The organism is Comamonas sp. NyZ500 (assembly GCF_016772095.1).
Classification (GTDB): Bacteria; Pseudomonadota; Gammaproteobacteria; order Burkholderiales; family Burkholderiaceae_C; genus Comamonas; species Comamonas thiooxydans.
This window is the reverse complement of the sequence record NZ_JAEIJE010000021.1, coordinates 1-55,781: the sequence shown is the minus strand read 5'-3', so window position 1 is coordinate 55,781 and position 55,781 is coordinate 1. Positions and strand designations below refer to the sequence as shown.

The following is a 55,781-nucleotide window of genomic DNA, read 5'->3' as shown; positions in this document are numbered from 1 at the left end:
GCGCGGAAGAGGCGCAGACCAGTGTCAACAGCTTGTTCATGCGCGCTTTCCTCGCGGAAGGCAAGCCCACCTGGATGGTCTACGCATTCGTCCGGCGGTTATTTCAACTACTGTGCGAAAAAACCTTTGTCATTGGAGCGTGTCCAGGTGCTGAGAGGCCCGGCTTCGGTTCTCTGTTGCCAGGCGTCTGGAGGCTGCGCCGTCAGTTGACCTGCATCTGGGCCTTGCGTGCCACTTCGCCCAGTCGTTTGTATTCGGACTGTGTCAGCGCTTCGAAGCCTTGGGCAGCAGACCCCTTGGGGGTGAATCCGGCCTGCACCAGCTTGTCCTTGACGGCGGGATCGCTCAGGGCCTGGTTGATGGCGGTATTGAGTTTGGCTGTGATGGCTGGATCTAGCTTGGCTGGGCCATATACGCCGAACCATGGATCGACTGCGTAGCCTTTGAGACCGCTCTCCGCGATTGTCGGCACATTGGGCAACGATGGACTGCGCTCGCTGCCTGCCACGGCCAGCGCTTTGAGCTTGCCTGCCTGAATGTGTGGCAGGGAAGCGGGCAGGTTATCAAACATGGCGGGTAGGTGGCCACCAAGCATGTCGGTAATACCCGGTACGCTGCCTTTATAGGGCACATGGACAGTATCCAGGCCAGTCATTTGCGCAAACATCACGCCAGCCAGGTGCATGCTGGTTCCGGTGCCGGCAGTACCGTACTGAAAGCCAGGGTTCGCTTTGATGTAGGCGATGAACTCCTGCACATTGTTTGCCGGGAAGCTCTTGCCCACTTCCAGCACGATGGTGGAGTAGCCCAGCATGGAAACCGCCGTGAAATCCTTGCAGGGGTCAAACGCCATCGATTTGTAGATGTGCGGGTTGAGCGCATTGGTGGAGATGGCTCCGAAACCGATCGTGTAGCCGTCGGGCTTGGACTTTGCCACGACATCCATGCCGATATTGCCTCCGGCACCAGGCTTGTTCTCGATCACCACCGGCTGACCCAGCGTGCGTGCCATGTGCTCACCCACGACTCGTGCCACAAGATCGGTCGTTCCTCCAGCCAGATAGGGAACGACAAAGGTAATGGGTTTTTGCGGGAAAGCTGCTTCTGCGCGAGCGGTTGCCATGGTGGTGAGCGCACCTACGGCGGCAATTGAGGCGAGTATCAGTCGACGGTTCATTGAGGTCTCCTGGGTAGTTCTATTGAGTAGCGTTTGAAGTCGAGATCCGGACTCTGCCTGAAGCAAGGCCTTGGAGGCTGCCATCACCCGAGGCAGAGTGAAAAGCAGTGTATTTGTTCAATGCAGTCCGTGGGAGCTCGGTCTGGCAACTGCTGGCCAAGTGATGGACACGGATGCGGGGCGGGCGCCGGCAACCCATTGACCTGTAGCCAATAGAAGCGTCGAAAGGAGGAGGGGCCCTTCATAATCAAGACCTCCAGCTTGTTCGAGATGCTTACTTTTCGTTATGGATAAATTGTTGTTGCAGCAGCAGGTGCTGAAACGGCTCGCCGAGGATCTTCTGCAAGTCGAGCAGGCAGCGAGGGTTGCCCATGAGGCGGCGACCCATGAGGAAAATATCGCCGAGAACAAATACGACACATTGGGTCTCGAAGCTTCCTACCTGGCTGCTGGCCAAGCGCGTCGCGCAGAAGCCATCCGCCAAGCGATGGCCAATTGGCGCCAGTTCCGCCCGCAGCCCTACAACGCCAGCAAAGGCATACAACTCGGCGCACTGATCTGCCTGGTGGATTCAGACGACACGCAACAACAGATCTTTCTCGGCCCGGATGGGGGGAACATGAAGTTGTTCAACGGCGCTGCACTCATCCAGGTCATCAGCAGCAAAGCCCCCTTGGGCAGGGCTATGCTGGGTAAGTGCGAAGGTGATGAGGTGTCGATACAGGTCGCTCCGGTCCGACAGCAGTTTGAGGTGCTGTGGGTTGATTAGGCCGCGAGCAAGTTCACGTTGGATTGATCGGAAATTATTCGTTTCAAACCCCTCAGGCTAGCTCATGGCAGGGAGGCTGCGGGCGTCATGAATTCCTGGGGCAGACATTCGATGTGAGCGCCAAATCGTCCTGCGCCTGATTTCAGGGCCGCAAGTGAATGGAGCGTTCGGCCGGGGGCAGGCCTGGATGGCTTTCTCTCAGGTTGCTGCTTGGGGCTGGTCACCGCCTCAGCGCTTTGGCAGCCGATGTCCTCAGTTCCTAAGCGGAATTCCAAAAAAGCAGGTTCAGTGCTAGATGCGCAGAGGATGCCTTCCTTTGCCTGCACGAAATCTGAGGAGGATCCACAGTTTAGTCGGCAGAATCAGAGGCCGCTGCGTCGGCTTTGGTCTGATCTCGCATCCGATGCCCCCATTGATCGGCCCACTGTGTCAGGGGTTTGAGGGCACTTCCCAGCTTCCTGCCTTCTTCCGTGAGCCGGTAACCCCCCTCCGCGTGATCCACCAAGCCCACCTCACGCAGTTCGCCGAGTCGAATGTTCAATAGACGGGTGTTTGTCTCGCAAGCGTCCAGCAAAGCGCGGAACGTCAGCGAGCCGGACTGCAACTCCCAAAGAATCCGCAGCGTAGTCCGTCTTCCTAGCAGATCCAGGACGACCATGAGGGGGCGTCCTGACTTGGAGCCTCGGACTGGTTTGTCAATAACTGGTGTCATATGTGCGCTTTACTTTATACAGCACTCAATATAGCCTGAACTTCAGGTTAGGGGCACCGGTTGGCGGTTGCTCCAACCTGCACTTTTTGGAAGGCAATACATGACAGCACGCATCGCCCCCGCACAACCCCCCTTTGAGTCCGATATTGCGGAGCGCATCGACAAGACCATGAAGGGCCGCCCGCCGCTATGGCTTTTCGCGACCTTGGCCCGCGATCCTCGTCTGGCCAGGAAGTTCTTCTCCGGCAGTCTGTTGGATCGCGGTCATTTGACAATACGGCAAAGGGAAATCGTAATTGACCGCACGACGGCCCTGTGTCGCTCTGAATACGAATGGGGGGTCCACGTAACCGGCTTTGCGAAGCTGGCCGAACTCACTCACGAGCAGGTTCGCTCGACCGTTCTCGGCTCGGCGGCAGATGCCTGCTGGAGCGACGAGGAGAAACTGCTGATTCGCGTCTGTGATGCATTGCACTCGCACTGCGATATCGACGACCAACTCTGGGCGAGTCTCAGTGTCACCTTCCCCGAGAACGCCTTGATGGAACTCCTGATGCTGGCAGGTTTCTATCGAACAGTCAGCTATCTGACCAACGCACTGCGGATGCCGCTTGAAGACATCGCGGAGCGATTTCCCACGGCATAGCGCCGGATTGGGTCGTGTCCACGCGGAGCGCCTTTGGCATCCGCGTACATGCAGGCTTCTGTTGCAGAAACTCGTGCACTGGAAACTGAGTCAGCAGAGGCGTGAAGTTCATGCTCTGGGAACAGGCATTCACGGACGTCGGCTCCTGGCCGGACTGCGACAGTCGCAGTTCAGCCCAATGCAGACAGTTACTGACGTTCGACGTTAGGCGCTTCAGCCACCATCGCAGACAATCTTTCGCGTAGGGGAGCTTGACAAGATGAGTGCGAGGAGCGAAGTGATGACGTGAAGCACTTCGAGCTTTTCGACTTTGCGCCAGTCTTCAGTCTGGACTGCAATGCTCTCGCCCTGCCAGCTGACGAGAACCAGCCAGGAGTCCGGCTTATGCGCGACATCTTGCATTGCTTGCTCGAGCTCGGTGCGAAGGCGATGCAGTTGATAGCCTTCGATGACACCGCCACCGTAAAGATCAACCAGCTCACCTTTGTGGCGTTCGAGGTTTGCTGATTCAAGGTAGAGGCAAAGGAACCAGTAGTAGCCGTCGTCGTTGAAGGTGAGCGGCGATATCTCACTGCAAGGCGTCTGGAGGTTGGCATGATCGGCCAGGTACAAGGATACGGACATGGAGTGTCTAACGGACTAGGTAAGCCGACGGCAGAATGCAGGTCGGCTTGACTGAAGGGTTACCCCAGGGCGATATGAGAGGCGCAATGAAGCTCAGTTTGATGGCACTTTCAATTGTGGCTGCGTTCCTCCTTGTAACCCGAGGCTGTGCAAGCTTCAACAGTTACTGGTACGAAGGCTACCTACCTCAGGCGATCGAGATTGAAGAACTACTGTTTATCGAGGACAGCGGCGGCTTCAGAGAAGGTTGCGGAGCAGCGGTCTACAAAATGGATGGGCTATCGCTGGAAAACATTCGCACGAATGGGCTTTATGCTTTAAGAGAAGCCAAGCAGGCTAGGCGGCATAAAGCTCGTGAATACAGTGACTGGAAGGAAACACCCTACATTGAGCCGAAGGACGAAATAGTTCGAAACGGCTGGCTGACCGGTATGAACGAGGGATGCTCGGATATTCCCTCCGAAATGGAGCGCGATATCAATGAAGCCTTGAGAGAACCAGGCTCCTTCTATGCAACTGGGCATGAGTCTGGCTTGATAGTAATTCCCAAGCGTGGGTGGATCATCTTTTCTCATTTCGGATGAAGATCGCTCGCGACCCCTTCGGTTGCATGTACCTCCTCACCGCTATCCGATACCTGCGCTGAGCGTCAGTTTCGACGGCTTATGGCCAAGACCTCCATTTCACTCACGCCCTCGAAAGCGGTTGCCGGCTGATTTGTCGCTCGCATCGAATGCGTGCTCTGGGGATTGAGCCAGTGCTTGCCATTGGTTGCCCAATAGCCGAGATGGCTAGCGTACACGGCGTCGGAGTCTCTGGTGTAGGCCACGCTCAATTCAGGGGGCGATGGAGCTCAGGTCCACGTCGCGCCTGAGTTGCCAGGAGGCTTCGCGCGGACCGTTGAAGTCGGACAGCTGCATTGCGTTCTCCAACCAGATTCACATAGTCAAACGGGTTGTTCCCGCTGACCTTCTGTTGGCCGAGTCCGAATTTGTGAGCACCTATGGCGCCACCTGGTTTTCTGGTAGATAGCCATGAAATTACGCTTTATGGCCGTTGTCATGAGTGCGCACCCAATTTGTCGCGGGGATGAACTCTCTTGCAGGTAACCGTCTTGTCGGTCGGCCTTGAATATTGATTCCATCCCAGACCGGCCATGCGATCTGTTGTCATGTCCGACATCATTTGGATGAATGCTTTCGTATGTGCCGAAATAGTGCTGCAGACCCTTGCGGGCGTATGCAAGCGCACATCTGCGGCATGCCCGAGACCGCGCTGTCCTGCTTCGTACGACCACCTCGGATCTTGATGTTGTTTGCTGCCCCAGGGAATAAGTCAGGCAGTCCTGTCCTTGGCCATGCAATATGAGTTGACGAACATTGCAGTGTGCTGCAAAGCCTGACGTATATCCGGTTTGGCTATTCCATGCCTATTGGCAAATTGCTCGACCGCCGCCGTATCAAAGCGAGTGGTCTGGATAAAGTCCAAGGCTTCGGCGTCTGTATTCAAGAACCGCGCGACGGGTGGAATACGCAGCAGCAACTTCAGCAATCGCAGTGAAATATGATGCCTGGGAGGCTTCAGGCCCATGGGTTGTGCTACCTGTCCCAGCAGCTCTCGCAAGTTGGGACTTTGGTCATCAAGTGCCAGTAGTTCTTTGCCCACCATGGCAGCATCGAAAGCACAAGCCGCCACCAACTCAACCAGGTAATCCACGGTGACCAGTGGCAGCCAATGCTCGGAAGTACCAGGCACTGCAGCCAGCTTTCCCTGCGCAAGATTGCGTATCAGTGCCACCAGCGGCTGACCGTCAAGGATATGTCCGGTACGGCTGTGGCCACAGACCGTCGCGGGGTGAACTACGGTAACTTTCCCGCCCTTGGTGGACATGACCTGCAGTGTCGCAAAGTGCGCCTCCAGCTTGCTCGCCTCGTAAGCACCGACGTGCCGGTAGACGGCAGGCCAATCGGTCAGCTCTGGATGGCGAGGATCAATTCCGATGCGCAGCAGATGTTCATGATTCTTCAGCATGTAGCCGCCGATCATCACCAAGCGGCTATTTAGCTCAGCCGCCAACAGCGCCACGCGCTTTGCCCCTTCCACATTGACCGCACGAGAATGCTCCGATGAAAGCCCCCAAGCGAAGTGAGCACCCAGATGGAATACGACCCTGGCCTGCCTTAGCACTGCTTGGTCGGCAGGATTCAGCCCGAGGTTGTCACGCTCCAGGTCGCCTGCAACGGCAAATACTCGGGTGGCAATTCCTCCCAGATGGTCGACTTGCTCTCGCAGTGCAGCTAGTCGCTCTGGGCGGCGCATCAATACCCGGACGGTGTGACCTTTGGCACTCAGGTTCGCCAGCAAATGTTGACCGATGAAGCCGGTCCCTCCCGTGACAAAGCACTCCACGCTCATTCTCCTGCTCCTTGGTAAGGTGAGAAATCAAATGTAGAGTGTCGACCTAACTCTATAGTCAAGCGGTATTTTCATGAGAATCGGCGAACTTGAGACCCGCAGCGGCGCCAGCCGCCATACTTTGCGTTACTACGAGCAAATCGGCCTGATCTCGCCGACGCGACGAACCAACAACTATCGCGTCTACACTGCGCAAACTCTGCAGGATCTGACCTTTATCCAGCGCGCACAAAGCATGGGTTTTTCGCTGGGGGAAATAGGCCAGATCCTGGATGCGCAGCGGAACAAGACGATCGATTGTGCTGACGGCGCCAAACTCATTGAAAAGAAGATGGCGGAGATCAGACAGAAAATCGCCGATCTCAAAAGCATTTATCGCTATCTGGATGAAGAGCGTGCAAACCTCGAAGCCAGCGCTGCCAGGCAGCTTGAGCTTCAGCAGCTGGCCAAGGCTTCGAGCTGAGCTGTCGGTGTCCAGGAACGGAAACTGCCGCAGGCTTCCGGTTTCAAGCCCCCGCTTAAGTATGTTCTAGAACCTTGCGGCCAGACCCTGTCTGGCTCAGTGCAGGCTTGCGCGTCCACTCTGTCTGCAATTTCTGCAAAGCAGACCTGGGACGACAGCACGCAAAGGTCTGCGATGGGGCGATCTGCGACTGTCGCAGTCCTGTCATGAGCGGACAGCCGCCGCTCACCTCCAGACGACAGCTGCAGGCTGAGAGTCACCATCAAGTTGTGGCCGTTCAATGACTGCTGATGTCGATACCAGACATACCGAGGCACCCGATCTAAGCTACCGCTCTACGCCTCCAGCCGGATATGTCTACCTGCCGAGGGCAGTCCATCCATCGGCTGCGCCTGTCTGTAAGAAGTAGGGCATCGTCCGAAAGTGGGAAGGTCTGGAAGCTCGGCCAAGTCACCTGTGGGAGATGCCTTCACTACTGAGGCGCAAGGAGGCTGATCACTTCGTGAAGGTCAATCTGAGAATGGTTGCCTACCAAGGGTCTCCATCACATGGTCCACAAAGCAGGTGATGCGCGCAGCCAGCGCGGTGTTGCGGTAATAGACGGCGTTGATCGACTGGCGCACGTCCAGCGTCTGTTCGGGAAATAGCTGTATTAGTTTGCCGCTCTTGCGGTCTTCACGAGTCATGAAGTCCGACAGGCAGACGATGCCAAGGCCAGCCAGAGCCATGTGGCGCAGGGTTTCGCCGCTGGAGGAGGCAATCGTCGGCTGAATGCGCAGGATGTTGCCAGCTGCGTCGCGCAGTGGCCAGTCGTTCAGTGCCTCGGGCTGGGTGAAGCCCAGGAGTGCATGTTGCCCATCATGAAGGAGCAACTGGCTGGGCTCGGTCGGGGTGCCGTGGCGCTTGAGGTAGGCGGGACTGGCCAGCACACGGACCTGGCTGGTGCCCATGGGACGGGCGTGCAGGGTGGAGTCCTTGAGCACGCCGATGCGAAATGCCACATCGGTGCGTTTTTCAATCAGGTCGATGATGCCTTCGTTGGAGTTCAACTCCAGCTCCACCTCGGGGTAACGTTCGCGAAAGCCCGCGATCAGCGGCACTAGCACATGCAGCATGAAGGGCGTGGCCGCGTCGACGCGCAGCCTCCCGGCAGGGCGCATGCGTCGCGCGGCCATCTGCTCCTCCGCAGCGTCAACGGAGGCGATGATGGCGCGGGCGCTGTGCAAAAAGGTGGAGCCTTCCTCGGTCAGCTCAAGCCTGCGCGTGGTGCGGCGCAGCAGCGTGGTCTGAAGCTTTTCCTCCAGCCTCCCCAGCGTGCGGCTGGTGGCCGAGATCGTGAGGTCCAGTAGCTCTGAGGCGGCAGTGATGGAGCCCGTATCCACGACTGCCACAAAGGCCTGCAATTCATCGAGGGTGGTTTTCATTATTGAATTTAATTCAAGAGAATTTGTTTTATACAGGGCTTAATCTGCAAATATTAACCGAGGACACTGCAGTCCATTGAAAAACCAATACCGGATTGCAGCCATGCCTCTTGCCCTGCTTGCCCTGACCCTGGCGGCTTTTGCCATAGGGACCACCGAATTCGTCATTGTCGGATTGATTCCGACCATTGCTGACGATCTCATTGTTTCCCTGCCGTCAGCCGGCCTGCTGGTTAGCCTGTATGCGCTGGGCGTGGCCATCGGCGCGCCCATTCTGGCGGCACTGACCGGCCGCGTACCGCGCAAGCTGCTGCTGGTTGCGCTCATGGCCTTGTTCACTGTCGGCAATCTGGTGGCCTGGCAGGCCCCCGGGTACGGCACGCTGATCGTGGCGCGCCTACTGACCGGCCTGGCCCATGGCGTGTTCTTCTCGGTTGGCACTATTGTTGCAACCAGCCTGGTGCCACGCGAAAAGGGTGCCAGCGCGATCGCGACCATGTTCAGCGGCATGACCGTGGCCTTTGTCACTGGCATTCCGCTGGGTACCTTCATCGGCCAGCACTTTGGCTGGCGCACCACCTTTCTGGTCGTGGCAGCCTTTGGTTTGGTGGCGATGATCGGCGCGTGGGCTCTGGTGCCGCGCAATATCGCTCATACCGCGCCGGCGCCGCTGAGCCGTCAACTGCGCGTGCTGTTGCTGCCGCGCCTGCTGCTGGTCTATGCCATGACGGCCGTTGGTTACGGCGGCTCGCTGATCGCCTTCACCTTCTTGGCCCCGATTCTGGAAGACATCACCGGCTTCAGCCCCAATATGGTGAGCCTGGTGCTGCTTGCCTATGGTGTTTCGGTGGCTGTCGGTAATTTCTGGGGCGGCCGTCTGGCCGACCGCAAGGGCCCGGTGGCGGCGCTCAAGCTCATTTTTGCGCTGCTGGCCGCCGTGCTGCTGGTGCTGACCTTCACGGCCCCTAACAAGCCGCTGACTGTGCTGACCGTGCTGGCCTGGGGGGCAGTGGCGTTTGGCAACGTGCCCGGTCTGCAGGTCTATGTGGTGCGTCTGGCCGAGCAGGTAGCACCCGATGCGACCGACGTGGCCACGGGTTTCAACATTTCCGCCTTCAATCTGGGGGTGGCAGGCGGTTCCTGGGCCGGAGCGCAGGTGGTCAGCCAATTGGGCCTAGCTCATACGCCATGGGTCGCAGCACTGGTAACACTGGGCGCTTTGGGCCTGACCGTGATGTCCGGTCGCCTGGACCGCCGTGTTGAGCCGCAGTCGTTGGCCCGTGTCTGATGCCGCTGCTTTTTCATCCTCCGCTCATCTCGCTGTCAATAATTCCCTGTAGGAGAGGCTGCAATGAAACCCTCGGCCGCTTTGTTCGCCCTGGCCATTGGTGCATTCGCCATCGGCACCACCGAATTCACCCCCATGGGCCTGCTGCCCGTCATTGCCGACGGCGTGCAGGTCAGCATACCCACGGCGGGCATGCTGGTTTCGGCCTACGCCATCGGCGTGATGGTCGGAGCGCCGATCATGACTTTGCTGTTCAGCCGCTTCGGCAAGCGCGCGGCGCTGATAGGGCTGATGGTTCTTTTCACTGTCGGCAATCTGCTGTCGGCATTTGCGCCTAGCTACACCACTCTGCTGCTGTCGCGCCTGATCACCAGCCTCAACCATGGTGCCTTCTTTGGCATCGGTGCCGTGGTGGCGGCCAGCGTGGTGCCCAAGGACAAGCAGGCCAGCGCCATCGCCATGATGTTCATGGGCCTGACCATTGCCAATATCGGCGGCGTGCCTGCTGCTACCTGGATAGGTCAGCAGGTCGGCTGGCGCGTGGCCTTCGGCGGCACGGCCCTGCTGGGCCTGATCACCATCGCTGCGCTGTGGCTGGTCCTGCCCAAGGGCCAGCCCGGCCCGCGCCCCGACGTGCGCCGCGAGCTCAAGGTCTTGACCCGCCCAGAAGTTCTGCTGGCCATGGGGACCACGGTGTTGGGTGCCGGCGCCATGTTCACGCTCTACACCTATGTGGCTCCGGTGCTGGCCGAGATCACTCACGCCAGCCCCGGTTTCGTGGCCTTTGCCCTGGTGCTGATCGGCATAGGTTTCACGCTGGGCAACAGCATTGGCGGCAAGCTGGCCGATTGGTCGCTGGATGGGGCAACCAAGCTCATCCTCGGCGCGCTGGCTCTAGTCATGGCCATGTTGCCCTTTTTGATGAGTACGCAGGTTGGTGCAGCCGTCGGCCTGGTGGTCTGGGGCGTGGCTGCCTTCGGCATCGTGCCTCCGGTACAGATGCGCGTCATGCAGGCTGCGGCTCAGGCTCCCGGCCTGGCCTCATCGGTCAACGTCGGCGCCTTCAATCTGGGCAATGCTGTGGGAGCTGCTCTGGGCGGTGCCGTCATCAGCCAGGGCCTGGGCTATGCGGCCGTTCCGCTGGCTGGCGCTGTCTTGGCGGCGGGTGGTCTGGGTCTGGTTTGGCTGGGTAGCAGCCGCCGCCAAAGCGCGGTGCAGGGCGCCTGAGCAGGGGCAATCAAAGGCAATTGACTCAAAGGCCAGTCCATGGGACTGGCCTTTTTTATTTTTGTGCATCAAATGGGATGAAGGCTCTGATGGCAAGGCGCTGGTAGCTATCAAAAATGATATTGAATTCAGCTGTGCTCAGCATGCAGCAGCCTCTATATTTGATTTTATTTCAAAAGAATTTGTTTTATGCAGGGCTTAATTTGCAAATATGAAAAGCGCAGACTTCAGTCATCGGAAAAGCAATTCCGCCTTTCACATCAACCCAGGAGTCCCTTCATGAGCAACATCCCAACTTTCGGCGTCGGCACCTTCCGTTTGAACGGTCAGGTCGTGATCGACTCGGTGCGTAATGCACTCGATGTGGGTTACCGCGCTGTCGACACGGCTCAGATCTATGGCAACGAAGCCGAAGTCGGTCAGGCGATTGCCGAGAGCGACGTGGCACGTGGCGATCTGTTCGTCACCACCAAGATCTGGGTCGAGAACTACAGCAAAGCCAAGCTGATCTCCAGCCTTCAGGACAGCCTGAAAAAGCTGCGTACGGACTATGTGGACCTGACTCTGATCCACTGGCCTGCCCCTGGCAATGGTGTCGAGCTGTCCGAGTACATGGAGGCGCTGGCCGAGGCCAAGGCCCAGGGGCTGACCCGCCAGATCGGTATCTCCAACTTCAATATCGAACTGACCAAGCAGGCCATCGCGGCCGTGGGCCAGGGCGAGATTGCCACCAACCAGATCGAGCTGAGCCCCTATCTGCAAGGCCACAAGCTGACCGCCTTTTTGAAGGAGCAGGGCATTCAGGTCACTTCCTATATGACCCTGGCCTACGGCAAGGTGCTCAAGGACCCGGTGCTGGCGCAGATTGCCGCCAAGCACAACGCCACGGTGGCGCAGGTGGCCCTGGCCTGGGCGCTGCAGCTGGGCTATGCGGTGATTCCCTCGTCGACCAAGCGCGAGAACCTGGCCAGCAACCTGCTGGCGCGCGACCTCAAGCTGGATGCCGAAGACATGGCGCTGATCGCTGCGCTGGAGCGCAACGGCCGTGAAGTCAGCCCCGAAGGCCTGGCTCCTATCTGGGATTAAGGGAGAACCTGCAATGACTGCTTCTCTGGCTCGCTTGACCGAAGGCGGCTTCAGCATCGGTATCGAAGCTCCTCTGGATAACGACTGGACGCCTGCGGGCGACCAGGCGCGGCGCGAGGCTGGCCGCCTGCCCGGCGAGCCGGACCTGCGCCGCCATGCCGAACTGGCCCGGTTGGCCGATCGTCTTGGTTTTCGCGCCCTGTGGGTGCGCGATGTACCGCTGTACGACCCGTCGTTCGGCGATGCGGCCCAGGTATTCGAGGTGTTTTCCTATCTCGGTTACCTGGCTGGCATCACGCAGAACATTCTGCTGGGCACCGCAGCCGTGGTGCTGCCAATTCGTGAGCCGCTGCTCACGCTCAAGTCCGCTGCCACGGTGCAGCGCCTGAGCGGCAACCGCCTGATGCTGGGTGTGGCCAGCGGCGACCGTCCGGTGGAGTACCCGCTGTTCGGGCGCGACTTCGAGGGCCGTGGCGCGAACTTCCGCGATCAGGTGGAACTGCTGCGCGAAGGTGCGCAGGCCCGTTTGCCGGGTGGACTGGATGTGCTGCCGTGCATGGAGTCGCCGCTGCCGCTGCTGGTGGCCGGGCTGGCCCAGCAAACCCCGAACTGGGTGGCTGAAAACATGGATGGCTGTCTGGCCTATCCGGGCACGCCCGAGGACCATGCACGCCGCGTGGCCGCATGGCGCGCCGTGGCGGGTGACAAGCCACACACCAAACCGTATGCCAGCTTCATCCATCTGGACTTGACCGAAAACGCCGATGAGCCGCTGCAACGCTGGCGCTTCGGCCTGCGTGGCGGCCGCAAGGCCTTGATCGAGGAGCTGCATGCACTGCGCGCAGCCGGTGTCGATCATGTCGGCCTGCATTTCCGCCGCAACCAGCGCCCGCTTGACGAGACTTTCCATGAGATCGCCGAGCATGTGCTGCCCATTTTTCATCATTCGTTGGCCAAGGTGAGGGCACCGGCCGAGGAGATTTGCAATGCCTGATATCCAAGATCCCTTGTTCAAGAACTATTCGATGGGCGGCCTCAATCTGCCCAGCCGCATCGTGATGCCCCCGATGACGCGCTCGCGCGCCAGCCAGCCTGGCGATGTGCCCAATGCGCTGATGGCCGAGTACTACGCTCAGCGCGCCAGCGCCGGCCTCATCATCAGCGAAGGCACCTGGATTTCGCCGCTGGGCAAGGGCTATGCCTGGACGCCCGGCATCCACACCGCCGAGCAAGTCGCTGGCTGGCGACTGGTGACCGATGCCGTGCATGCCGCTGGCGGTCGCATCTTCGCCCAGCTCTGGCATGTGGGTCGTTTGAGCCACACCAGTTTGTTGAATGGCCAGTCGCCTGTATCTTCTTCGGCCATTCAGGCCCAGGGCGTGAATGTGTTCGTGGCCGATGCCGACGGCAAGCCCGGCTTTGCCCAGGCCTCCATGCCGCGCGCTTTGAGCGTTGACGAAATCCATGCCATCGTCGATGACTACCGCCAGGCCGCACGCAATGCCATGGAAGCGGGCTTTGACGGTGTCGAACTGCACGCCGCCAACGGCTATCTGGTCAACCAGTTCATCGACTCCAACGCCAACAACCGCACCGACGAATACGGTGGCGTGCTGGAAAACCGCCTGCGTTTCCTGGGTGAAGTAACCCGCGCCCTGGTTGAAGGCACGGGCGATGCCGGCCGTGTCGGCATCCGCCTGGCGCCGCTGACCACGCTCAACGGCTGCGAGGACGCAGACCCCGAAACCACCTACCTGGGTGCCGCCAGGCTGCTGGCCGATATCGGCGTGGGCTATATCCACATTGCCGAGGCCGATTGGGAGCAGGCTCCGCACATGCCGGTGGAATTCAAGCAGCGCCTGCGCGAAGCCTTCCCCGGCACCATGATCTACGCGGGCGCCTACACGGCAGAGCGCGCCCGCGAAGCCGTGGCCAAGGGCTGGGCCGACCTGATCGGCTTCGGCCGCCCCTTTGTCGCCAACCCCGACCTGCCAAAGCGCCTGCGCACCGGTGCGCCGCTGGCCCTGCACGAGCGCGAAACGCTGTTCGGCGGCGGCGAGCGCGGCCTGACCGATTACCCCACGCTGGAAACTGAATCCGCAGAGGCTTGAACCATGAACAATGCCCCAAACATCTCCAAGCGCATCTCCGTGCCCACCGCACTGGGCTTTGGCACGGCACCGCTGGGCAATATGTACCGCAACATTCCAGAGCAGGAAGCCCTGGACACGGTGGAATCGGCCTGGCAGCAAGGCATTCGCTATTTCGACACGGCTCCCATGTATGGTGCGGGCCTGGCCGAAATCCGCCTGGGCGAAGCCCTGAAGCACCATCCGCGCAATGAATACGTGCTGAGCACCAAGGTCGGACGCCTGCTGACCGACGAGCTCGAAGATACGAGCACGCGTGATCTGGGCGAGAAGAGCGGCCTGTTCCAGTACGGTCTGGCCAACAAGGCCGTCTATGACTACACGGCCGACGGCACGCTGCGCGCTATCGAGGCCAGCCTCAAGCGTCTGCAGGTGGACCATATCGACTATGTCTTCATCCACGACCCAGCGGTCGATTTCCACGGCGACCAGTGGAAGGACGTTTGCCAGATCGCCATGGACGGCGCTGCCAAAACCTTGATCAGCCTGCGCGAGCAGGGTGTGATCAAGGGCTGGGGCCTGGGTGTGAACCGCGTCGAGCCCTGCGAGATGGCGCTGGAGCAGTCCGATCCCGACGGCTTTCTGCTGGCTGGCCGCTATACGTTGCTCGACCATGCCGAAGCACTGCGCAAGCTGATGCCCGAGAGCCTTGCGCGCGGCGTGGGCATCGTGGTCGGCGGCCCGTACAACTCCGGCGTCCTCGCTGGAGGGGAGCACTACGAGTACCAGAAGGCGCCGCCGGAAATCCTGGCGCGCGTGGCCCGCCTGCGCCAACTGAGCGAGGAGCACCAGGTGGATATTCGCGCTGCAGCGTTGCAGTTCTCGCTGGCCCACCCGGCCGTGACGGCTGCCATCCCCGGCGCCAGCCGCCCCGAGCGCATTGCCGAAAACCTGGCGCTGGCCAAGGCGCCCATCCCCGCCGCGTTCTGGACTGCGCTGCGCGAGCAGGGCCTGGTGTCGGCCGAAGCGCCTCTGCCTCTCTAAGAAGCCATGAAATGCCGCTGTTCCCTGAAAAGGAGCAGCGGCGCGGCCCATCCATCTCTCCTTGGGAATCCATCATGAACTCCACCAACACTTCGCGCCCGCTGTTCGCCGGCCGCGGCTTCCGTGTCGACTATGACGGCCTGTCGGCGCACAACGTCTATTCTGCGGACGGCGCCTCCGTCAGCTATGCCATCGTCAGCGGTCCCTATGCAGGTGCCAGCGGTGAATCGCCCTGCCAGTGGCAGGAGATCAGCGAGGGCGTGTACGCCGTCTCCTGGCAGGAGGCCAATGGCGCTACCGTCGTGCATATCGACGACTTCATTGGCGGTCGCTCGAAGGCCTTCTTCACGGCGGCCGATCTGAACTTTTACCGCATGCAGGGGCCGTTGACCGAGCTGGATGTGACCAAGCCCTGATTTTTGCGGGGCCGAAAATTTGAAAGCTGCTTGCGCTTGTCTGTATTGGGTTTCAGATGGAAAACATGCTGAATATCGATATGGGCAAGCGCAAGCAGCTATCTTTTTTAAATCACTTCGGCACATCGTGGACACGGTCCTCGGCCACACCCGTGGCCTGCACCTTGTCCAAGGATTTCAGCAGCAGGCTGAGGGTAGGGCTGCGTGGGGCTCCCTTGCGCAGCACCAGCTCATAAGGCTCGCTGCGTGACTTGAGCTTCAACTGCAGCACTCCGACCAGATGGTGGCGGCAGAAGTAGTTCGCCACGTCGTCGGACACCAGGGCCACCAGATCGGTGTTGCGGCTCAGCAGAGACAGGGTGGTGAGCGTGGATGTGGTCTCGACCAGGTGCAGCGGGAAGTTGAGCTGCGCTTCGTGGAACTCGCGCTCCAGCAGCCGGCGCATGGGCATATGCGCGCGGTAGACCACCCAGCGACTGTCCTGCAACTCGGTCAGCTCCACCGACTTCGCCCCCATGGCCGGGTGCCCCACGTTGGCGATTACCGACAGCGATTCGTCCTTGATGAACAGCGACTCGTAGATTTCGGGGTCGCGGCTCACCGACGAGCGGCAGATGGCCGCATCCAGGCGGCCCCGATCCACCAGGCCCAACAGGGTTTCGCTGGTGTCCTCGACTACTTCCACCGACATGCGCGGCTGCTGTTGCAGCAGGTCGGAGATTGCATCGGTGAGCAGCGGCACCGCGCCCATGATGGTGCCTATGGCCAGCCGCCCGCCCGCGCCACTGGCAATCGCATCCAGCTCAAACCTGAGGTTATTGATGTCGGCCTGGATCAGGCGTGCGAACCGCAGCACGCATTTGCCGGCTTCGTTAGGGATTAACCCTCGATTCGTGCGCTCGAAGAGCTCCCGCTGAAACGTCTGTTCCAGCTCGCGCAAGGCCTTGCTGGCGCCAGGCTGGGTGAGGCCCACCTTGTCCGCAGCGCCAAGCAGGGAGCCACTTTCCTCGATGGCGATGAGCAGCCGCAGCTGCTTGGCATGCAGGCGCGACATCACGGAGTTCAGGCTGGGTGTGGTGAGTCGCATGAGGAAAAGTTATATCGCTATGGAAAGCTGTCAGTGTACCGAAACTGGCCGGCTTCATAGACTCCGCCATCTCGAATGCAAAGCAACAGGGGACGGCAAATGAGTGCCTTTAATTTTTATATTCCGACACGTATCCAAAGCGGTTGTGGCCTGGCCAAAGAGACGGGCAAGTTGCTGAAGCCGTATGGCATCACAAAGCTGTTGATCGTGACCGATCCTGGCCTCAGGGCAACTCCGGTGGTCGATGTGGTGCTGCAATCGCTGAAAGCCGCAGAAATCGGATACGAGATCTTCAGCGAGGTGGAGCCCAACCCCACGACGGACGTTCTGGATGCGGCAGTGGCGTTCATCAAGCAGACCGGCTGCGACGCCGTGCTGGGTCTGGGTGGCGGCAGCTCCATCGACACGGCCAAGGGTGTGGCCGCCATGGCCACCAATCCCGGCGGCATTCTGGACTACGAAGGCTACGAAAAACTCAAGGCGACGCCCCTGCCGCTGTTCGCCATTCCGACCACGGCAGGCACGGGCAGCGAATGCACGGCCTCAACTGTATTCACCAACACGCAAACGCGTTTCAAGACGGTGATCGTCAGCGCGCTGCTGCTGCCCAAGCTGGCCATCCTGGACGCGGAGCTGACTCTGAAGCTGCCCCCGGAAATCACGGCGGCGACCGGCATGGATGCCATGACGCATGCCATCGAGTCCTATGTGTCCAAGCAGGCCAACCCCATCAGCCAGAGCATGGCGCTGCATGCCATCAAGCTGATCTCGCAAAGCCTCTACAAGGCCTATGTCGTGGGCTCTGATGTCCAAGCCCGTGAAGACATGTTGGTTGGCTCTTTGCTGGCCGGCATGGCGTTTGCCCAATCCAAACTGGGCAATGTGCACGCGATCTCGCACACCTTTGGCGGCGTTTTCAATATTCCCCACGGCATTGCCAACGCGGCGCTGCTGCCTTATGTCATCGACTTCAATATCCCGGCCTGCCCCGAGAAGTTCCGGGATATTGCCATTGCCATGGGTCAGGACGTTTCTGGCCTTTCCGCCATCGATGCCGCGCGTGCCGTGGTCAAGGCCGTGATTGAGCTGAATGCCAAGCTCGGCATTCCCAGCAATACCAAGGATCTAGGCGTGAATCTGGGTGCCCTGCCGAAAATGATCGAAGACTCCATGCGCAGCGGCAATGTGCTGGTGAATCCGCGAATTACCCGCGCCCATGACGTGAAGCTGATCATCGAGAACGCCTACCACGGCATGTTCTGATTTTTACTTTCCATAGGAGTCAAAAATGTATTACGAAATGCGTACATACACCCTGAAAGTGGGTACGGTCAAAGAATATCTGAAGCATTTTGAAGAAGTCGGCCTTCCGGTTATCTCCAAATACGCAAAGTTGGTCGGCTGGTGGTATACGGAGATTGGTGAGCTGAATCAGATCATCCATATCTGGGCCTACGAAAGCCTGGATGAAAGAACCGAGCGCCGCGCTGCACTGTACCGCGACCAAGATTGGCTGGAAAAATTTGTACCTACCGCCTTCCCCATGATCGTCAAGCAGGAATCGGTGCTGCTGCGTCCTGCGGATTTCTCTCCGATCAAATAAAGGGCAGTCGCCTCATTCATTCAATCAATGCCTCAGGCATTGATTGAATGAATGCAAAAAAGCCCGGGATATATCGGGTAATTAAAAAACAGGAGACAAGCCATGAAGATTTTGACGAATGGATTGAGTCGCTTGCTGGGAATCGTGATTGGCATTTGTCTGGCAATCATGGTGGTGCTGGTGTTTGGTAACGTGGTTTTACGCTATGCCTTCAATTCGGGCATCAGCATCAGTGAAGAAATGTCGCGCTGGTTGTTTCTGTGGATGACGTTTCTGGGCGCCATTATTGCGCTGCGGGAAAACGCCCATCTCGGAACCGATGTGCTGACCTCAAGGCTGCCCTTGATGGGCAAGCGTGTCTGCGCCGTGATCGCCAGACTGTTGATGCTCTATATCAGCTGGCTTTTGATGTCGGGCAGCTGGTCGCAAATACTGATCAATATGGATGTCCTGGCACCGGTTTCCGGTGCTTCCATGGCTATCTTTTACGGCTCCGGCTTTGTCTTTGGTCTGGCCAGCATGGTCATTTTGCTCAAGCAGCTTTGGGCTGCGCTCAGGGGCGAGGAGGCTTCCTTCTCGCTAAGCCAGGAAAGCGAAGAGCTGACCCAGTACGAGGCCAAGCTCGACGAGAAAAAACAGGCGCCATGCAGCGCCAATCGATGACAGATTGAGAAGGTGCTGCCATGACGGTATTTATTTTCCTTGGCTCTTTGCTGGCTGCCATGGCCATAGGGCTGCCGATCGCCTATGCACTTTTGGCTTCGGGTGTTGCCTTGATGTGGCATCTGGATTTGTTCGATGCGCAGATTCTTGCGCAGAACGTCATCAATGGAGCGGATAGCTTTCCTTTGCTGGCTGTTCCATTTTTCATGCTGGCTGGCGAAATCATGAACGTGGGCGGCTTGTCGCGCCGCATCGTTCATTTGGCCTTGACCTTGGTGGGGCACAAGCGTGGAGGTCTGGGTTTCGTGGCCATCGTCGCCGCATGCATGCTGGCGGCGCTTTCGGGCTCGGCGGTTGCCGATACGGCTGCGCTGGCTTCGCTGCTGCTGCCGATGATGAAGCGCGCCGGTCACGACCCGGCACGTGCCGGGGGATTGATCGCCTCGGCGGGGATCATCGCACCGGTGATCCCTCCTTCCATTGGCTTTGTGATCTTCGGGGTTGCGGCCAATCTCTCCATCAGCAAGTTGTTCATGGCCGGCATTGTTCCAGGGCTGCTGATGGGCCTGAGCATTGCCATCGCCTGGTGGTTTGTTGCCAAGAAGGAGGCCATTTCCACGCCGCCCAAGGCCAGCTGGGAAGAGCGTTTGGCGGCACTCAGGGAGTCGACCTGGGCACTCTTTTTGCCGGTGATCGTGATCGTCGGCCTCAAGATGGGCGTGTTCACACCGACAGAAGCCGCCGTGGTGGCCGCGGTTTACGCACTCGTGGTGTCCATGCTGGTCTACAAGGAGATGAGCTGGGGCCAGTTGTGCGAGGCATTTCTGAGCTCGGCCAAAACCACGGCCGTCATCATGCTGCTGGTGGCTGCCGCCATGGTCAGCGCGTGGCTGATCACCGTGGCCGAAATCCCTGACCAGATGATCGCGCTGCTTGAGCCCTTCATGGGCAACAAGACCCTGCTGCTGATCGCCATCATGATGCTGGTCATGGTGGTGGGCACGGCCATGGATATGACGCCTACGATTCTGATTCTGACTCCGGTGCTGATGCCCGTGGTGAAAGCGGCCGGCATCGATCCCATTTACTTCGGGGTGCTGTTCATCATCAACAACTCCATTGGCCTGATCACTCCGCCCGTTGGCACGGTTCTGAATGTGGTGGCAGGCGTGGGGAAAATGAAAATGGACCAAGTCACCCGCGGGGTTCTGCCATTCATGGGGGCTCAGCTGACAGTCATGTTTATGATGGTTTTCTTCCCGGTGCTGGTAACTGGTCCTGCACGCTGGTTCTACGGTTGATTCAAATAAACCGGATATTCAAGGAGACAAAAATGCAATATTCCATTTCCAGGGCTGTAAAAATCGTTGCTGCCTGCACTTTGAGCACGGCGGTATTGATGCCTGCGGCACAGGCCCAGGTTTCGGAGCGAACGCTCAAGGCGGCAGCAAGCGTTCCGGCGGATCATCCGGTGGTGGTCGGACTCAAGAAATTCTCGGATATCGTCAACAAGAACAGCGGCGGAAAAATCAAGATTCGTGTTTATCCGAATGCACAGCTGGGAAATGACTTGCAGGCCCAATCGGCATTGCAAGGTGGCACGCTCGATTTCTTTCTGGGCGCGACCACAACCCTGGGCGGAATCGTGAAGGACTTTGGGGTTTACGATTTCCCATTCCTTTTCAACAAGCCCGAAGAAGCAGATGCGGTGCTTGACGGACCGTTTGGCAAAAAGCTGGAGGCAAAGCTTCCCGAAAAAGGGCTGGTTTCTCTTGGCTATTGGGAAAATGGCTACCGTAATGTGACCAATAGCAAACACCCGATTGTTAAATGGGAAGACCTGGGTGGCCTGAAAATCCGTACCATGCAAAGCTCGGTATTGCTGGATGTTTTCAATAACTTCAATGCCAATGCCGTGCCTCTGGCGTTTTCCGAGGTCTATTCCGCGCTGGAGACTCGCGCCGTGGATGCGCAGGAAAATCCCAATGCGCTGATTGAATCCTCCAAATTTGACGATGTTCAAAAATACATCAGCCTGACGCGTCATGTATACAACCCATTCATCTTGTTGATGAGCAAGAAAAGCTGGGACAAGTTGAGCGCGGACGAAAAGAGGCTGCTCGGCGATGCGGCGACCGAGGCCAAGCTGTTTGAGCGCCGCCTGAGCCGTGAGAACGACGCGAAGGCCTTGGCCGAGCTGAAGAAGCGTGGCATGCAGGCGAATGATTTCTCGGATGCCGAGCGCACTCGCATGGCGGAGCGGACCAAGCCCATCATTGCTAAGCACTCCACGCAGATCGGCGGCACCGTCGTGAGTGAATTGCAGGCTGAAATCGCCAAGGTCAGGGCCGCCAAATAAGCCTTGCCGGCCTGGCGAGGTTGCCTGCCATGCGGTGGCGATCTGGCTGCCCCAGGTTTTTCCTGCCTCCGGTCTTCCATGTGGAAGACCGGATTTTTCCAATGTGGCTTCCGGAGAAATGCCGATCGCTCACCACAAGCTGCGCGGCCAGGCCGGGGCTGTACGCCTTCAATCCCTCAACCCGCGCCGAGGTCGCAGCGTCGCGCTTGGGCTTCGGCTCCCGGAATCGTATCGTGGGCTTGGCCCTCAGTGCCTCGACAGCGACTGCAAGGGTCGCTGACGGAGCTGTCGAAGTGAGTTGCTGCTGCCTGCCAGCAGGGTGAGCGCCGGGCTTTTCTACACGCCCTTGCGCAGCACCAGTTCATAGAGCACCAGAACCCTGTCACGGCCAGCGCGTTCCACTTCAGCGCTTTCGCCTGATGGCCAATCGCCGGCCCGCGCCGCAGGCAATCGCATCCAGCTCAAACCGCAGGTTATTGATATCAGCCTGAATCAGGCGTGCAAATCGCAGCACGCACTGGCCGGTTTCATTAGGGATTAACCCTCGGTTTGTGCACTCAAAGAGCTTCCGCTGAAACGTCTGCCCCAGTTCGCGCCAGGACTTGCTGGCGCCGGGCTGGGCAAGTTCTGCCTTGTCTGAAGCGCCAAGCGGGGCGCCACTTTCCTCGATGGCGATGAGCGGCCGCAACGGCTGGCAGGCAGTCTCGCCATCACGAAGTTCAGGCTGAGTCTGATGCTTGGAATGATGAAAAGTTATATCACTATCGAAAATTGTCAGTGTTCTGAAGTGGGCTGTCTTCATAGACTCCACCTCCTGTGAATTGTTTGAGACAAGAGGCGATATGGCATTGATCAACTATGTGACCGAAGTACGTTTCGGCGCCGGTATCCTGGCTGAATTGAAAGAAGTCTGCGGCAAGCTGGGTATTACAAAACCTTTGATCGTGACGGACAAAGGCGTGGAGGCTGTCGGCATCGTCGACAAGGTCCAGTCCGCGCTCGGCCAGCAGCCAGCGGCTGTTTTCAACGAGACGCCGCCCAATCCGTCCGAATCGGCTGTGCGCGCCGGCGTCCAGGTGCTGAAGGCTGGCGACTGCAACGGCATCGTCGCCGTGGGCGGGGGCTCGTCCATCGACCTGGCCAAGGCGGTGGCCGTAGCCGCGCGCCATGAAGGGTCGCTGCGCCAGTTCGCGCTGATCGAGGGTGGGCTGCAGCGCATCACCGCCGCCACGCTGCCCATCATCGCCATTCCCACCACGGCGGGCACGGGCAGCGAAGTAGGGCGCGGCGCCATCATCATCCTGGATGACGGCCGCAAGGTCGGCATCCTCTCCCCGTATGTGATTCCCAAGGTGGCGATCTGCGATCCGGATTTGACGCTGGGCCTTCCCGCGGGGCTCACTGCCGCCACCGGCATGGACGCCATCGCGCACTGCATCGAGACCTTTCTGGCCCCGGCCTTCAATCCGCCGGCCGACGGCATTGCGCTCGACGGCCTGTGGCGTGGCTGGCACCATATCGACACGGCCTTCCATGAGCCTGCCAATGTCGAGGCGCGAACCAACATGATGAGTGCCTCGCTGCAGGGGGCGCTGGCCTTCCAGAAGGGGCTGGGCTGTGTGCACAGCCTCAGCCATTCGCTGGGCGGCATCAACCCCAGGCTGCACCACGGCACGCTCAATGCCATCCTGCTGCCGGCCGTGATCCGCTTCAACCGCGGCGCGGAATCCGTGGTGCGCGAAGACAAGATCGCCCGCCTGGCGCAGGCCATGGGCCTGCCGGCCTCGGTGTCGGTCGAGGAATCCCTGGTCGCCAAGTCCCGCGCGCTGCAGCTGCCCACGGGCCTGGGCGAGTTGGGTGTGACGGAGGACCTGTTTGACCGCATCGTGCAGGGCGCGCTGGCCGACCACAGCCATCGCACCAATCCGCGCGAGGCTTCGGCCGCAGACTATGTCGAGATGCTGTGGCAATCGATGTGAGCTTCATGCGTACATGCCCGGGCGCCGATATGAGGCCGCTGCCGGGCATGCATGACCCAATAGCCCAACACAGAAAAATGCAGGTGGAGACATGAGCAGCACCTCTTTCAATGCACTGGATTCCATGGCCGCCAAGGAAACCATGGTTCCGGATTCCGAGCGCCGCCGCGCGCTCTTCGGCAGCGCCGTCGGCAGCACCATCGAGTGGTATGACTATTTCCTCTACGGAACCATGTCGTCCATCATCTTTGCCAAGCAGTTCTTTCCCAGCGACAACGCGCTGGTGAGCCAGATGCTGGCACTGGCGACCTTTGCGCTGGCCTTCCTGATACGGCCGCTGGGAGGCGTGATCTTCTCGCACATCGGCGACCGCGTCGGCCGCAAGAAGACGCTGGCGATGACACTGTCCATGATGGGCTTGTCCACCGTGCTCATGGGCCTGCTGCCCAACTATGCACAGATCGGCATGGCCGCGCCCATATTGCTGACGCTGCTGCGCCTGCTGCAGGGGTTAGCCCTGGGCGGCGAGTGGGGCGGCGGCGTGCTGCTGGCGGTGGAGTACTCGCCGCGCGCCAAGCGAGGCTTCTATGGCGCGGTGCCGCAGACCGGTGCAGTGCTGGGCTTGGCCCTGGGCAACATCATCACCTCGTTGCTGAGCGCCAGCATGAGCGAGGAGGCCTTCCTGGCCTGGGGCTGGCGCATTCCCTTCGTGGGCTCCATCGTGCTGGTGATGATCGGCATGTGGATCCGCAATGCCGTGGGCGAGACGCCTTCGTTCAAGAAGATCCAGGCCAGCCGCAGCGCCCCGCGCATTCCACTCAAGGAAACGCTGCAGCACCATTGGCGGGAGGTGCTGATCGCCATCGGCGCGAAGGTCATCGAGACCTCGACCTTCTTCCTGTATGCGACCTTCACCATCTCCTACATGATGGATCACGGCTTTGCGCGCTCCACCATCCTCAACATCGTGCTGGTCTGCGCACTGATCGCGTTCCCCTTCATGCTGTTCTTCGGCCACCTGTCGGACCGCATAGGCCGCAAGAAGGTCTTCATCTTCGGCAGCCTGGCCTTCCTGGCCTGGATCTTTCCGTACTTCTGGCTGCTGGACCAGAAATCCGTGCCTGCCGCGGCGCTGGCCATCGGCGTGGGCCTGGGCATCATCTGGGCCAGTTACGGCGCCATGATCGGCACGCTGCTGGCCGAGGCCTTTCCGGCAGCGATCCGCTACACCGGCATGTCGCTGGGCTACCAGATCGGCGCAGCGCTGGTGGGCGGTCCCATGCCACTGATCGCGACCGCATTGATTGCCTATTTCAGCGGCAGCTATGTACCCGTGGTTCTTTTCCTCGCCGCCTGTGCGCTGGTTTCCATTGCGGCAGTGGCCTTGGCACGCGACCGCAGCGGCCAGCCGCTGGACGAGTGAATTTCGCTGTTTTCTTCCATCCCGACAATCCAACAGGAGCAACCCCCATGCAACTCACCGGAGAAATGCTGATCGGCCACGCCGCCGTGCGCGGCCAGGCCGGAGGCCTGCGCGCCTTCAATCCCGCAGCCAACGCTGCCATTGCCGAGCCCGAGTTCGGCCTGGGCACCCGCGAGGACGTGGACCGCGCCGTGGGCCTGGCCACCCGTGCCTTCGACAGCTATCGCAACCTGCCTCTGGAGCGCCGAGCCGCCTTTCTCGAAGCCATTGCCGACGAAATCATGGCGCTGGGCGATGTACTCATCGAGCGCGCCCATGCCGAGAGCGGTCTGCCGCTGGCCCGCCTGACCGGCGAGCGTGGCCGCACCGTGGGGCAGCTGCGGCTGTTTGCCCAGGTCGTGCGCGACGGGCATTTCCTGCGCGCCACCATCGACACTGCCCAGCCCGGGCGCCAGCCATTGCCGAGGGCTGACCTGCGGCTGGCCAAGATCCCGCTGGGCCCGGTGGCCGTGTTCGGGGCCAGCAACTTCCCGCTGGCCTTTTCGGTGGCAGGCGGCGACACCGCCTCGGCGCTCGCTGCAGGCGCACCCGTGGTCGTGAAGGCGCACAGCGCCCACCTGGGCACTTCGGAGCTGGTCGGCCGAGCCGTGCAGAAGGCGGCGCAGAGCCAGGGCATGCCCGAAGGCGTGTTCTCGCTGCTGATCGGCGCCGGCCGCGAGATCGGCGAGGCGCTCGTGGCCCACCCGGGTATCAAGGCCGTGGGCTTCACGGGCTCGCGCCAGGGCGGCCTGGCCCTGCTGCGCATCGCCAACAACCGCCACGAGCCGATTCCCGTCTATGCCGAGATGAGCAGCATCAACCCGGTGTTCCTGCTGCCCCATGCGCTGGCCGCGCGCGGCGAGGCCCTGGCCCAGGGCTTTGCCGATTCGCTGACCATGGGCGCAGGCCAGTTCTGCACCAACCCCGGCCTGGTGCTGGCCATCGATGGGCCCGACCTGCAGCGCTTCGTGGCTGCGGCTGGCAAGGCGCTCGGTGCCAAGGCCGCACAAACCATGCTGACGCCGGGCATCTACGCCGCCTACCAGGAGGGCAGGGCTCAGGTGGAAGCCGTGGAAGGGGTCGAGCGCGTGGCCTGCGGCGCGGATGCCGCCGGCCAGCCCAATGCCGCCCAGGCAGCGCTCTACGTAACCGATGCCCGGCACCTGCTGAGCAACCCGGCGCTGCAGGCCGAGATGTTCGGACCGGCGTCGGTGGTCGTGAAGGCGCGCAGTCTCGATGAGCTGCTGCAGGTGGCCGATCTGCTGGAGGGCCAGCTCACCGCGACCCTGCTGCTGGATGGGGGCGACCACGACGCCGCACGCCAGTTGCTGCCGGTGCTGGAGCGCAAATGCGGCCGCATTCTGGCCAACGGCTTCCCGACAGGCGTCGAGGTCTGCCATGCGATGGTGCACGGCGGCCCGTTCCCGGCCACCTCCAACGCCATGTACACCTCGGTGGGGGCCAGCGCGATAGACCGCTTCCTGCGGCCGGTGTGCTACCAGGACATCCCCGATGCACTGCTGCCCACGGCGCTGCAAAGCGCCAATCCGCTGGGTACCTGGCGGCTGACGAATGGCGTGATGGCTCAGGCCTGAGCCCGCAAGCATGTAGCCGGCCTCCGCGCCGGTTAAAGTTCAAAGTCGCGCATGGCTGTCCATGGCGACTTTTTTAATTGCATGGATGGCGCTTTGCGTATGGCCAGAAAAATTCCCCCATTGAACCCGCTGCGTGCCTTTGAAGTCTCGGCGCGGCATATGAGCTTTACCAAGGCGGCGGAGGAGTTGTTCGTCACGCCCTCGGCCGTCAGCCACCAGGTCAAGTCGCTGGAGGAAAACCTGGGCATTGCCTTGTTTGTCCGGGATTCCAAGACGCTCACGCTCACCCCGGCGGGCAAGGCGTACCTGCCCGGAGTGCAGGAGGCATTCCGGCAGCTGGAAGTTGCGACCTACCAGTTGCACCGCGAGAAAAGCACTGCGCTGCTCAAGATCAATCTGCCGCCGACATTCGCCGTCAAGTGGCTGATACCGCGTCTGAGCCGGTTTGCCAGCGAGCATCCGGATCTGGACCTGAAGGTGTCCACCTCCAAGCTCATGGCGGATTTTTCCCGCGACGATGTGGACATGGAGATCCGCTATGGGCGTGGCGTATATGCCGGCCTGTATTCGGAAATGGTGCTGCCCGTCGAAGTGTTCGCCGTCTGCAGCCCGGCGCTGCAGCAGGGGCCGCATCCCATCCGTGATTTTGCGGATCTGAGGAGCCATGTGCTGTTACATGATGACAGCACCTACGACGATGTCAGCAATCCGAACTGGGCCACCTGGCTGGCACACATGGGCGTGCACGACATCAATGCCACACGAGGCCCATCGTTCTGGCCCAGCCATCTGGTGATCGATGCCGCGATCGACGGGCAAGGCGTGGCGCTGGTCAAAAAAAGCTGGGTGCAGCAGGACCTGGCATCCGGAAAGCTGGTACGCCTGTTCCCGGAATACAGCCTGCCCATCGAGTTTGCGTATTACCTGGTGTTTCCGCAAAGCCGCCTGGGCGATCCGCGCATCACGTCTTTTGTCGACTGGATGCGGGCGGAGCTGGCCCGGGACCAGCAGTCTTAATCGCGGGCCGGGCTATCGGCCTTGATCCGGTAGATGCGTGCGGCGTTGCCGGCCCACAGCGCCTGCTGCTGTGCAGACGCCAGAGGAGCAATGGCCTGTGCGAAGGCCGAGACGATGGCCGGGTAGCTGGTGACCAGGCTATCGACCGGGAAGTTACTGGCGAACATGCAGCGGTCTGCGCCGAAAATGGCGATGGCTTCGCGGATAACCGGGATGTTGGCCTCTGCGGACCAGGGGGTGTTGCGCTGGCCCAGGCCCGAAATCTTCAAGGCAGTGTTGGGCACTTGTGCCAGAGCTTCCAGCGCTTTTCTCCAGCCAGCCAATCCCTGCGCGCAGCGGTCCGAAGGCAGACCCGTGTGGTTTAGTATCAGCGGGGTAGCCGGAAAATCTCGCGCCAGTTCCTGGGCCTGCTCCAGGTGCCACCATGGCGCCTGGAGGTCGAACGACAGGCCATACTGCTGCAGCAGCGCGTAGCCGTCGCGCCAGCGCATATCGTCCATGGAGCCCGGCTCGCCGCGGCAGAAGTCGCCGATGCGCGCGGCCACCACGGGCTTGTGGCGTATGCCGCGAACCATGTCGAAGGCGGCCTGCGCCGCCAGCACCTGCCTGGTATCGGCGGCGCCAAGATTTGCGTGTGCCACCACGACCGAGGGGCGCTGGTAGCGCTGAGCCAGCGTGGCCAGCCAGCGGGTTTCGTCCACTGGCGTTCCGCGATCCCACTCCGCCTCGATATGGACCGTGGCCATTGGTGCGTAGCCCCGGGTGTCGGCCGCGAAGTCGTCCGGCAAGTAATTGCGTTGCAGCGCTTCGTAGCTGCCGTATCGGAAGTCATGGACGGTCTCGCCCTGTAGCCAGGGGTAGGGGTTGCGGTCCAAATCCCAGAAATGGTGGTGAGCGTCTATGAAGGCCGGAATCTCGGCGTTTGCAGTGGTCATGGTGAAAGGGGCCACGGATGAGCGATGGAAACTGACTGCTTATGCGGGCAAGGCGGTCTGGCCTTGCGCGCCGAATGCTCCGGCATTTTGCAGCTGCTCGATGCGTTCCGAGGATAGACCGAGCTCGGCAAAGACCTCTTCGGTGTGCGCACCGAGAAGGGGCGCCGCGCGGCGGATCTGCTGGGGCGTGCCCCGCAGCTTGACCGGAAAGCCCAGCACCTTGACCTTGCCTTCGACGGGGTGCTCCATCTCCATCACCATGTCGCGCGCTACGGACTGCTCGCAGGCCAGGGCCTCCTCATAGTTGTGGATGGGCGCGGCAGGCACGCCGGCAGCGAGCAGCAGGTCCACCCATTCGGCAGCGGGGCGGCGCGCGAATTCAGCTTCCAGAATGGGAAGCAGCACGGCCCGGTTCTTGATGCGTTCCACATTGTCGGTGAAGCGCGGGTCGGCGAGCAGGTCATGGCGCCCTATCACTTGGCACAGGGCCGCCCACAGCTTTGGGTTGGCAGCGCCGATGACGAAGTGGCGGTCTGCGGCCTTGACTGCCTGGTAAGGGGCGCTCATGCGGTTGGCGCTGCCCAGCGGCGTGGGCACGCGGCCCGTGCCCCAAAATTCGGCGCTTTCCCAGATCGACAGTCCCAGCGCGGTCTCGAACAGCGAGGCGTCGATGTACTGGCCCTGGCCCGTTTCCCCGCGGCCAATAACGGCACTCAGGATGGCATAGGCGGCAAACAGGGCGGCGCCCAGGTCGGCAAAGGGAACACTGGACTTCATGGGCGCGCCGCCGGGGTCGCCCATCACGCTCATGGGGCCGCAGCTGGCCTGGGCGATCAGGTCCAGACCGGGGCGCATGGCCCAGGGGCCTGTCTGCCCGAAGCCCGAAATACTTGCATAGACCAGGCGCGGGTTGATGGCCTGCAGCGTGGGGTAGTCGATCTTCAGCCGCGCAGCCACTCCGGGGCGGTTGTTCTCGACGAGCACATCGGCGCTGCGCACCAGTTCATAGAAGGCTTCAAGCCCCTGAGGGTTCTTCAGGTCGATCTCGACGCTGCGCTTGTTGCGGTTCAGCGCGAGGAAGCCGCCGCTGTCCTCGCCCTTGAGTTTGAAGCCCATGGCGCGGCGGGTCTGATCACCCACGCCAGGTGTTTCGACCTTGATCACGTCGGCGCCCATGTCGCCCAGCAGCATGCAGCAATAGGGGCCGGCCATGATCTGGCTGACGTCGAGTACGCGGATTCTGGAAAGTGGAAGAGTCATTGCAGTCGGAAGAAAAAGGTGGGGAAGACGGATTTAGCGGCCGACGAAGCTGGGGCGCTGCTTGGCCAGGAAGGCCCGGTAGCCGATCTGGAAGTCCTCGGTCTCGAAGCAGTCGTAGGCGACTTCCTGTTCGGCCTCGGTCAGCGGCTGGGGCTGGGCTAGGCGGTGGACGAAGCCCTTGTGCCAGCGAGCCACGAGCGGAGCGCCCACTGCGATGCGGCGGGCTGCGGCATAGCCTTCTTCCAGCACGGCGATGTCCGGCACCACGCGATTGATCAAGCCTTTTTGCAAGGCTTCCGCTGCGTCGAACACACGGCCTTCGAGCACGATCTCCAGCGCCACGGCGCGGCCTGCCAGCGCGACGAGGGCGCCCAGTTCGCCATAGGACATCACCAGGCCCAGGCGGTTGATCGGAGCGCCGAAGCGGCTGGAGACGCCGCAAATGCGCATGTCGCAGACCGCGGCCAGCTCCAGTCCGCCGCCTACGCAGGCCCCCTGGATGACGGCCAGGGTTGGGTGTCGGCTTTCGGACACCGCCTTCATGGCGCGGTGCGTGATTTTTCCGTAGGCCAAGGCCTGGGCCTTGTTCAGCCGGGTGCGGGGGAACTCCTCGATGTCGGCGCCCGCCGAGAAAGCCCGTTCGCCAGCGCCGCGTACCACGATGCAGCGCACCGAGTCGTCGGCCTCCAGCTCCTGCATCAGATCGCCCAGGCGCTGCCACATCTCCAGGTTCATGGCGTTCATTTTGTCCGGGTTGTTCAGCGTAAGGGTGACGATCTGCTGCTCGTCGCGGGATATGAGGATGGTGTTTTCCATGGATTGCTACCTTTGTTGCTTGCTGCGAATTTGTCGTCGCATGGAAAAAGTGTAGGAAGCGCAGCCCGTAGCCTCAACCGAGAAAAATTGGGCGTCTGCACAAGAAAAACTCGGGCTCTAATGCATGAGAAAAACTTGGGGAGCGCTTGAAATATTCCACGTTGTTCAGCGTGATCACGGCTCCTAGACTTTCTGCAAACAAAGCCTGCTGCAGTTCATCCGGACCTCATCAAAACAAGCAGGCGCAATGCAGGAAACCAAGGAGACACGATATGCAACGACGCCACTTTTTGGCCGCGGCAGGCCTGACAGCCATGCACGGGATCTCGCCGGCAAGCGAGACCGAAGCGCGGCTTCCCAAGACCCCGATCCGAATCATTGTGGGATTTCCGCCAGGTGGCGGAACAGATGTCATGAGCCGTGTCCTCTCACAGCAGCTGAGCCTGCGCTGGAACCGCACCGTGATCGTCGAAAACAAGGCCGGTGCTGCGGGCGTCATTGCAGCGGAGTATGTTGCGAAGCAGCCGCCGGACGGCGCTACCCTGCTGATGACGAATTTCAGCAATCACACCATTGCTCCCAGCCTGTATCCCAAGATCGGTTACGTCGCGGAGCGTGACTTCACGCCTGTCGTGCTTGTGGGCACCACGCCCTGCCTGCTGATATGCCGCAAGGAGCAGCAAGCGCAGACCCTGGCTGCCGTCATCCAGCGCTGTAAGGAAAGTCCGGGCACGGTGAGCTTCGGATCGTCGGGGCCTGGCTCCATCCAGCATCTGGCGCTGGAAATGTTCCAGCTGCGTGCTGGTGTGAAAGCGCTGCACACGCCATATCGTGGATCTGCCCCAATGATTTCGGACCTGATGGGCGGGCAGATCGACTACAGCTTTGAAACCATGACTTCGGCCGCACCCCATGTGAAGAGTGGCAAGGTGGTTGCAATTGCTCAGACCGGTCTTGCACGTGCCAAGGCGCAGCCGGACGTTGCCACGGTGGCGGAGAGCGGCTTCCCGGGATTTGATGCAAAGGTCTGGTATGGCCTTGCAGGTCCTCGAGGCCTGCCGGATGCCCTGGTGCAAGCCATCAACAAAGATGTCAATGAGGCACTTCTGATGCCTGCAGTGGCAGAAAAGCTAGTGTCATTTGGCGCGGAAGACGGTGGTGGATCCGCCGCTCAATTCACGGCTTTCATCGCCAGCGAAAAGAAGAAATGGACGCAGGTTATTCGCGATGCAAAGGTAACGGCTTGATGAGTATGAACATGGAAAAATTCGTATTGAACCAGACCCTTCCACAGGATCACGCTCAGGCCGTACTCGTTGGGCGCGTCTGGCTGGCAGGCGCGGACGGTGAGAAAAACATTGCGGGGCCACGCGTCGTGGCCGTCCGCAACGGCCGCTTGATAGATCTGAGCGAGCAGGTGCCAACATTTTCGGCACTGATGGAGCGCGACGACCGCCTGGCGCTGGCGGCCGGTGCAGCGGGCGCTGACCTTGGTCCTGTTGAGGCGTGGCTCAGGAGCAGTCTGACGCATGGCGGCAATCCGCAGTATGCGCATTTGCTTGCGCCTTGCGATCTGCAGGTCGTCAAGGCCGCGGGCGTGACCTTTGCGGCCAGCATGCTGGAACGCGTGATCGAAGAGCAGGCCAGAGGCGAGCCCCAGAAGGCGCATGCCATACGGGCCTCGATGACGGCTGTCGTGGGGGAAGACCTGTCGGCCATCGAACCAGGCTCCGATGAGGCATGCAAGCTCAAGGCGGTGCTGTCCGCCCAGGGACTGTGGTCGCAGTACCTTGAGGTGGGCATAGGACCTGATGCCGAGGTATTCACCAAGGCGGCGCCGCTGTCTTCGGTGGGGCATGGCACAGCGGTGGGCTTGCATCCGGCATCGAGCTGGAACAACCCGGAGCCGGAGATCGTGCTGGCCGTGAACTCACGCGGTGAAATCGTGGGCGCGACTTTGGGCAATGACGTCAACCTGCGCGACTTCGAGGGGCGCAGCGCGCTGCTGCTAGGCAAGGCCAAAGACAACAATGCCTCCTGCGCCATCGGCCCGTTCGTGCGCCTATTGGATCAGCATTTCACACTCGATGACATCGCCTGCGCCGAGGTGCAACTGACGGTCTCCGGCACCGACGGTTTTGTTCTGAATGGCAGAAGTTCCATGAAGTACATCAGCCGTTCACCGCAGAGCCTGGTCCGTCATGCGATGGGCGGGCATCACCAGTACCCAGACGGCATTTTCCTGTTTTGCGGAACCATGTTCGCCCCCACCGAGGATCGTGGAGCACGAGGAGCTGGCTTTACCCACCATGTAGACGATCAAGTCTGCATCTACAGCGCCAGATTGGGAGGGTTGTTCAACCCCGTAGGGCTCAGCGACCAGTTGCCGGCCTGGACCTTCGGCATCGGCGCGTTGATGCGCAACTTGGCTGCGAGAAAGCTGATCTGACATGAGTTTGCCTAATATTGGCTTTATCGGCATAGGGCTGATGGGCGAGGCCATGACGCTGCGCCTGCTCGATCTCGGCTATCCGGTCTTTGTCTGGAACCGCGAGCCCGAGCGGCTGGCCTCGGTGGCGGCTGCGGGCGCCATCCCCCTGGCATCGCCGGCCCAGGTGGCCCGGCAGTGCGATGTAGTGCTGATGTGCGTGCTTGATGATGCGGCCGTCGACTCCTGCACCCGGGGGGCGCAGGGCATTGCCCAGGCTGGCGCAGGAACTGGCAAGCTGGTCATCGATTTTTCGACCATCTCGCCCCGCACCACACGGGAGTTGGCGGCCCATGCGCTGCAGCATACCGGCATGCACTGGATGGATGCCCCGGTATCCGGCGGCCCGCAGGCTGCGCGCGAGGGCCAGCTCACTATCATGGTGGGCGGGAGCGCGGAGGATTTCGAGCGGGCCCGCCCGGTGCTGCAAGCGCTGGGCAGCCAGGTGACGCTGATGGGACCGGCAGGTGCCGGCCAGACGGCGAAGATCATCAACCAGGCCATCGTCGGCGCGGGCTTTGTGCTCATGAGCGAGGCCGCCTTGCTGGCCGAGGCCTCGGGCATAGACGCGGCGCAGCTGCCTGCCTGCCTGCAAGGCGGGTTTGCGGACAGCGTGCTGCTGCAGAAGGTCTATCCGCGCATCCATGAGCGCCGCTTTGATCCACCCATTGGCTATGCGCGCCAGCTATCCAAGGACATGGATGCGGTGCAGGCCTTTGCCCACGAGGCCGATTGCGATCTGCCCATGGTGCAGCAGGCGGCGCGGCTCTTCGCACGCTATGTCGAGGGCGGTGCCGCGATGGCCGATTCGGCCTCCATCATCCGCCTGTATGAAATGGGGCAGGCTGGGCGTCAGGGCCGTAGCGAGGGAGAGGGTGCATGAAGCAAACCATTACCTGTGTCGAGGACCTGCGCGTGCTGGCGCATAGGCGCGTGCCGCGCATGTTCTACGACTATGTGGACGTGGGGTCCTGGACCGAGAGTACCTACCGTGCCAATGCCGCTGACTTCCAGAGTATCTTGCTGCGCCAGCGCGTGGCGCTTGATCTGTCGAGGCGCTCGGTGCGCTCGACCATGGCGGGCCAGGACGTGGCGATGCCGGTAGCGATTGCGCCCACGGGCTTGACCGGCATGCAACATGCAGACGGAGAGATCCTTGCAGCACGGGCCGCCAAGGCATTCGGCGTGCCGTTCACGCTCTCCACGGTCAGCATCTGCTCCATCGAGGATGTGGCCGAGGGTACCGGCGGGCATCCCTTCTGGTTCCAGCTCTATGTGATGCGCGACCGCAAGTTCGTGCAGCGGCTGATACAGAGAGCCGAGGCCGCGCAGTGCTCGGCCCTGGTGGTGACACTGGACTTGCAGATCAGCGGCCAGCGCCATAAGGACCTGAAGAACGGGCTGTCCGCCCCTCCCAAGCTCAGCCTTCTGAATCTGCTGAACATGGCCAGCAAACCACGCTGGTGTCTGGGCATGCTGGGCACCCGGAGGCACAGTTTCGGCAACATCATCGGCCACGTCGACGGCGTGGACAACATGACCTCAATGGCCGAATGGAGCTCGCAACAGTACGACCCAGCGCTGAGCTGGAGGGATATTGCCTGGATCCGCCAACTGTGGAAAGGAAAGCTGATCCTCAAGGGCATACAGGACGTCGAAGATGCGCGCCTGGCTGTGGCCAGCGGCGCCGACGCGCTCATCGTCTCCAACCATGGCGGGCGGCAACTGGACGGCGCACCTTCTTCTATTCGCGCACTGCCGGCGATTGCTGAGGCGGTGGGTCAGCACATCGAGGTCCACATGGACGGCGGCGTGCGCTCGGGCCAGGACGTGCTCAAGGCCATTGCCCTGGGTGCCAAGGGCGTCTACATCGGGCGGGCCATGCTCTACGGCCTGGGTGCCATGGGCGAGCAGGGCGTGGCACGGACGTTGGAGATCATCCACAAGGAGCTTGATCTGACGATGGCTTTTTGCGGAAGAACGGATATCAGGGATGTGGACGCATCCATTTTGCTTTCCTCTTGAAGAACAACCTTAAAACACATAACCGGAGACACTCGTGAATCAATCCTTTGCAAAGATCATGGCGCCAACCCGCTGTAAGCAGTTGCTTGCCGGCATCGGCATGCTGTCGCTGGCCGTCGCGCCAGCATTTGCCCAGCAGGGAAGCTATCCGCAGCACCCTATAGAGCTGGTCGTTCCTTACCAGGCCGGTGGCGGCGCCGATGTAATGGCCAGGGCCTTCTCCAAGGCCGCAGCCAAGGTGATGCCCCAGGGCATCGTCGTCGTCAACAAGCCCGGTGCGGCCGGCGTGATCGGCTGGCAGGATGTCATCCGCGCCAAGCCGGACGGCTACAAGCTGGCGCTGACCACGGTGGAAGTGACCTTTCTGCACTATCTGGGCCTGGCCAAATTCGACCAGCATGCGCTGCGGCCCATTGCCAAGCTGAATGCGGATCCCGCCGTGATCGTGGTGCGCAGCGATGCGCCATATTCCAGCATCGAAGACTTCCTGGCACTGGCGCGCAAACCCGATTCCAATGTGCAGATCGGCAACGCCGGTCAGGGCTCGATGTGGCACATGGCCTCTGCCGCGCTGGCCGAGAAGGGTAAGGCTAGGTTCAACTACATTCCGTATCAGGGCGGATCGCCGGCGCTGCTGGCGCTGCTGGGGGGACACATCGATGCCGTGATCGCGAGCGCCCCCGAGGTCATTCCCTATGTGAATGCGGGCAAACTCAAGGCACTGGGGGTCATGTCTGAAAAGCGGATCAAAGGACTGGGGAACACGCCCACAATGCGTGAGCGGAACATGGATCTGGTGCTGGGAACCTGGCGCGGGCTGGCCGTTCCCAAGGACACACCAGAGCCCGTAGTCAACGCGCTGAGGGAGGCTGCGCAAAAATCCATGCGCGATCCAGAGCTGCGCCAGGTGATGGAAAAACAGTTCTTCACCACCGATACCTATGAAGATGCCCCCGCATTTGCCGCAAGCATGGATAAGGAAAGTGCTGAGCTCAAGGTGGTTGCCAGCGGTATCTCCCTGCGTCCTTGACTGCCGATCCAGGATACAACGCCTGAACCGTTGGTGACAGCGCGAAGATCGTTTGATGAGTTGCGGCGGCAACGACGGTATCCGAGATACCTGGCCGCCCTGACATGCTGGAACGCGCCATGTTCATCGGCATGCGCTACAACTTGCGCCGCGACGACGAAGTGGAACAGGCTCTGCATTGCGTCACCTACACAGGCGCCGAGGTCTGTGGCTTTGCCGACTATGGCCTTACACCCGGACGCCGAGCCGATCTGGTGCTGGTGCCTGCTCAAACTCCCGCCCACGTCGTAGCCGCTCGCCCCGTCTGCTCACTGGTCATCGCCAACGGCCGGATCGTGGCCCGCGACGGCAAATTGCTGCGGGAGTAACTGCATTAAGAAGCTCAGTACCCACTGACGAACCTCTGTGGTTTCTGCATTCAAACAGTCAGCTGTGATGTGTAGCGAGCGCTCTAATTCACAGCCACTCATGGATGACACTCACCGATGAAGCTCTCGTTGGTGTCGATTTACCAAGGCTTGCAGCACATGGTCAATCGCTCGATCAAGCTGTGGGTGCTTCACGTCTCGCACCTGCTGGTTAGCACCAAAGTGGCCGCCTTTGTCGATTGCCTGTGCGCAGCCTTTTAACTCCGCCATTTGGTCGACCCCCGGTAATGGATCGGTCATAGCACGCAATGCGCGGCCACAGTGACCTTGAGCCGTCAGGCGTGCTCGTAATGAAACACTACGACCCATCTGGTAGTCCGCCCACGTGTTGCGAACTCTCAGATCACTCTGTATGCGCATTTCTTGCCAAAGGTATTGGTGAAAAGACCTTGAATTTCCTACTTGAGCGAGTTTTCACACAGTCTCGGCCAAAAGCAACCGGTTACCTCATTTGCTTGGATGTTTGCTTCTGACTGCGTTGGCAATCAGTCACATTGAGTTTAGTGCTTGCCTCCATCGTAGCCTGCGACCTCAAGAAGCAGAAAATCTGCCGTAGCAGTCTGCAAAAAAGCCCGTCGACCAACGGACGACGGGCTGCAGGAAAGTTGCAACGACCTTGGCCGATGCAAGTTCAGACCGGTGGGCAGTTAGACACCGCTTTTCATGGTTGCCGCCAGGGCAGTCAAACCGTCTCGGTAAATGCCTTCGAACAGCTTGGAGGCCTCTTTGTCGCTGACACCATTGGGCGTGAACTCACCGGACCAGTCGATTCGGGCAGACTTGCCACCGTCGACCCCGACCACGCGCAAGGTGGAGAGGTAGTTGGTCACCGGGAACGGAGCCTGGAGGATCGCGTACGTGTAGCTGCGTGCGGTGTGGTCGAAGGCCATCAGGCGCTCGACGATGGCATCGCCGTCGGGATTGAGGAGGCTGCGCACGCGTCCGCCTTCGCTCGAAACGCTCTTGGGGATATACGGCAGCCAGTCGGGCAGAGAATCGAAGCCGCCGATCAGTTGCCAGACTTGGTCAGGCGTTGCTGCCAGGGTAATGGTTGCAGATGCTTGTGCCATTTCGGTTTCCTCTTGTTCAATCTCAAAGGTTCAAACGTTGTCAACAGGCAGCGGCGCATTCGCAGCCACCAGGTTCTGTTCGCGCAGATCGCGCCAGAAGTCGGCGGGGATGACTTCCTTGAGCGCTGCGGTGTCTTCTGCAATGCGCTCGGGGCGGCTGGCGCCCGGGATCACTGCAGCGACGGCGGGGTTGGCCAGGGCGAATTGCAAAGCCGCAGCCTTGATGCTCACTCCATGGCGTTGTGCCGTGCTCTTCATCTTTTCGACCTTGGCGATGATCTCGGGTGGGGCCTTCTGGTATTCAAAGTGCGCACCACCGGCCAGGATGCCCGAGCTGTAGGGGCCGCCGACCACGATCTCGGCATTGCGCTCGATCGCCCTGGGCATCAGGCGCTGCAAAGCGCGCTCGTGGTCGAGCAGGGAGTAGCGGCCCGCCAGCAAAAAGCCGTCGGCCTGGGCTTCGGCCAGATCCAGCGTCAGCTCGATGGGCTCGACCTTGTTGACGCCAAGGCCCCAGGCCTTGATGACCCCTTCTTCACGCAGGCGGGTCAGCGTGCGGAATGCCCCCTTGCGAGCGGTTTCGAAGTAGGACAGCCATTCGTCGCCATAGAAATCCTGAGCGATGTCATGCACCCACACGATGTCGAGGCGGTCGGTCTTCAGACGCTTGAGGCTGTCTTCGATCGAGCGCAGCGTGGCATCGGCCGAGTAGTCATTGACGATCTTGTTGGCCCGGCCATATTCGAAAAGACCGCCTTTCTCGCCCAGGTCGCGGGCGCTGGCGTCTTCCAGTTCATCCAGGATCACGCGGCCCACCTTGGTGCTCAGCACGTACTCGTCGCGCTTGTGGCGCGACAGCGCATCGCCGAGGCGGATTTCCGACAGGCCGGCACCATAGAAAGGCGCGGAGTCGAAGTAGCGCACGCCATGATCCCAGGCCGCGTCCACAGTGGCCTGGGCTTCTGCTTCAGGGATGTTGCGAAACATATTTCCCAGGGGGGCCGTGCCGAAACCGAGAACGTTGCCAGCCAGTTTGTCTTTGAGACTCATAGTCACTCCATGCATCAAAAGTGTTGAAAGTGAAGGCAGTTTAGAATTGCGAGTTGAGTCTGTCCAAGACATAATTTGCACAACTTGAGTCCATTGAGGTCTTAATTGCTGGATATCCGTCAACTCCAATACTTCGTCGCCGTAGCCGAGGAAGAACACGTCGGGCGCGCTGCCGAGCGCCTGCATATCTCACAATCACCACTGAGCCGGCAGATTGCACAGCTCGAAGACAAGCTGGGGCTGGTGCTGTTCGAGCGGTCGCAGCAACGCATCCGGTTGACGCGCGATGGCCGCACGTTTCTTGCCGAGACTCGTGCCTTGCTCACGCACGCCAACCGGCTCGAGTCGCTGGGGCGCAGACTCGGCCGGGGCGACGAGGGCGGGCTCTGTATCGGCTATCTGGAGTACGCTATGCACTCCGGCGTGTTGCCCAATGCGTTGCGCGAGCTAGGGCAAGGCCGCCCAGCGGTGCATATCGCGCTGTACAACCAGCAGTCGGATGCGCAACTGGAAGGGCTTCGTCAGCGCAGCCTGGACATCGCTCTGGTCTGCGAACCACCCCAGCCGGATGATCCCGACCTTGAAGCGGCGCAAGTGCTCAACGATCCGATGCTTCTGGCTGTTCCCAAAGGACATCCGCTCGCAGAAAAGCAAGACATCGAGCCGGCCGATCTTGCGCAGCAACGATGGATTGGCGTGAAGCACAAGGAGAGTGCACTGCGGCACGATACCCTGATCGCCGCCTGTGCGAAAGCCGGCTTCACCCCCACGATCTCGATGGAGGCGACAGAGCCACTCGCCGCCCTTGGCCTCGTCGCCGCAGGGCTGGGGGTGACGACGATCCAGCAGAGCCTGCGACACCAAACGCCCGAGGGTGTCATGCTGCGGGAGCTGTCGTGGCTGACCTACCGCACACCGCTATGGGCCGCCTGGCACAAGATCAATCTGAGGCCCTTGGTCGAAGAGTTCCGCAAGACTCTGGTCAGCGCGAGCAGTGAAATGCATGGAAGTGCAACTACATCGTGAAGTTTGCGCTGGGCTGAGTGGCAGCCGCACGGCTGCTGTCTGGAGATCAAGTTTCGTCAACGATGGATTTGCCCGAGCCAAGCCCTTGATTGCAAAGCAGTCGTTGCCAGCGGGGGCAAACGACCGTAATGGGGCGGCAGCATCTGGTCATGAGTCGTGAGAGGGGACTTCCGTCAGCCTATCGGCTTGCAACTGAAGGCCACTGACCACTGCTCACCAGAAACCTGTCATCGGGCAGTCGCCGCCGTCAATGCTCGGGTGGCCGTTATAGGCTGTGAACGATAGGTCGCAATGCGGCTACGATCAGTGGCAAACCCTGCATAGGATTCTTTGCCTACTAAGGATCGAAGGACAGCAACGGATCGAATAGCGACAGCCGCAACCTGCCAGAAGCAGACATGCCTAAGGCTCTGAGGTGCATCCGCTTCGGGAGCATCACGGTAACGACAATGGGGCCAGGGAGCCGCCGAAGGTGAAGTACATCCGGGCCTCCACACTGGATCCTGTCGAGGCTAGAGGATCATCATTGCGACCGCCCTGACGGAGGCGGGGCGAGTTCCATCCGGTCCCGTCCCTTGCGCTTCGATGCGTAGAGGGCTTCGTCGGCCCGCTTGAGCCAATGTGACAGCTCGGTCTCGGGCTGGTCGAACAAGGTCGCACCGATGCTCAGGGACACTGGCTCGGGCGTTGCGAACATGGCGCGCGCCTGCTGCGCGAACGACTCGCGCAGGTTCTGTCCCAGCTCCTGTGCGACGGCACCGGAGACACTGCGCAGCAGAATCACGAACTCGTCCCCGCCCAGTCGCGCGGCCTGTGCGCCGTGGGGCAGCAAGCCTCGGATGAGGTCGCTCAGGGTCACCAGCAGGCGGTCGCCGGCATCGTGACCGTGCAGGTCGTTGACCTGCTTGAAGTGGTCAATGTCGATCAGCAGCAGGGCGCCGGGGCTGGCCGGCGAGGCCTGCCGCAGCAGCTCGGGTGCGCGCAGATAGAGCGCTCGGCGGTTGTCCAGGGCGGTCAGTGGATCGCGGGCGGCGATCTGTGCGATGCGCTCTTCGCGGCGATGGCGCTCGGTGCCGGTCATGGACATCGCGAGCAGCATGATCGCCATTACGCCTTCCACCAGCGAGACCAGAATCACCGCGCCTCGGAAACTGGCCAGGTTGACGAAAGCGTCCGGTGCCACGGCCGAACCGGCCTTGGCCAGGTAGAACAGGCCGTGTGCCAGCAGGACGAAGCGCAGCTGCGCCGCACCCACACTCAGTGCAGCGCCATGCGGGCGCAGCAGCAGGCCGGCGCGCAAGGTGATGACGGCAATCATCAGCGACTGGATGCCCAGCATCGTTTTGGACCACCAGGGCCCGTCGGGCAGAAACAGCATCGCCAGCCAAACGACGGCCAGCAGCCACCAGGTGCGCGGCAGCCTAGTGCGTGTGAATCCGGCAACGCCAGCCAGGAACAGCCAGTGGGCTGCGATCAGCAAGCCGTTCGGGAACCAGATGCCGAACAGCACATAGCCACTGGAACGCAGCAGGGCCAGCACGCTGCCCACGGCGATGATCGCAAACCCCGCGCTCCAGAGCAGCAGCGAGCGTTCGCGCACGCTGCTCCATTCTGCAGCCAGGTACAGCGCCGAGGCGGCGGCCATGGCCGCGGAGAGGACGAGCAGGGTGAAGGGATCGAGAACCATGGGCGGTGGATGTGTCAGCGCGGGAGCCGATCAGCTGCTCGGGGGCGACGGTCGGGGCCGTGGCATTGAAATGGAACGGGCCGCACGCGAGGCGAATTGTCGCAGGATGCGGATTTTCAAGTATCTCTTGTGGGCTGGGTCGCCGGGAGGAATTAACGGATGGAGCCGGGCATAAGGAGAGGATGTCCGACGCCGTTCCTGCCACGATCGGCAGGCCGTCCTCGGTGACCTGCCACATGCTGAGCGTCCGTGGGACTTCGCCGCTACGGCTGCGATTTCACACATGAAAAAGCCCCGGGGCAGGGCCACGGGGCTTGGTGTCCGAGTCAGAAGAACTTACTCGGCGCTGGGAGGCACATAGCCGGCTGCGGCATCGGCACCGCCGCCAAAGAAATGGTTTTCCATCTGGCGAGCCAGATACTGGCGCGCGCGGGCGTCGGCCAGGTTCAGACGGTTTTCATTGATCAGCATGGTCTGGTGCTTGAGCCAGTCGGCCCAGGCCTGCTTGCTCACGCTTTCATAGATACGCTTGCCCAGTTCGCCAGGGGCAGGGGGGAAATCCAGGCCTTCAGCGTCTTGACCAAGCTTGATGCAGTGAACGGTACGTGCCATGTGTAGGGTCCTCTTGGTTGATTTCAGATGTTTAGGTAATAACAAACTGAAATCTTAGTAGTTTGAGTTTTAAGAATGCGGCTCAAGAATGCGCAGCAACGGGGCAGAAGCCCGTTAACCATTCACTCCAAGAACACAGTCCAATGAAAAATCGTCGCAACTTTATCAAGTTTCCTCTGGCTGCCGGTCTGATTGCTGGCTTGACCCTCTCGGCTCTGCCCACATTGCCCGCTTTTGCTCAAACCGGCGTGCAGCTGCTCAACGTTTCCTATGACCCCACTCGTGAGCTGTATGTGAACTACAACCAGGCGTTTGCCAAGCACTGGAAGGCGACGCAGAACCAGGATGTGACCATCAAGCAGTCGCATGGCGGCTCGGGCAAGCAGGCGCGCTCCATCATCGACGGCATTGAGGCCGACGTGGCCACGCTGGCCCTTGCAGGCGATATCGACGCTCTGGTCAAGAACGGCAATGTCAAGGCCGACTGGCAAAAGCGCCTGCCGCACAACAGCGCGCCCTACAGCTCCACCATCGTGTTCCTGGTCAAGAAGGGCAATCCCAAGGGCATCAAGGATTGGGACGATCTGGTCAAGCCCGGCATTCAGGTGATCACGCCAAACCCCAAGACCTCGGGCGGTGCACGCTGGAACTATCTGGCAGCTTGGGAATTTGCCAAGCGCAAGTACGGCAGCGATGCGCAGGCCAAGGATTTCATCACCAAGCTCTACAAGAACGTGCCCGTGCTGGACACCGGCGCGCGCGGCTCCACCGTGACCTTTGTGCAGCGCGGCCTGGGCGATGTGCTGCTGGCCTGGGAGAACGAGGCCTATCTGGCACTCAAGGAGTTCGGCCCCGAGAAGTTCCAGATCGTCGCGCCTTCGCTGTCCATCCTGGCCGAGCCTTCGGTGGCCGTGGTCGACAAGGTGGTCGATAAAAAGGGTACGCGTACCGTGGCCGAGGCCTATCTGAAGTATCTGTACTCCGAGGAGGCCCAGCGCATTGCCGGCAAGAACTTCTACCGCCCGACCGATGCCAAGGTGGCAGCCGAGTTTGCCGGCCAGTTCCCCAAGCTGGAGCTGTTCACCATCGACAAGGCCTTTGGCGGCTGGGCAGCGGCAGACAAGGCTCACTTCGCCGATGGCGGCAGCTTCGATCAGATCTACACCAAGAAATAAGAGAAACGCAGGACGGGAGCACGATGAGTGCTCCTGTCTTTGCAATGACAAAAAGATAGAGCCAAGCCATGTCGATTTTGCTGATTGCCGGTAGTCCCTCGCAGCCCTCGCGCTCCAGTGCCCTGCTCAATGCCGTGGCCGCCCGTCTGCAGGCCCAGGGTCTGAACACCGAGCCCGTGCTGCAGCTCAACCAGCTGGACCCCGCAGCCCTGTTGCATGCCCGCTTCGATCATGCCGAGATTCGTGCCGTGACCGAGCGCGTGGCCCGGGCCGACGCGGTGGTGGTGGCCACCCCCGTCTATAAGGCCGCCTATAGCGGCCTGCTCAAGGTCTTTCTCGATGTGCTGCCTCAGACCGCGCTCAAGGGCAAACTGGTCCTGCCCCTGGCCACGGGCGGCAGCCCCCACCATATGCTGGCGCTGGACTATGCGCTGCGCCCCGTGCTGCAGTCGCTTGGCGCGCGCCACATCCTGCCGGGCATTTATGCCACCGACCAGGGTGTGCCCCTGCTGCCTGAAGGCGGTTATGGCCTGGCCCCAGAGATCGCCGAGCGCGTCGAGGATGCAGCCCGGTTGCTGGCCACCGATCTGCGCCGCAGTGCCCAATGGGCCGCAGCCAATGACTTTGAAAGCATCGCGTTCTCCGATGTGCGATGTAGCGTTTGAACCAACGCCCCCCTGAGCCGCTACGCGGCTTTCCCTTAGGGGACGGCAGCATCGCTCCGGGGCGGCCTTTGCTTGCCGTCTCATTGAGGGATGGCTCCCATTTCTCCATGTCTCTGTTTTTGATAGCAGTCCCCGCACTGCGAAGGCCGAGTCGCGCCTGAAATCAGGCCGAAGGTGCGCCTGAAGTGTGTGGACGGCAAGCTCCAAGGATTGATTTTTCATGACCGATCGCAACAACACTTCCGTCGTCATTTCGTCGCAACTGCTGAACACCACACGTCGTCAGTGGCTGGCGGGTACGGCAGCCTCGGCGCTGGCGCTGGCGCTGGCCTCGGGCGGACTGCATGCGCAGCAGGGCAATGGCACGGCAAGCGGGCAGCGTGTGCTGCGCGTGGGCCATCAAAAAGGCTGGCTGTCGATTCTCAAGAATCGCGGCACGCTGGAAAAGCGCCTGACCCCGCTGGGCGTGGCCGTGCGCTGGGTTGAATTCAATGCCGGCCCTGTGCAGCTGGAGGCGCTCAATGTCGGCTCGATTGACTTTGGCGATGTGGGTGAGGCCCCGCCCATCTTCGCCCAGGCCGCCGGTGCGCCCCTGGTCTATGCGGGTGCCACGGTAGCGCGCCCCGGTCTGGAGGCCGTGATCGTGCCCAAGGGCTCGGCGATTCGCAGCGTGGCCGACCTCAAGGGCAAGCGCGTTGCCTACAACAAGGGCTCCAATGTTCATTACTTCCTGGTCAAGCTGCTGGAAAAGCATGGCCTCAAGTACGGCGATGTGCAGTCGGTCTTTCTGGCGCCTCCCGACGCGCGTGCCGCGTTCGAGAAAGGCTCGGTCGATGCCTGGGTGATCTGGGATCCGTTCCTGGCCTCGGCCCAGAAGGCCCTGGATGCACGCCTGCTGGCCGATGCCAGGGGCGTGGTCAACAACCGTGCCTACTACTTCACCTCGCGTGACTATGCGAGCCGCAATGCCGATGTGCTGCGCATCGCGATCGAGGAAATTGCCGTCATCGATGCCTGGGCCAGCAAGAACAAGAGCGCAGCAGCGGCAGAGCTGTCTCAGATCCTGGGCCTGGACACCGCGGTGACCGAGCTGTACCTGAGCCGTGCCGAGTTCGGCACCAAGGCCGTGAATGCCGAAATCCTGGGTGAGCAGCAAAAGATTGCCGACACCTTCTTCGATCTCAAGCTGATCCCCAAGAAGCTCAATTTGCTGCATGCCGCGCCCGTGGACTTGCTGGCCAGCCGCTGATTCATGAAAAGGTCATTACCATGAGTTCAGCATCCTCTTCACCCCGTTTCCATCGCGGCCGTCGCCAGGCTCTGCAACTGCTGGGCACCACGGCTTTCAGCTGGACCCTGGCCGCGCATTACGCCAACGATGCACTGGCCCAGCCTGTGCCGGCTATTGCGGCTCCGGCCCAGTTGCGCATCGGCTATCAGAAGTCGGCCGTCAATCTGGTCGTGCTCAAGCAGCATGGCGTTCTGGAAAAGCGCTTTCCAGGCACCAGGATCAGCTGGCTGGAGTTTCCAGCCGGGCCGCAGTTGCTGGAGGCTCTGTCGGCCGGAAGCCTGGACTTTGGCCTGACCGGCGATTCGCCGCCCGTGTTTGCCCAGGCTGCGGGCAAGGATCTGCGCTATGTAGGGGCCGAGCCGCCCAAGCCTGAAAGCTCGGCCATTCTGGTGCTCGCCGATTCGCCGCTGAAAACCCTGGCCGACCTCAAAGGCCGGCGCGTGGCACTGCAAAAAGGCTCAAGCGCCCATTACCTGTTGGTGCGTGCGCTGGACAAGGCAGGTATCGCCTGGGCCGACATTCAGCCCGTGTATCTGGCACCGGCCGATGCGCGTGCCGCTTTCGAACGCGGCAGCGTAGATGCCTGGGCCATCTGGGACCCGTTCTATGCGGCCACCGAGCTGAGCATCCGGCCGCGCGTGCTGACCAGCGGTGAAGGGCTGTCGGGCAACAACTCTTTCTATCTGGCCTCGCGCGGCCTGGTCGAGCACCATCCCCAGCTCATCAAGGCCTTGTTCGACGAGCTCACGCGCGCCGATCAGCTGGTGCAGACCTCGCGCAAGGAGGCCGTGCAACTGCTGGCCGCTTTCAGCGGTCTGGATGCGAATGTGGTCAGCCGCTTTATCGGCCGCAGACCCAGCTCGCCGACCACGCTGCTCAATCCCGCCATCGTGCTCGAGCAGCAGCGCGTGGCCGATACCTTTTTTCGTCTGGGCGTGATTCCACGCCAGGTGAAGGTGGTCGACATCGTCTGGCAGCCCGCAGCGGCGGAATACGCCGGCAATGGCCAGGCTGGCCCTGCTGCTTCATCCATTACGCCCCCCGTGGCATCCAGGTTCTAAGTCAGGTTCAAGGAGATTTCGTCATGCAAGTGTTCTGGTTCATTCCCACCCATGGTGATGCCCGCTACCTGGGCAGCAGCGAAGGCGCACGCCAGCTGAGCCATGACTATGTCAAGCAGGTGGCCGTGGCGGCCGACAGCCTCGGCTACGAAGGCGTGCTGATTCCCACGGGCCGCTCCTGCGAAGATCCCTGGGTAGTGGCGTCCAGCCTGCTGCCCGTCACCAAGCGTCTCAAGTTCCTGGTGGCCGTGCGTCCCGGCCTGCATCAGCCCAGCCTGGCTGCTCGCATGGCAGCCAGCTTCGACCGGCTTTCCGGCGGGCGGCTGCTGATCAATCTGGTCACCGGCGGCGATCAGGCCGAGCTGGAGGGCGATGGCGTGTTTCTCGATCATGCGACGCGCTATGAACAATCGGCCGAGTTCATCGAGATCTGGCGCGAGATTCTGGCACGCAGCCATGAGGGAAAGTCGCTGGATTTCGAAGGTCGACATCTGCAGGTCAAGGGTGCCAAGCTGCTGTTCCCGCCGCTGCAAAAACCCTATCCACCCGTCTATTTCGGCGGTTCTTCGCCTGCCGCCCACGAACTGGCGGCAGAGCAGGTCGATGCCTATCTGACCTGGGGCGAGCCACCGGCCGAAGTCGCCAAAAAGATTGCCGATGTGCGCCAGAAGGCCGATCGCCGTGGCCGCCAGGTCAAGTTCGGCATCCGCCTGCATGTGATCGTGCGCGAGACCGATGAAGAGGCATGGGCCGACGCCGAGCGATTGATCAGCCGCCTCAAGGACGAGACCGTGGTGCAGGCCCAGGCTGCGTTTGCGCGTATGGACTCCGAAGGCCAGCGCCGCATGGCCCAGCTGCACGCGGGCGGTACCAAGCGCAGCCGCAAGGACCTGGAGATCAGCCCCAATCTGTGGGCTGGCGTGGGCCTGGTGCGTGGCGGTGCGGGCACGGCCCTGGTGGGCAGCGCCCAGGCTGTGGCCGACCGTATCAAGGAATATGCCGATCTGGGCATAGACACTTTTGTGCTCTCGGGCTACCCGCATCTCGAGGAAGCCTATCGCTTTGCCGAACTGGTCTTCCCGCTGCTGCCCGTCAACGTGCAGGAAAAGCTCGGCGGTGGGAACCCCGGCGGCCCATTCGGCGAGACCGTGGCCAATCTGTACTCGCCGCGAGCCGCTGCTTCGGGAGCCGCCGCTTCGGGAGCCGCCGCTCCAGAGCGCGAGCAGGTCCGAGTGTCGCAAAGCTGAAGGAGAGTGTATGAGTGATGTTCAAACGCTGACCTTGCAATCCGCTGCCCAGCCTGCAAGCCCGCCGGTGCCGCGCCTTGAGTTGCTGGCGCGTCAGTTCGCTTTGCGCCTGCTGCCCTGGCTGTTGCCGGTCGCGCTGATCACTGCCTGGCAGGCCGCATCGGCCTATGGCTGGTTGTCCACGCGGGTGCTGCCCGCACCGCTGGATGTGTTGCGTGCAGCCTGGGCTCTGGCAGAGTCGGGCGAGTTATGGACCCATGTCAAGGTCAGTGCCGGGCGTGCGCTGGCGGGGCTGGCCATTGGCGGCAGCCTGGGCCTGCTGCTAGGTCTGCTCACAGGCTCGCTGCGCTGGGCCGAGACGCTGCTCGATTCCACGATCCAGATGGTGCGCAACATCCCTGCGCTGGCGCTGATTCCGCTGGTCATTCTGTGGTTCGGCATCGACGAATCGGCCAAGCTGTTTCTGATCAGCGTCTCGGTGTTCTTTCCCATTTATCTGAACACCTTTCACGGCATTCGCAACGTGGACCCGGGTCTGATCGAGATGGGCCGCAGCTACGGCCTCACGCGCTGGCAGCTGTATCGCGACATCGTCTTGCCGGGAGCGCTGTCTTCCATCCTCGTGGGCTTGCGTTTTTCGCTGGGGCTGATGTGGGTGATTCTGATCGTGGCCGAGACCATCTCGGCACAAGCGGGCATCGGCTACCTGACCATGAATGCGCGTGAATTTCTGCAGACCGATGTGGTGCTGGTGGGCATCTTGCTCTACGCAATTCTGGGCAAGTTGGCCGATGTGTTTGCTCGTTCGCTGGAGCGCTGGTGGCTGCGCTGGCATCCGGGGTATCAGGGGTGACTCCCCCTTAGCCGCTGCGCGGCTTCCCCCTCTCTCTTCGGGAGGGGGACGACATCCTCGCTGCGAGACGGCTCTTGCTGGATGTCTCTGGCCTGGGTAGTGCGCTTTTTGGGGCTTGGTGGAAAGAATGAGAGGAGCTTGCGATGAGTAGTTTGTGGAGTCGTTTGACGCAGTCGCTGGTGGGTGCAGGTGCGCTGAATGCGCGTCAGCCGCTGGTGGCCTGGGAGGCTTCCTGGGACGAGGCCGAGGCCTTGCAGGCGAGTGGAAAGCTGTGGCAGCGGACCAAGGATGCGGAAGAAGAGCAGCAGGGCAGCAGCAAGCAGCCGGATGTGCAGCAGAAAGCGGCCCAGGGTGTGCATCTGCAGACGCTGCAGCTGACCAAGCGCTATGGCGAGCGTGAAGTGCTCAAACAGGTGCAGCTCGATGTCCGGCCGGGCGAGTTCATCGCCATCGTTGGGCGCAGCGGCTGCGGCAAGTCCACCTTGCTGCGCCTTGTGGCCGGGCTGGAAGAGGCCAGTGCCGGGCAGCTACTGATCGATGCGGGCGATGCGCGCGAGCAGCGCCGGCAGAACAGGGATACGCGCATCATGTTTCAGGACGCGCGTCTGCTGCCCTGGAAGCGGGTGCTGGACAACGTGATTCTGGGGTTGCCCGATTCGGCACGCGAGCGCGGCCGCAAGGTGCTGGCGCAGGTAGGACTGGCTGACCGCGAAAACGAATGGCCGGCGCGGCTGTCTGGCGGCCAGCGCCAGCGCGTAGCCCTGGCCCGTGCCCTGGTTCACCAGCCGCGACTGCTGCTGCTCGATGAACCGCTGGGCGCTCTCGATGCGCTGACGCGCATCGAGATGCACCGCCTCATCGAAGGTCTGTGGCGCAGCCATGGCTTCACGGCCTTGCTGGTCACGCACGATGTACAGGAGGCCGTGGCCCTGGCCGATCGCGTGGTGCTGATCGAGGACGGGCGCATTGCGCTCGACGAGCGCATCGATTTGCCGCGTCCTCGTGTGCATGGAGATGCCCGCTTTGCCGCGCTGGAGACGCGCATTCTGGATCGCGTGCTGCAAAAGCCCGAGTCAGAACAGGCAACCGGATTGCCGAGCTGGCCTGGCGTGCCGGCTACGGGTCTGCGCTGGGCGATTTGAGCATCCAACGAAAACAAAGAGAAACAGGCGGCTGGCGCAGCCACAAGCTGTGCCGCCTGCCATCAAGATATGAATTTTCAGCAACTGCGTTCGGTCCGGGAAACGGCAAGGCGTGGCTTCAATCTGACGGAGGTGGCGGCCATGCTCCACACCTCGCAGCCCGGTGTGAGCCGGCAGATTCGCGAGCTCGAGGAGGAGTTGGGCATCGATATCTTTGTGCGCGCCGGCAAGCGTCTGACGGGGCTGACGCCGCCCGGCACGGCCTTGCTGCCTATTGTCGAGCGCATGCTGCTGGAAGCCGACAATCTGCGTCGCGCAGGAGAGGACTTCCACGCCAGCGAACGAGGCGGCCTGTCGATTGCTGCTACGCATTCCCAAGCACGCTATGCCTTGCCCCAGGTGGTGCGTGATTTCCGCAGGCTCTACCCCCAGGTTTCGCTGCATCTGCATCAGGGCTCGCCACGCCAGGTGGCCGAGATGCTGCTATCGGGCGAGGCCGATATCGGTGTGGCCACCGAGGCGCTGGGCAGTTATGAGAACCTGGTGACCCTGCCTTGCTACCGCTGGTCGCACAGCGTGGTCGTGCCGCCCGGCCATGAACTGCTCGATACGGACGGAGCACTGACGCTGCAAGCGCTGGCGCGCCACCCCATCATCACCTACGAGCAGGGTTACACGGGGCGTGCCCATATCGACAAGGCGTTTGCGGCGACCGGGCTGGTGCCCGATGTGGTGCTCACCGCCATGGATGCCGATGTGATCAAGACCTATGCGGAGCTGGGCATGGGCGTGGGCATCATTGCCTCCATCGCTTTCGATGCCGAGCGCGATCGCCATCTGCGCGCTATCGATGCCCGTCATCTGTTCGAGGTCAATCTCACGCGCCTGGCTCTGCGCCGCGATGCCTGGCTGCGTGGTTATGCCTATGCCTTCATCGAGAGCTTTGTGCCTACGCTGACCCCCGGGGTGGTGCGTGCGGCACTGCAATCTGCCGAAGGCTGAATTTCAACTCGAACCTCCCGAAAGAGCTTCAAGCCCCTGGTATTGCACTGCATGGGGCGACTGTGCAGCAGGGGCTGGCACAGGTGGTGCTCAATGCCTCCAACTTTTTGCGCAGCTTGGGCATCCTTGTAATCCGCGCGATGCATGGCCACGCAGGCTTGTGCCACGCTACGGTCGCTTATTTTTATAAGATGTTTTTGATATAAAAATTTTTGTTTTTATTCTTTTGAGTTTTTTGAAGAAGGTTTCAGAATTGTTTTCATGCAGTGCAGCAAACACTGTTTTTCAGAACCTTCATGACTTCTCAGGAGAATTTTGTATGTCCATTCAAGCCATCAACGTACGCAATCAGTTCAAGGGCAAGGTCAAGGAAATCATCCGCGGTGACGTGGTCTCGGAAGTGGATGTGGAAACGCCCTGGGGCATCGTCACTTCGGTGATCACCACGCGCTCGGTCAATGATCTGGGCTTGGCGGTGGGCTCGGAGGTTGTAGCTCTGGTCAAGTCCACAGAGGTGTCCATCGCCAAGCTGTAAATCTCATTTACTCTCAAAGAGCACCCAGCGCAGGTACTGCTTGCGCTGGGTGCTCTCTTTTTTGGACCCGCTAATACCACCCTTGATATATCGTTGCTTCGCCTTGCCGTACTGGGCACTGTCTGCGGCTGTGCGCCTGGTCTCAATGGCAAACCTGCGGTTGGTAGCGGTTCTGACGGGCGTGGTGAGCATCGGGCGCATAGCGCCAAACAGGCATGGCCTAAGCAGTGGACAGCAAGCAAGGGCCTTGGCGGACCCCCGCGAAGCAGAGAGGGGGAAGGTGCAAAGCGCCTCAGGGGGGGGTTGCCTATTCCAGCGTCATCAATGCCGCATTGCCGCCCGCTGCCGCCGTGTTGTGCGATAGAGCGCGTTCATGCCAGAGCCGCTCCAGCCGGACGGGTTGGCCTGTCACACAGCGTGTGGGCAGTATCAACGGGCCTGGGCGCCTTGCCAAGGCCTGCGCCCAGCGCAGAAATTGGGGGGCGTCGCATTCCAGCAGTGCTGCATCCATGGCCTCGGTCTCCGCAATTTCCTCGACGCTCAGCTCGGCAGGCAGCAGCCGCACATGAAGGCGCAGTGACTCTGGCAGCTTGCCGTGAACTGTGGTGCCGAGCGGGCCGGGTACCCACAGGGCTTGCGAGCCGCAGGCCAGTGCGGCAGCCAGTTGCAGCAGCAGCATGGTTCTTTCCTGCGCCAGGCACAGTGTGCGCGGCTTGCCAAGCAACTGGTAGAGATTGCGCTCGCCTGTGGGGCCGGGCAACAGACGCGCGGCATGCAGATCGGGCAGGGCCGATTGCAGGTGCTCGCAATCGTGGCTGACGATGGCTTCACCATGCTGCCTGGCCCAGTGACCCAGTTGCTGCAAGGCGGTCGCCGCTGCTGCCGTGACGGGTGCGGCACTGGCCTGTGTCTGTCCGGATTGATGCAGCAGCAGACTGAGCAAACGCAGGGGCGAGCCGGGTGTCTGCTGCAAGCGTGGCAGATACAGGGGGCCGCCGGCCTTGGGACCGGTGCCCGACAGCCCCTCGCCGCCAAAGGGCTGAACACCGACCACGGCCCCCACCATATTGCGATTCACATACAGATTGCCGACATGTGCCGCCTGGGCGACTAGCTGCACGGTTTCGTCGATGCGCGTGTGCAATCCCATGGTCAGGCCGTAGCCGAGGGCATTGATGCGCTCCAGCAACTGCGGCAGCTCGCGCCTTTGATAGCGCAGCACATGGAGCACGGGGCCGAAGACTTCGTGCTTGAGCTGATGCAGATCGGGCAGCTCGATCAGCGTGGGCGCTACAAAATGCCCTTGCGCGGCAGTTTCCGGGTTCAGCGGCGATTGATGGATGCGCAGACCCAGAGCCCTGAGTCTGGCGATATGCCGCTCGATAGCAGTCTTGGCATCGGCATCGATCACGGGTCCCACATCGGTAGCCAGCTCGACCGGATTGCCGCAATGCAGCTCTTGCATGGCACCGCGCAGCATGGCCAGCAGCCGGTCGGCGCAGTCGTTTTGGACGCACAGCAGGCGCAGAGCCGAGCAGCGCTGGCCTGCGCTGTCAAAGGCGGATGCAGCAATGTCCTGCACGGCTTGCTCGACCAGGGCGGACGAGTCCACCAGCATGGCGTTCTGGCCGCCGGTTTCGGCCACCAGCACCACGGGCTGGCCGTCGGGGCGCAGCCTGGCGGCGGTCTGCAGAGCCAGCAGTCGCGCCACCTCGGTGGAGCCGGTGAACAGCACGCCTGCCACGCGCGCATCGGCCACCAGCGCGGCGCCCACGGTCTCGCCCCGGCCGGGCAGCAGTTGCAGCACGTCTGGCGCAATGCCGGCCTGATGCAGCAGGCGCACGGCTTCAAGGGCGATCAGCGGGGTTTGCTCGGCGGGCTTGGCCAGCACCACATTGCCAGCGCCCAGGGCGGCTGCGACCTGGCCGGTGAAGATGGCCAGTGGAAAATTCCAGGGGCTGATGCAGACCACAGGGCCTATGCCGGGGGCGAGCAGATCCGCATCGGCCTGCCGCCGAATCTGAGCCGCGTAATAGCGCAGAAAGTCCACGGCCTCGCGCACCTCGGACACGGCATTGGCCGCAGTCTTGCCGGCTTCGCGCATCAGCAGGCTCATCAGCGGCTGCATCTGCGTTTCAAAGAGCTCGGCGGCGGTCTGCAGCAGACTGGCGCGCAGCTCGGCGGGGCTGGCTTGCCAGGCGGGCTGAGCCTGTGCGGCCGCCTGCATTGCCTGCTGAATCTGCGCGGGCCCGGCATCGCTGACATAGCCCAGCAACTCCTGATGGCTGGCCGGGTTGGTTATGGCTGTGCCGATGGCATCGGCGGCATGCACGGCATGGACACCCTGGCGAAGTTGTGCGGGCCGGCTTTGCGCAAGCGTTTGAGACAGAGCGCTCAACACACCGTCATCGCTCAGGTCCAGACCAGAGGAGTTGCGGCGCTGTTTGCCCAGCAGCTCGCGCGGCAGCACTATGCGGGGGTGGGGCAGGCCTACGTCATCGGCCGCAAGCAGTGTTTCCACCTCGGCTCGGGTTTGGGGATCCGGCTGCCCCTCAGCCCACGTTTGGTCTGCAGGGGCAGCTATCAAATCAGAGATGGGCCAGTCGGGGTTGGCGATGCGGTGCACGAATGAGCTGTTGGCGCCGTTTTCCAGCAGGCGGCGAACCAGATAGGCCAGCAGTGTCTCGTGCGTACCCACGGGAGCATAGATGCGGCAGGGGCGGCGTGCGGCCTTGTCCTCGGCCTCGACCACATGCAGGTAGAGCTGCTCGCCCATACCGTGCAGGCATTGAAACTCATAACGTCCAGCGCTGTAGGGCTGGGCACCTGCCAAGGATTCGATGCTGGCCACGGTCTGGGCGTTATGGGTGGCGAATTGCGGGTAGATGGCGCTGGGTGCGGCCAGCAGCTTGCGAGCGCAGGCAATATAGGCCACATCGGTGTGGTGCTTGCGGGTGTAGACCGGATAGTCGCTCAGACCGTCGATCTGGGCGCGCTTGATTTCGCTATCCCAGTAAGCGCCCTTGACCAGGCGCACCATCAGGCGGCGTCCGCTGCGTCGGGCCAGGTCGATCAGATAGTCGATCACATAGGGACAACGTTTTTGATAGGCCTGAATCACAAAGCCCAGGCCGTTCCAGCCTGCCAGGCCAGGGGCGTGGGCCAATTGTTCCAGCAGGTCCAGCGACAGCTCCAGGCGGTCGGCTTCTTCGGCGTCGATATTGAGTCCTATGTCGTAGCTGCGTGCCAGCTCGCACAGCTGCAGCACGCGTGGCAGCAGCTCGCTCATCACGCGCTGCCATTGCGCGCGGCTGTAGCGCGGGTGCAGGGCGCTGAGCTTGATGGAAATGCCCGGCCGTTCATAGACGCCCTTGCCGTCAGCGGCCTTGCCGATCGCATGAATCGCATTCACATAGGACTGCATGTAGCGCTGCGCATCCTCTGCGGTGAGTGCGGCCTCGCCGAGCATGTCGTAGGAATAGCGAAAGCCTCTGGCCTGCAGCTCGCGTGCGCGCTCCAGAGCCTGGGAAATGGTCTCGCCCATCACAAACTGCTCGCCCATCAGGCGCATGGCCATGTCCACGCCCTTGCGCACCAGCGGCTCGCCGCCCCTGGCTGTGATGCGTTTGAGCGCCGCGAGCAGGCCTGACTCGCTATGCGTATCGACCAGCTTTCCGGTGACCACCAGTCCCCAGGCAGCTGCATTGACAAAGAGCGAGGGGCTCTTGCCCAGATGAGCCTGCCAGTCGCCGCCGCGCAGCTTGTCGCGGATCAGTGCATCACGGGTAGCCGCATCGGGGATGCGCAGCAAGGCTTCGGCCAGGCACATCAGTGCCACGCCTTCCTGCGAGGACAGCGAAAACTCCTGCAGCAGACCTTGCACCAGCCCCTGGCGCCCAGCGCTGGCGGGTTGGGCGCGCAGTTGCTCGACCAGCTTTTGCGCATGGGCAGCGACCTGGGCAGCCTGGGCGGGCGGCAACGTGGCGGCAGGCAGCAGCCGGGCCACGGCATCGGACTCGGCCATGCGGGTGGCGCAACTGATGGCTTGACGCAGTTCATCGGCAGGGCGGCTGGAATCTGGCAGCGCAGTGAAAGTCGGCATGTCTGTGCAGGTGTCGTAGAGCCTGGACGCGAGCGGGTGCGCGGCCTTCACCATGTTCACAGCTGCATTGCATGCGGCCCGGGCGCAGCTGTCTACATAGGGAAAATCATTGCTGGTTTGTCGAAAAATGAATCACTATATTGAGTGAGTTAAAAAGAGGAATTCACCAATGATCGATGCTTCAGAAGTGGATATCGACAGGATTGATCGAAAAATACTGGCAATTCTGCAAACCGATGGACGCATCTCCAATCTGCGTCTGGCAGAGCAGGTGGCGCTGTCGCCCACAGCCGTGCAGGCCCGTGTGGCCCGGCTTACGCGCGATGGTTACATCCTGGGCTACGAAGCGCGGCTGAATCCGCAGAAGCTGGGCGTGGGCATGACGGTGTTTGTCGAGGTGCTGCTGGACCGCACCACGCCCCATGTGTTTGACGAATTCAAGGCCGCCGTGCTGGCTTACCCGGCCATCATGGAGTGCCATATGGTGGCGGGCGGCTTTGACTACCTGCTCAAGACCCGCATGGCCGATATGGCGGCTTACCGTGACTTCGCGGGCCGGGTGCTGTGGCAGCTTCCGGGCGTGCGCGAGACCAGAACCTATGCGGTGATGGAGGAGATCAAGGATGATGCGCGGCTGCCTTTGTAGGAGAAAAGCGCGTTTGCATGAAGAGTTCAGGACTCTGTATCTACGTTGACGCGGGCGAGCAACAACTGCTTTTTCAGGAATGGATGGGCCGCAAAAAACATGTAAATAATTGATACACACAGAGGTGGTTGCCGCAGTGCAGGCTGCGGCACAAGCTGTGCAGTTTTTCTCGATTAATGACCAAAAAGCGGCATCTATGAGAGTCAATGCACCAGTGACACAGCGGGAGTACAGCTTTGATGAGCACGCGACTCTGATGTCCACCACGGACACGGAGAGCTACATCAAATATGCCAATCAGGCGTTCATGGAGGTCAGCGGCTTCGAGCCGCAAGAGATCCTCGGCCAGACGCACAATCTGGTGCGCCACCCGGACATGCCCCCGGCTGCTTTTGCCGATATGTGGGCCACCCTCAAAAGCGGCGAGCCCTGGAGCGCACTGGTCAAGAACCGGCGCAAGAACGGGGACCACTACTGGGTTCGGGCCAA

At 61.4% G+C, this 55,781-nt stretch carries 54 protein-coding genes and 1 pseudogene; 39 read left to right on the top strand and 16 right to left on the bottom strand.

What is annotated here, in order from left to right:
• Positions 1–202: 202 nt before the first annotated feature.
• Positions 203–1,177 (bottom strand): tripartite tricarboxylate transporter substrate binding protein, encoded by a 975-nt coding sequence (locus JAO85_RS22130; RefSeq protein WP_202789043.1) that lies wholly within the window; start codon positions 1,175–1,177, stop codon positions 203–205.
• A gap of 286 nt (positions 1,178–1,463) precedes the next feature.
• Between JAO85_RS22130 and JAO85_RS22125 the strand changes: the two genes are divergently transcribed.
• The gene (locus JAO85_RS22125) at positions 1,464–1,946 is read left to right on the top strand and encodes a GreA/GreB family elongation factor (RefSeq protein ID WP_202789042.1); all 483 of its coding nucleotides are present in this window, start codon (positions 1,464–1,466) and stop codon (positions 1,944–1,946) included.
• Between the two features lie 349 nt (positions 1,947–2,295).
• On the opposite strand, the gene JAO85_RS22120 is transcribed toward JAO85_RS22125, so the two are convergent.
• Entirely contained in the window at positions 2,296–2,604 is a 309-nt protein-coding gene (locus JAO85_RS22120; RefSeq protein ID WP_003066572.1) for a helix-turn-helix domain-containing protein, read from the bottom strand.
• A gap of 154 nt (positions 2,605–2,758) precedes the next feature.
• On the opposite strand from JAO85_RS22120, the gene JAO85_RS22115 reads away from it, so the two are divergent.
• Entirely contained in the window at positions 2,759–3,304 is a 546-nt protein-coding gene (locus JAO85_RS22115; protein ID WP_202789041.1) for a carboxymuconolactone decarboxylase family protein, read from the top strand.
• 213 nt (positions 3,305–3,517) lie between these two features.
• Here the strand turns inward: JAO85_RS22115 and JAO85_RS22110 are convergent, their stop codons facing one another.
• Complete coding sequence (locus tag JAO85_RS22110; protein ID WP_202789040.1) at positions 3,518–3,928, bottom strand: hypothetical protein; 411 nt, start codon at positions 3,926–3,928, stop codon at positions 3,518–3,520.
• Between the two features lie 86 nt (positions 3,929–4,014).
• Here JAO85_RS22110 and JAO85_RS22105 point away from each other — a divergent pair, with 86 nt between their 5' ends.
• Positions 4,015–4,512, top strand: a complete 498-nt coding sequence (locus tag JAO85_RS22105) for a hypothetical protein (RefSeq protein WP_202789039.1) — start codon at positions 4,015–4,017, stop codon at positions 4,510–4,512.
• 252 nt (positions 4,513–4,764) lie between these two features.
• On the opposite strand, the gene JAO85_RS25690 is transcribed toward JAO85_RS22105, so the two are convergent.
• Both JAO85_RS25690 and JAO85_RS22095 read right to left on the bottom strand, forming a co-directional pair.
• Positions 4,765–4,860 (bottom strand): OprD family porin, encoded by a 96-nt coding sequence (locus tag JAO85_RS25690; protein WP_237734954.1) that lies wholly within the window; start codon positions 4,858–4,860, stop codon positions 4,765–4,767.
• 403 nt (positions 4,861–5,263) lie between these two features.
• Positions 5,264–6,343 (bottom strand): SDR family oxidoreductase, encoded by a 1,080-nt coding sequence (locus tag JAO85_RS22095; protein ID WP_041744243.1) that lies wholly within the window; start codon positions 6,341–6,343, stop codon positions 5,264–5,266.
• A 73-nt stretch (positions 6,344–6,416) separates the two neighbouring features.
• Here JAO85_RS22095 and JAO85_RS22090 point away from each other — a divergent pair, with 73 nt between their 5' ends.
• Positions 6,417–6,806: a MerR family transcriptional regulator gene (locus JAO85_RS22090; protein ID WP_012839044.1), complete on the top strand. Its 390-nt coding sequence runs from the start codon at positions 6,417–6,419 to the stop codon at positions 6,804–6,806.
• Between the two features lie 509 nt (positions 6,807–7,315).
• On the opposite strand, the gene JAO85_RS22085 is transcribed toward JAO85_RS22090, so the two are convergent.
• Positions 7,316–8,230 carry a LysR family transcriptional regulator gene (locus JAO85_RS22085; protein ID WP_202789038.1) on the bottom strand — a complete coding sequence of 305 codons (915 nt, stop codon included), beginning with the start codon at positions 8,228–8,230 and terminating at the stop codon, positions 7,316–7,318.
• Between the two features lie 103 nt (positions 8,231–8,333).
• Here JAO85_RS22085 and JAO85_RS22080 point away from each other — a divergent pair, with 103 nt between their 5' ends.
• The 7 genes from JAO85_RS22080 to JAO85_RS22050 all read left to right on the top strand — a co-directional run bounded on the left by JAO85_RS22080 (position 8,334) and on the right by JAO85_RS22050 (position 15,381).
• Complete coding sequence (locus tag JAO85_RS22080; protein ID WP_202789037.1) at positions 8,334–9,518, top strand: MFS transporter; 1,185 nt, start codon at positions 8,334–8,336, stop codon at positions 9,516–9,518.
• Positions 9,519–9,581: 63 nt separating this feature from the next.
• Positions 9,582–10,745 (top strand): MFS transporter, encoded by a 1,164-nt coding sequence (locus JAO85_RS22075; RefSeq protein ID WP_202789036.1) that lies wholly within the window; start codon positions 9,582–9,584, stop codon positions 10,743–10,745.
• A gap of 279 nt (positions 10,746–11,024) precedes the next feature.
• Entirely contained in the window at positions 11,025–11,831 is an 807-nt protein-coding gene (dkgB, locus tag JAO85_RS22070; RefSeq protein ID WP_202789035.1) for a 2,5-didehydrogluconate reductase DkgB, read from the top strand.
• A 13-nt stretch (positions 11,832–11,844) separates the two neighbouring features.
• Positions 11,845–12,825: a TIGR03571 family LLM class oxidoreductase gene (locus JAO85_RS22065; RefSeq protein ID WP_202789034.1), complete on the top strand. Its 981-nt coding sequence runs from the start codon at positions 11,845–11,847 to the stop codon at positions 12,823–12,825.
• Positions 12,818–13,942, top strand: coding sequence for an alkene reductase (locus tag JAO85_RS22060; protein ID WP_202789033.1), 1,125 nt, complete (start codon positions 12,818–12,820; stop codon positions 13,940–13,942). The genes JAO85_RS22065 and JAO85_RS22060 overlap by 8 nt, the downstream gene beginning before the upstream one ends.
• A 3-nt stretch (positions 13,943–13,945) precedes the next feature.
• Entirely contained in the window at positions 13,946–14,965 is a 1,020-nt protein-coding gene (locus JAO85_RS22055) for an aldo/keto reductase (protein ID WP_202789032.1), read from the top strand.
• Positions 14,966–15,039: 74 nt separating this feature from the next.
• On the top strand, positions 15,040–15,381 hold the full coding sequence (locus JAO85_RS22050; RefSeq protein ID WP_202789031.1) for an adenylate cyclase: 342 nt from the start codon (positions 15,040–15,042) through the stop codon (positions 15,379–15,381).
• Between the two features lie 112 nt (positions 15,382–15,493).
• Here the strand turns inward: JAO85_RS22050 and JAO85_RS22045 are convergent, their stop codons facing one another.
• A complete protein-coding gene (locus JAO85_RS22045) occupies positions 15,494–16,468 on the bottom strand; it encodes a LysR family transcriptional regulator (protein WP_039051076.1) in 975 nt (324 codons plus the stop codon).
• A 75-nt stretch (positions 16,469–16,543) separates the two neighbouring features.
• On the opposite strand from JAO85_RS22045, the gene JAO85_RS22040 reads away from it, so the two are divergent.
• From JAO85_RS22040 to JAO85_RS22020, 5 genes are all read left to right on the top strand, one after another.
• Positions 16,544–17,731, top strand: a complete 1,188-nt coding sequence (locus JAO85_RS22040; protein WP_370552218.1) for an iron-containing alcohol dehydrogenase — start codon at positions 16,544–16,546, stop codon at positions 17,729–17,731.
• A 25-nt stretch (positions 17,732–17,756) separates the two neighbouring features.
• Entirely contained in the window at positions 17,757–18,071 is a 315-nt protein-coding gene (locus JAO85_RS22035) for an NIPSNAP family protein (protein WP_202789030.1), read from the top strand.
• 102 nt (positions 18,072–18,173) lie between these two features.
• Positions 18,174–18,734: a TRAP transporter small permease gene (locus tag JAO85_RS22030; RefSeq protein ID WP_202789029.1), complete on the top strand. Its 561-nt coding sequence runs from the start codon at positions 18,174–18,176 to the stop codon at positions 18,732–18,734.
• 20 nt (positions 18,735–18,754) lie between these two features.
• Positions 18,755–20,035, top strand: coding sequence for a TRAP transporter large permease subunit (locus JAO85_RS22025; RefSeq protein WP_012839031.1), 1,281 nt, complete (start codon positions 18,755–18,757; stop codon positions 20,033–20,035).
• A gap of 32 nt (positions 20,036–20,067) precedes the next feature.
• Positions 20,068–21,093 carry a TRAP transporter substrate-binding protein gene (locus tag JAO85_RS22020; RefSeq protein ID WP_012839030.1) on the top strand — a complete coding sequence of 342 codons (1,026 nt, stop codon included), beginning with the start codon at positions 20,068–20,070 and terminating at the stop codon, positions 21,091–21,093.
• A gap of 403 nt (positions 21,094–21,496) precedes the next feature.
• Here the strand turns inward: JAO85_RS22020 and JAO85_RS22015 are convergent, their stop codons facing one another.
• Entirely contained in the window at positions 21,497–21,895 is a 399-nt protein-coding gene (locus JAO85_RS22015; RefSeq protein ID WP_237734952.1) for a hypothetical protein, read from the bottom strand.
• A 40-nt stretch (positions 21,896–21,935) separates the two neighbouring features.
• On the opposite strand from JAO85_RS22015, the gene JAO85_RS22010 reads away from it, so the two are divergent.
• From JAO85_RS22010 to JAO85_RS21995, 4 genes are all read left to right on the top strand, one after another.
• Positions 21,936–23,072, top strand: coding sequence for an iron-containing alcohol dehydrogenase (locus JAO85_RS22010; protein WP_202789028.1), 1,137 nt, complete (start codon positions 21,936–21,938; stop codon positions 23,070–23,072).
• A 91-nt stretch (positions 23,073–23,163) separates the two neighbouring features.
• Positions 23,164–24,495 carry an MFS transporter gene (locus JAO85_RS22005; protein WP_012839027.1) on the top strand — a complete coding sequence of 444 codons (1,332 nt, stop codon included), beginning with the start codon at positions 23,164–23,166 and terminating at the stop codon, positions 24,493–24,495.
• Positions 24,496–24,542: 47 nt separating this feature from the next.
• Positions 24,543–26,129: an aldehyde dehydrogenase (NADP(+)) gene (locus JAO85_RS22000; protein WP_039051081.1), complete on the top strand. Its 1,587-nt coding sequence runs from the start codon at positions 24,543–24,545 to the stop codon at positions 26,127–26,129.
• A gap of 99 nt (positions 26,130–26,228) precedes the next feature.
• Positions 26,229–27,146: a transcriptional regulator GcvA gene (locus JAO85_RS21995; protein WP_202789027.1), complete on the top strand. Its 918-nt coding sequence runs from the start codon at positions 26,229–26,231 to the stop codon at positions 27,144–27,146.
• Here JAO85_RS21995 and JAO85_RS21990 read toward each other — a convergent pair.
• The 3 genes from JAO85_RS21990 to JAO85_RS21980 are packed head-to-tail and all read right to left on the bottom strand — an operon-like array spanning position 27,143 to position 30,157.
• Entirely contained in the window at positions 27,143–28,081 is a 939-nt protein-coding gene (locus JAO85_RS21990) for an amidohydrolase (RefSeq protein ID WP_012839024.1), read from the bottom strand. The genes JAO85_RS21995 and JAO85_RS21990 overlap by 4 nt on opposite strands.
• Positions 28,082–28,120: 39 nt before the next feature.
• On the bottom strand, positions 28,121–29,341 hold the full coding sequence (locus tag JAO85_RS21985) for a CaiB/BaiF CoA-transferase family protein (protein WP_202789026.1): 1,221 nt from the start codon (positions 29,339–29,341) through the stop codon (positions 28,121–28,123).
• Between the two features lie 33 nt (positions 29,342–29,374).
• Entirely contained in the window at positions 29,375–30,157 is a 783-nt protein-coding gene (locus JAO85_RS21980) for an enoyl-CoA hydratase/isomerase family protein (RefSeq protein WP_012839022.1), read from the bottom strand.
• 272 nt (positions 30,158–30,429) lie between these two features.
• Here JAO85_RS21980 and JAO85_RS21975 point away from each other — a divergent pair, with 272 nt between their 5' ends.
• The 7 genes and pseudogenes from JAO85_RS21975 to JAO85_RS21945 all read left to right on the top strand — a co-directional run bounded on the left by JAO85_RS21975 (position 30,430) and on the right by JAO85_RS21945 (position 36,329).
• A complete protein-coding gene (locus tag JAO85_RS21975; RefSeq protein ID WP_012839021.1) occupies positions 30,430–31,404 on the top strand; it encodes a tripartite tricarboxylate transporter substrate binding protein in 975 nt (324 codons plus the stop codon).
• Positions 31,405–31,415: 11 nt separating this feature from the next.
• Entirely contained in the window at positions 31,416–32,606 is a 1,191-nt protein-coding gene (locus tag JAO85_RS21970; protein ID WP_202789025.1) for a fumarylacetoacetate hydrolase family protein, read from the top strand.
• Position 32,607: 1 nt separating this feature from the next.
• Entirely contained in the window at positions 32,608–33,528 is a 921-nt protein-coding gene (locus JAO85_RS21965) for an NAD(P)-dependent oxidoreductase (protein WP_012839019.1), read from the top strand.
• Complete coding sequence (locus JAO85_RS21960; RefSeq protein WP_012839018.1) at positions 33,525–34,670, top strand: alpha-hydroxy acid oxidase; 1,146 nt, start codon at positions 33,525–33,527, stop codon at positions 34,668–34,670. The genes JAO85_RS21965 and JAO85_RS21960 overlap by 4 nt, the downstream gene beginning before the upstream one ends.
• Before the next feature lie 34 nt (positions 34,671–34,704).
• Positions 34,705–35,700, top strand: coding sequence for a tripartite tricarboxylate transporter substrate binding protein (locus JAO85_RS21955; RefSeq protein WP_012839017.1), 996 nt, complete (start codon positions 34,705–34,707; stop codon positions 35,698–35,700).
• A 61-nt stretch (positions 35,701–35,761) separates the two neighbouring features.
• A pseudogene (locus tag JAO85_RS21950) lies at positions 35,762–36,068 on the top strand (amidohydrolase family protein); the annotation flags it as partial.
• A 117-nt stretch (positions 36,069–36,185) separates the two neighbouring features.
• The gene (locus JAO85_RS21945; protein WP_202789024.1) at positions 36,186–36,329 is read left to right on the top strand and encodes a hypothetical protein; all 144 of its coding nucleotides are present in this window, start codon (positions 36,186–36,188) and stop codon (positions 36,327–36,329) included.
• 446 nt (positions 36,330–36,775) lie between these two features.
• On the opposite strand, the gene JAO85_RS21940 is transcribed toward JAO85_RS21945, so the two are convergent.
• Positions 36,776–37,198, bottom strand: coding sequence for an SRPBCC family protein (locus tag JAO85_RS21940; protein WP_202789023.1), 423 nt, complete (start codon positions 37,196–37,198; stop codon positions 36,776–36,778).
• 30 nt (positions 37,199–37,228) lie between these two features.
• The gene (locus JAO85_RS21935) at positions 37,229–38,248 is read right to left on the bottom strand and encodes an aldo/keto reductase (RefSeq protein ID WP_012839014.1); all 1,020 of its coding nucleotides are present in this window, start codon (positions 38,246–38,248) and stop codon (positions 37,229–37,231) included.
• 105 nt (positions 38,249–38,353) lie between these two features.
• On the opposite strand from JAO85_RS21935, the gene JAO85_RS21930 reads away from it, so the two are divergent.
• Positions 38,354–39,274 carry a LysR family transcriptional regulator gene (locus JAO85_RS21930; RefSeq protein WP_012839013.1) on the top strand — a complete coding sequence of 307 codons (921 nt, stop codon included), beginning with the start codon at positions 38,354–38,356 and terminating at the stop codon, positions 39,272–39,274.
• 523 nt (positions 39,275–39,797) lie between these two features.
• Here JAO85_RS21930 and JAO85_RS21925 read toward each other — a convergent pair.
• Positions 39,798–40,961 (bottom strand): GGDEF domain-containing protein, encoded by a 1,164-nt coding sequence (locus tag JAO85_RS21925; RefSeq protein ID WP_202789022.1) that lies wholly within the window; start codon positions 40,959–40,961, stop codon positions 39,798–39,800.
• 336 nt (positions 40,962–41,297) lie between these two features.
• A complete protein-coding gene (locus JAO85_RS21920; RefSeq protein ID WP_003053502.1) occupies positions 41,298–41,573 on the bottom strand; it encodes an oxidative damage protection protein in 276 nt (91 codons plus the stop codon).
• A gap of 143 nt (positions 41,574–41,716) precedes the next feature.
• Here JAO85_RS21920 and JAO85_RS21915 point away from each other — a divergent pair, with 143 nt between their 5' ends.
• The 9 genes from JAO85_RS21915 to JAO85_RS21875 all read left to right on the top strand — a co-directional run bounded on the left by JAO85_RS21915 (position 41,717) and on the right by JAO85_RS21875 (position 50,544).
• Complete coding sequence (locus JAO85_RS21915) at positions 41,717–42,748, top strand: sulfate ABC transporter substrate-binding protein (protein ID WP_202789021.1); 1,032 nt, start codon at positions 41,717–41,719, stop codon at positions 42,746–42,748.
• 68 nt (positions 42,749–42,816) lie between these two features.
• Positions 42,817–43,413 carry an NADPH-dependent FMN reductase gene (gene ssuE, locus JAO85_RS21910; protein ID WP_039051086.1) on the top strand — a complete coding sequence of 199 codons (597 nt, stop codon included), beginning with the start codon at positions 42,817–42,819 and terminating at the stop codon, positions 43,411–43,413.
• Positions 43,414–43,633: 220 nt separating this feature from the next.
• Positions 43,634–44,662 (top strand): sulfonate ABC transporter substrate-binding protein, encoded by a 1,029-nt coding sequence (locus JAO85_RS21905; RefSeq protein WP_202789020.1) that lies wholly within the window; start codon positions 43,634–43,636, stop codon positions 44,660–44,662.
• A gap of 20 nt (positions 44,663–44,682) precedes the next feature.
• Complete coding sequence (locus JAO85_RS21900) at positions 44,683–45,765, top strand: sulfonate ABC transporter substrate-binding protein (RefSeq protein WP_202789019.1); 1,083 nt, start codon at positions 44,683–44,685, stop codon at positions 45,763–45,765.
• A 23-nt stretch (positions 45,766–45,788) separates the two neighbouring features.
• A complete protein-coding gene (ssuD, locus tag JAO85_RS21895; RefSeq protein ID WP_202789018.1) occupies positions 45,789–47,012 on the top strand; it encodes an FMNH2-dependent alkanesulfonate monooxygenase in 1,224 nt (407 codons plus the stop codon).
• 10 nt (positions 47,013–47,022) lie between these two features.
• Positions 47,023–47,865: an aliphatic sulfonate ABC transporter permease SsuC gene (gene ssuC, locus JAO85_RS21890; protein WP_202789017.1), complete on the top strand. Its 843-nt coding sequence runs from the start codon at positions 47,023–47,025 to the stop codon at positions 47,863–47,865.
• 143 nt (positions 47,866–48,008) lie between these two features.
• Positions 48,009–49,007, top strand: a complete 999-nt coding sequence (locus JAO85_RS21885; RefSeq protein WP_039051089.1) for an ATP-binding cassette domain-containing protein — start codon at positions 48,009–48,011, stop codon at positions 49,005–49,007.
• A gap of 69 nt (positions 49,008–49,076) precedes the next feature.
• Entirely contained in the window at positions 49,077–50,009 is a 933-nt protein-coding gene (locus JAO85_RS21880; RefSeq protein WP_012839005.1) for a CysB family HTH-type transcriptional regulator, read from the top strand.
• A 319-nt stretch (positions 50,010–50,328) separates the two neighbouring features.
• Positions 50,329–50,544: a molybdopterin-binding protein gene (locus tag JAO85_RS21875; RefSeq protein WP_003053517.1), complete on the top strand. Its 216-nt coding sequence runs from the start codon at positions 50,329–50,331 to the stop codon at positions 50,542–50,544.
• Between the two features lie 307 nt (positions 50,545–50,851).
• Here JAO85_RS21875 and putA read toward each other — a convergent pair whose 3' ends face one another.
• Positions 50,852–54,700 (bottom strand): trifunctional transcriptional regulator/proline dehydrogenase/L-glutamate gamma-semialdehyde dehydrogenase, encoded by a 3,849-nt coding sequence (gene putA, locus JAO85_RS21870; RefSeq protein ID WP_202789016.1) that lies wholly within the window; start codon positions 54,698–54,700, stop codon positions 50,852–50,854.
• Between the two features lie 115 nt (positions 54,701–54,815).
• On the opposite strand from putA, the gene JAO85_RS21865 reads away from it, so the two are divergent.
• Positions 54,816–55,292, top strand: a complete 477-nt coding sequence (locus JAO85_RS21865) for an Lrp/AsnC ligand binding domain-containing protein (protein WP_034356242.1) — start codon at positions 54,816–54,818, stop codon at positions 55,290–55,292.
• Positions 55,293–55,488: 196 nt separating this feature from the next.
• Positions 55,489–55,781: PAS domain-containing protein (locus tag JAO85_RS21860; protein ID WP_202789015.1), on the top strand; the 293-nt coding region annotated here is incomplete at its 3' end.

What these genes read in the sequence shown, in the direction of transcription:
- JAO85_RS22130 (WP_202789043.1), bottom strand. Translation starts at nt 1,177, where the DNA reads ATGAACCGTCGACTGATACTCGCCTCAATTGCCGCCGTAGGTGCGCTC.
- JAO85_RS21970 (WP_202789025.1), top strand. Translation starts at nt 31,416, where the DNA reads ATGGAAAAATTCGTATTGAACCAGACCCTTCCACAGGATCACGCTCAG.
- JAO85_RS22075 (WP_202789036.1), top strand. Translation starts at nt 9,582, where the DNA reads ATGAAACCCTCGGCCGCTTTGTTCGCCCTGGCCATTGGTGCATTCGCC.
- JAO85_RS21945 (WP_202789024.1), top strand. Translation starts at nt 36,186, where the DNA reads ATGAAGCTCTCGTTGGTGTCGATTTACCAAGGCTTGCAGCACATGGTC.
- JAO85_RS22040 (WP_370552218.1), top strand. Translation starts at nt 16,544, where the DNA reads ATGCAAAGCAACAGGGGACGGCAAATGAGTGCCTTTAATTTTTATATT.
- JAO85_RS21965 (WP_012839019.1), top strand. Translation starts at nt 32,608, where the DNA reads ATGAGTTTGCCTAATATTGGCTTTATCGGCATAGGGCTGATGGGCGAG.
- JAO85_RS22055 (WP_202789032.1), top strand. Translation starts at nt 13,946, where the DNA reads ATGAACAATGCCCCAAACATCTCCAAGCGCATCTCCGTGCCCACCGCA.
- JAO85_RS21885 (WP_039051089.1), top strand. Translation starts at nt 48,009, where the DNA reads ATGAGTAGTTTGTGGAGTCGTTTGACGCAGTCGCTGGTGGGTGCAGGT.
- putA (WP_202789016.1), bottom strand. Translation starts at nt 54,700, where the DNA reads ATGGTGAAGGCCGCGCACCCGCTCGCGTCCAGGCTCTACGACACCTGC.
- JAO85_RS22110 (WP_202789040.1), bottom strand. Translation starts at nt 3,928, where the DNA reads ATGTCCGTATCCTTGTACCTGGCCGATCATGCCAACCTCCAGACGCCT.
- JAO85_RS22065 (WP_202789034.1), top strand. Translation starts at nt 11,845, where the DNA reads ATGACTGCTTCTCTGGCTCGCTTGACCGAAGGCGGCTTCAGCATCGGT.
- JAO85_RS21880 (WP_012839005.1), top strand. Translation starts at nt 49,077, where the DNA reads ATGAATTTTCAGCAACTGCGTTCGGTCCGGGAAACGGCAAGGCGTGGC.
- JAO85_RS22115 (WP_202789041.1), top strand. Translation starts at nt 2,759, where the DNA reads ATGACAGCACGCATCGCCCCCGCACAACCCCCCTTTGAGTCCGATATT.
- JAO85_RS22000 (WP_039051081.1), top strand. Translation starts at nt 24,543, where the DNA reads ATGCAACTCACCGGAGAAATGCTGATCGGCCACGCCGCCGTGCGCGGC.
- JAO85_RS22125 (WP_202789042.1), top strand. Translation starts at nt 1,464, where the DNA reads ATGGATAAATTGTTGTTGCAGCAGCAGGTGCTGAAACGGCTCGCCGAG.
- JAO85_RS22050 (WP_202789031.1), top strand. Translation starts at nt 15,040, where the DNA reads ATGAACTCCACCAACACTTCGCGCCCGCTGTTCGCCGGCCGCGGCTTC.
- JAO85_RS21875 (WP_003053517.1), top strand. Translation starts at nt 50,329, where the DNA reads ATGTCCATTCAAGCCATCAACGTACGCAATCAGTTCAAGGGCAAGGTC.
- dkgB (WP_202789035.1), top strand. Translation starts at nt 11,025, where the DNA reads ATGAGCAACATCCCAACTTTCGGCGTCGGCACCTTCCGTTTGAACGGT.
- JAO85_RS22035 (WP_202789030.1), top strand. Translation starts at nt 17,757, where the DNA reads ATGTATTACGAAATGCGTACATACACCCTGAAAGTGGGTACGGTCAAA.
- JAO85_RS21985 (WP_202789026.1), bottom strand. Translation starts at nt 29,341, where the DNA reads ATGACTCTTCCACTTTCCAGAATCCGCGTACTCGACGTCAGCCAGATC.
- JAO85_RS21865 (WP_034356242.1), top strand. Translation starts at nt 54,816, where the DNA reads ATGATCGATGCTTCAGAAGTGGATATCGACAGGATTGATCGAAAAATA.
- ssuD (WP_202789018.1), top strand. Translation starts at nt 45,789, where the DNA reads ATGCAAGTGTTCTGGTTCATTCCCACCCATGGTGATGCCCGCTACCTG.
- JAO85_RS21935 (WP_012839014.1), bottom strand. Translation starts at nt 38,248, where the DNA reads ATGAGTCTCAAAGACAAACTGGCTGGCAACGTTCTCGGTTTCGGCACG.
- JAO85_RS21920 (WP_003053502.1), bottom strand. Translation starts at nt 41,573, where the DNA reads ATGGCACGTACCGTTCACTGCATCAAGCTTGGTCAAGACGCTGAAGGC.
- JAO85_RS21995 (WP_202789027.1), top strand. Translation starts at nt 26,229, where the DNA reads ATGGCCAGAAAAATTCCCCCATTGAACCCGCTGCGTGCCTTTGAAGTC.
- JAO85_RS22005 (WP_012839027.1), top strand. Translation starts at nt 23,164, where the DNA reads ATGAGCAGCACCTCTTTCAATGCACTGGATTCCATGGCCGCCAAGGAA.
- JAO85_RS21975 (WP_012839021.1), top strand. Translation starts at nt 30,430, where the DNA reads ATGCAACGACGCCACTTTTTGGCCGCGGCAGGCCTGACAGCCATGCAC.
- JAO85_RS22025 (WP_012839031.1), top strand. Translation starts at nt 18,755, where the DNA reads ATGACGGTATTTATTTTCCTTGGCTCTTTGCTGGCTGCCATGGCCATA.
- JAO85_RS21900 (WP_202789019.1), top strand. Translation starts at nt 44,683, where the DNA reads ATGAGTTCAGCATCCTCTTCACCCCGTTTCCATCGCGGCCGTCGCCAG.
- JAO85_RS22015 (WP_237734952.1), bottom strand. Translation starts at nt 21,895, where the DNA reads ATGAAGACAGCCCACTTCAGAACACTGACAATTTTCGATAGTGATATA.
- JAO85_RS21960 (WP_012839018.1), top strand. Translation starts at nt 33,525, where the DNA reads ATGAAGCAAACCATTACCTGTGTCGAGGACCTGCGCGTGCTGGCGCAT.
- JAO85_RS21990 (WP_012839024.1), bottom strand. Translation starts at nt 28,081, where the DNA reads ATGACCACTGCAAACGCCGAGATTCCGGCCTTCATAGACGCTCACCAC.
- JAO85_RS22020 (WP_012839030.1), top strand. Translation starts at nt 20,068, where the DNA reads ATGCAATATTCCATTTCCAGGGCTGTAAAAATCGTTGCTGCCTGCACT.
- JAO85_RS22030 (WP_202789029.1), top strand. Translation starts at nt 18,174, where the DNA reads ATGAAGATTTTGACGAATGGATTGAGTCGCTTGCTGGGAATCGTGATT.
- JAO85_RS22010 (WP_202789028.1), top strand. Translation starts at nt 21,936, where the DNA reads ATGGCATTGATCAACTATGTGACCGAAGTACGTTTCGGCGCCGGTATC.
- JAO85_RS22090 (WP_012839044.1), top strand. Translation starts at nt 6,417, where the DNA reads ATGAGAATCGGCGAACTTGAGACCCGCAGCGGCGCCAGCCGCCATACT.
- JAO85_RS21925 (WP_202789022.1), bottom strand. Translation starts at nt 40,961, where the DNA reads ATGGTTCTCGATCCCTTCACCCTGCTCGTCCTCTCCGCGGCCATGGCC.
- JAO85_RS21905 (WP_202789020.1), top strand. Translation starts at nt 43,634, where the DNA reads ATGACCGATCGCAACAACACTTCCGTCGTCATTTCGTCGCAACTGCTG.
- JAO85_RS21940 (WP_202789023.1), bottom strand. Translation starts at nt 37,198, where the DNA reads ATGGCACAAGCATCTGCAACCATTACCCTGGCAGCAACGCCTGACCAA.
- JAO85_RS21915 (WP_202789021.1), top strand. Translation starts at nt 41,717, where the DNA reads ATGAAAAATCGTCGCAACTTTATCAAGTTTCCTCTGGCTGCCGGTCTG.
- JAO85_RS22095 (WP_041744243.1), bottom strand. Translation starts at nt 6,343, where the DNA reads ATGAGCGTGGAGTGCTTTGTCACGGGAGGGACCGGCTTCATCGGTCAA.
- JAO85_RS22080 (WP_202789037.1), top strand. Translation starts at nt 8,334, where the DNA reads ATGCCTCTTGCCCTGCTTGCCCTGACCCTGGCGGCTTTTGCCATAGGG.
- JAO85_RS22060 (WP_202789033.1), top strand. Translation starts at nt 12,818, where the DNA reads ATGCCTGATATCCAAGATCCCTTGTTCAAGAACTATTCGATGGGCGGC.
- JAO85_RS22105 (WP_202789039.1), top strand. Translation starts at nt 4,015, where the DNA reads ATGAAGCTCAGTTTGATGGCACTTTCAATTGTGGCTGCGTTCCTCCTT.
- JAO85_RS22045 (WP_039051076.1), bottom strand. Translation starts at nt 16,468, where the DNA reads ATGCGACTCACCACACCCAGCCTGAACTCCGTGATGTCGCGCCTGCAT.
- ssuE (WP_039051086.1), top strand. Translation starts at nt 42,817, where the DNA reads ATGTCGATTTTGCTGATTGCCGGTAGTCCCTCGCAGCCCTCGCGCTCC.
- JAO85_RS22085 (WP_202789038.1), bottom strand. Translation starts at nt 8,230, where the DNA reads ATGAAAACCACCCTCGATGAATTGCAGGCCTTTGTGGCAGTCGTGGAT.
- JAO85_RS21980 (WP_012839022.1), bottom strand. Translation starts at nt 30,157, where the DNA reads ATGGAAAACACCATCCTCATATCCCGCGACGAGCAGCAGATCGTCACC.
- JAO85_RS22120 (WP_003066572.1), bottom strand. Translation starts at nt 2,604, where the DNA reads ATGGTCGTCCTGGATCTGCTAGGAAGACGGACTACGCTGCGGATTCTT.
- ssuC (WP_202789017.1), top strand. Translation starts at nt 47,023, where the DNA reads ATGAGTGATGTTCAAACGCTGACCTTGCAATCCGCTGCCCAGCCTGCA.